This window comes from Facklamia sp. P13069 (genome assembly GCF_050409405.1).
GTDB lineage: Bacteria > Bacillota > Bacilli > Lactobacillales > Aerococcaceae > Facklamia.
On the sequence record NZ_JBNUPN010000002.1, the window covers coordinates 57,672 to 115,342 of the forward strand.

51 protein-coding genes and 1 riboswitch (2 of these 52 cut by a window edge) are annotated in these 57,671 nt (G+C 38.8%); of the genes, 2 read left to right on the forward strand and 49 right to left on the reverse strand.

The window, feature by feature from the left end:
• From ACQV2T_RS00980 to ACQV2T_RS01165, 38 genes are all read right to left on the reverse strand, one after another.
• On the reverse strand, positions 1-141 hold the 5' portion of the coding sequence (locus ACQV2T_RS00980; protein WP_428873713.1) for a LysM peptidoglycan-binding domain-containing protein. The gene continues 462 nt to the left of window position 1, outside the view; only the first 141 of its 603 coding nucleotides appear in the window; it begins with the start codon at positions 139-141; its stop codon lies beyond the left edge, outside the window.
• Between the two features lie 148 nt (positions 142-289).
• Complete coding sequence (locus ACQV2T_RS00985) at positions 290-919, reverse strand: ECF transporter S component (RefSeq protein WP_428876360.1); 630 nt, start codon at positions 917-919, stop codon at positions 290-292.
• A gap of 104 nt (positions 920-1,023) precedes the next feature.
• A riboswitch (FMN riboswitch) is annotated at positions 1,024-1,145 on the reverse strand.
• A gap of 47 nt (positions 1,146-1,192) precedes the next feature.
• A complete protein-coding gene (locus tag ACQV2T_RS00990; RefSeq protein ID WP_428893121.1) occupies positions 1,193-1,918 on the reverse strand; it encodes a pseudouridine synthase in 726 nt (241 codons plus the stop codon).
• Positions 1,919-1,927: 9 nt separating this feature from the next.
• A complete protein-coding gene (gene scpB, locus ACQV2T_RS00995; protein WP_428873717.1) occupies positions 1,928-2,509 on the reverse strand; it encodes an SMC-Scp complex subunit ScpB in 582 nt (193 codons plus the stop codon).
• Positions 2,502-3,266 (reverse strand): segregation and condensation protein A, encoded by a 765-nt coding sequence (locus tag ACQV2T_RS01000; protein ID WP_428881868.1) that lies wholly within the window; start codon positions 3,264-3,266, stop codon positions 2,502-2,504. The genes scpB and ACQV2T_RS01000 overlap by 8 nt, the downstream gene beginning before the upstream one ends.
• On the reverse strand, positions 3,266-3,697 hold the full coding sequence (locus tag ACQV2T_RS01005; protein ID WP_428873719.1) for a hypothetical protein: 432 nt from the start codon (positions 3,695-3,697) through the stop codon (positions 3,266-3,268). Before ACQV2T_RS01005 ends, ACQV2T_RS01000 begins: the two co-directional genes overlap by 1 nt.
• Before the next feature lie 86 nt (positions 3,698-3,783).
• Positions 3,784-4,581: a purine-nucleoside phosphorylase gene (locus tag ACQV2T_RS01010; RefSeq protein WP_428874794.1), complete on the reverse strand. Its 798-nt coding sequence runs from the start codon at positions 4,579-4,581 to the stop codon at positions 3,784-3,786.
• A gap of 9 nt (positions 4,582-4,590) precedes the next feature.
• Positions 4,591-5,757: a phosphopentomutase gene (deoB, locus tag ACQV2T_RS01015; RefSeq protein ID WP_428873721.1), complete on the reverse strand. Its 1,167-nt coding sequence runs from the start codon at positions 5,755-5,757 to the stop codon at positions 4,591-4,593.
• A 22-nt stretch (positions 5,758-5,779) separates the two neighbouring features.
• Positions 5,780-6,700 carry a site-specific tyrosine recombinase XerD gene (gene xerD / locus ACQV2T_RS01020; protein WP_428874795.1) on the reverse strand — a complete coding sequence of 307 codons (921 nt, stop codon included), beginning with the start codon at positions 6,698-6,700 and terminating at the stop codon, positions 5,780-5,782.
• A complete protein-coding gene (locus ACQV2T_RS01025) occupies positions 6,693-7,565 on the reverse strand; it encodes a CvfB family protein (protein ID WP_428893122.1) in 873 nt (290 codons plus the stop codon). Before ACQV2T_RS01025 ends, xerD begins: the two co-directional genes overlap by 8 nt.
• Before the next feature lie 239 nt (positions 7,566-7,804).
• A complete protein-coding gene (gene pyk / locus ACQV2T_RS01030) occupies positions 7,805-9,562 on the reverse strand; it encodes a pyruvate kinase (protein ID WP_428873725.1) in 1,758 nt (585 codons plus the stop codon).
• An 18-nt stretch (positions 9,563-9,580) separates the two neighbouring features.
• A complete protein-coding gene (locus tag ACQV2T_RS01035) occupies positions 9,581-10,552 on the reverse strand; it encodes an ATP-dependent 6-phosphofructokinase (protein WP_428873726.1) in 972 nt (323 codons plus the stop codon).
• A 91-nt stretch (positions 10,553-10,643) separates the two neighbouring features.
• On the reverse strand, positions 10,644-13,991 hold the full coding sequence (gene dnaE, locus ACQV2T_RS01040; RefSeq protein WP_428893123.1) for a DNA polymerase III subunit alpha: 3,348 nt from the start codon (positions 13,989-13,991) through the stop codon (positions 10,644-10,646).
• 29 nt (positions 13,992-14,020) lie between these two features.
• Entirely contained in the window at positions 14,021-15,058 is a 1,038-nt protein-coding gene (queA, locus tag ACQV2T_RS01045) for a tRNA preQ1(34) S-adenosylmethionine ribosyltransferase-isomerase QueA (protein ID WP_428893124.1), read from the reverse strand.
• A 13-nt stretch (positions 15,059-15,071) separates the two neighbouring features.
• Positions 15,072-16,076 (reverse strand): Holliday junction branch migration DNA helicase RuvB, encoded by a 1,005-nt coding sequence (ruvB, locus tag ACQV2T_RS01050; protein WP_428873729.1) that lies wholly within the window; start codon positions 16,074-16,076, stop codon positions 15,072-15,074.
• Between the two features lie 19 nt (positions 16,077-16,095).
• Positions 16,096-16,683: a Holliday junction branch migration protein RuvA gene (gene ruvA / locus ACQV2T_RS01055; RefSeq protein WP_428893125.1), complete on the reverse strand. Its 588-nt coding sequence runs from the start codon at positions 16,681-16,683 to the stop codon at positions 16,096-16,098.
• Positions 16,684-16,686: 3 nt separating this feature from the next.
• Complete coding sequence (gene msrB, locus ACQV2T_RS01060) at positions 16,687-17,124, reverse strand: peptide-methionine (R)-S-oxide reductase MsrB (RefSeq protein WP_428873731.1); 438 nt, start codon at positions 17,122-17,124, stop codon at positions 16,687-16,689.
• The gene (mutL, locus tag ACQV2T_RS01065) at positions 17,117-19,000 is read right to left on the reverse strand and encodes a DNA mismatch repair endonuclease MutL (RefSeq protein WP_428893126.1); all 1,884 of its coding nucleotides are present in this window, start codon (positions 18,998-19,000) and stop codon (positions 17,117-17,119) included. Before mutL ends, msrB begins: the two co-directional genes overlap by 8 nt.
• A gap of 15 nt (positions 19,001-19,015) precedes the next feature.
• Positions 19,016-21,580 carry a DNA mismatch repair protein MutS gene (gene mutS / locus ACQV2T_RS01070; protein ID WP_428893127.1) on the reverse strand — a complete coding sequence of 855 codons (2,565 nt, stop codon included), beginning with the start codon at positions 21,578-21,580 and terminating at the stop codon, positions 19,016-19,018.
• 238 nt (positions 21,581-21,818) lie between these two features.
• Positions 21,819-23,381: a ribonuclease Y gene (gene rny, locus ACQV2T_RS01075; RefSeq protein WP_428873734.1), complete on the reverse strand. Its 1,563-nt coding sequence runs from the start codon at positions 23,379-23,381 to the stop codon at positions 21,819-21,821.
• A 250-nt stretch (positions 23,382-23,631) separates the two neighbouring features.
• Positions 23,632-24,693: a recombinase RecA gene (gene recA / locus ACQV2T_RS01080; RefSeq protein WP_428874803.1), complete on the reverse strand. Its 1,062-nt coding sequence runs from the start codon at positions 24,691-24,693 to the stop codon at positions 23,632-23,634.
• Positions 24,694-24,737: 44 nt separating this feature from the next.
• Positions 24,738-26,015, reverse strand: coding sequence for a competence/damage-inducible protein A (locus ACQV2T_RS01085; RefSeq protein ID WP_428874805.1), 1,278 nt, complete (start codon positions 26,013-26,015; stop codon positions 24,738-24,740).
• A gap of 95 nt (positions 26,016-26,110) precedes the next feature.
• Positions 26,111-26,692, reverse strand: coding sequence for a CDP-diacylglycerol--glycerol-3-phosphate 3-phosphatidyltransferase (gene pgsA, locus ACQV2T_RS01090; protein ID WP_428873737.1), 582 nt, complete (start codon positions 26,690-26,692; stop codon positions 26,111-26,113).
• A gap of 3 nt (positions 26,693-26,695) precedes the next feature.
• A complete protein-coding gene (locus tag ACQV2T_RS01095; RefSeq protein WP_428873738.1) occupies positions 26,696-27,697 on the reverse strand; it encodes a helix-turn-helix domain-containing protein in 1,002 nt (333 codons plus the stop codon).
• 81 nt (positions 27,698-27,778) lie between these two features.
• Positions 27,779-28,804 (reverse strand): signal recognition particle-docking protein FtsY, encoded by a 1,026-nt coding sequence (ftsY, locus tag ACQV2T_RS01100; RefSeq protein WP_428873739.1) that lies wholly within the window; start codon positions 28,802-28,804, stop codon positions 27,779-27,781.
• A gap of 15 nt (positions 28,805-28,819) precedes the next feature.
• A complete protein-coding gene (locus tag ACQV2T_RS01105; protein WP_428873740.1) occupies positions 28,820-29,629 on the reverse strand; it encodes a Cof-type HAD-IIB family hydrolase in 810 nt (269 codons plus the stop codon).
• Positions 29,630-29,634: 5 nt separating this feature from the next.
• Positions 29,635-33,201 (reverse strand): chromosome segregation protein SMC, encoded by a 3,567-nt coding sequence (gene smc, locus ACQV2T_RS01110; protein WP_428893128.1) that lies wholly within the window; start codon positions 33,199-33,201, stop codon positions 29,635-29,637.
• Positions 33,202-33,205: 4 nt separating this feature from the next.
• Entirely contained in the window at positions 33,206-33,901 is a 696-nt protein-coding gene (gene rnc, locus ACQV2T_RS01115) for a ribonuclease III (protein WP_428893129.1), read from the reverse strand.
• A gap of 147 nt (positions 33,902-34,048) precedes the next feature.
• Complete coding sequence (locus ACQV2T_RS01120) at positions 34,049-35,833, reverse strand: oligopeptide ABC transporter substrate-binding protein (protein ID WP_428876371.1); 1,785 nt, start codon at positions 35,831-35,833, stop codon at positions 34,049-34,051.
• Positions 35,834-36,214: 381 nt separating this feature from the next.
• Positions 36,215-37,138 carry an ABC transporter permease gene (locus ACQV2T_RS01125; protein ID WP_428873744.1) on the reverse strand — a complete coding sequence of 308 codons (924 nt, stop codon included), beginning with the start codon at positions 37,136-37,138 and terminating at the stop codon, positions 36,215-36,217.
• An 11-nt stretch (positions 37,139-37,149) separates the two neighbouring features.
• Positions 37,150-38,112: an oligopeptide ABC transporter permease gene (gene opp4B, locus ACQV2T_RS01130; RefSeq protein WP_428873745.1), complete on the reverse strand. Its 963-nt coding sequence runs from the start codon at positions 38,110-38,112 to the stop codon at positions 37,150-37,152.
• Positions 38,113-39,075, reverse strand: a complete 963-nt coding sequence (locus ACQV2T_RS01135; RefSeq protein ID WP_428873747.1) for an ATP-binding cassette domain-containing protein — start codon at positions 39,073-39,075, stop codon at positions 38,113-38,115.
• Complete coding sequence (locus ACQV2T_RS01140; protein ID WP_428874815.1) at positions 39,075-40,085, reverse strand: ABC transporter ATP-binding protein; 1,011 nt, start codon at positions 40,083-40,085, stop codon at positions 39,075-39,077. The genes ACQV2T_RS01135 and ACQV2T_RS01140 overlap by 1 nt, the downstream gene beginning before the upstream one ends.
• A 35-nt stretch (positions 40,086-40,120) precedes the next feature.
• Entirely contained in the window at positions 40,121-40,363 is a 243-nt protein-coding gene (gene acpP / locus ACQV2T_RS01145; protein WP_428874816.1) for an acyl carrier protein, read from the reverse strand.
• Between the two features lie 58 nt (positions 40,364-40,421).
• A complete protein-coding gene (gene plsX, locus ACQV2T_RS01150; protein WP_428873768.1) occupies positions 40,422-41,447 on the reverse strand; it encodes a phosphate acyltransferase PlsX in 1,026 nt (341 codons plus the stop codon).
• Positions 41,448-41,461: 14 nt separating this feature from the next.
• Positions 41,462-43,498 carry an ATP-dependent DNA helicase RecG gene (gene recG / locus ACQV2T_RS01155; RefSeq protein WP_428893130.1) on the reverse strand — a complete coding sequence of 679 codons (2,037 nt, stop codon included), beginning with the start codon at positions 43,496-43,498 and terminating at the stop codon, positions 41,462-41,464.
• Between the two features lie 75 nt (positions 43,499-43,573).
• Positions 43,574-45,241, reverse strand: coding sequence for a DAK2 domain-containing protein (locus ACQV2T_RS01160; protein ID WP_428873751.1), 1,668 nt, complete (start codon positions 45,239-45,241; stop codon positions 43,574-43,576).
• A gap of 20 nt (positions 45,242-45,261) precedes the next feature.
• A complete protein-coding gene (locus ACQV2T_RS01165) occupies positions 45,262-45,618 on the reverse strand; it encodes an Asp23/Gls24 family envelope stress response protein (RefSeq protein WP_428873752.1) in 357 nt (118 codons plus the stop codon).
• Positions 45,619-45,820: 202 nt separating this feature from the next.
• On the opposite strand from ACQV2T_RS01165, the gene rpmB reads away from it, so the two are divergent.
• Positions 45,821-46,009, forward strand: coding sequence for a 50S ribosomal protein L28 (gene rpmB, locus ACQV2T_RS01170; RefSeq protein WP_258436016.1), 189 nt, complete (start codon positions 45,821-45,823; stop codon positions 46,007-46,009).
• A 67-nt stretch (positions 46,010-46,076) separates the two neighbouring features.
• Here rpmB and ACQV2T_RS01175 read toward each other — a convergent pair whose 3' ends face one another.
• The 11 genes from ACQV2T_RS01175 to gmk all read right to left on the reverse strand — a co-directional run bounded on the left by ACQV2T_RS01175 (position 46,077) and on the right by gmk (position 57,472).
• Entirely contained in the window at positions 46,077-46,577 is a 501-nt protein-coding gene (locus ACQV2T_RS01175; protein WP_428873753.1) for a hypothetical protein, read from the reverse strand.
• A 131-nt stretch (positions 46,578-46,708) separates the two neighbouring features.
• Complete coding sequence (locus tag ACQV2T_RS01180; RefSeq protein ID WP_428873754.1) at positions 46,709-47,371, reverse strand: thiamine diphosphokinase; 663 nt, start codon at positions 47,369-47,371, stop codon at positions 46,709-46,711.
• An 11-nt stretch (positions 47,372-47,382) separates the two neighbouring features.
• Positions 47,383-48,027: a ribulose-phosphate 3-epimerase gene (gene rpe / locus ACQV2T_RS01185; RefSeq protein WP_428893131.1), complete on the reverse strand. Its 645-nt coding sequence runs from the start codon at positions 48,025-48,027 to the stop codon at positions 47,383-47,385.
• 12 nt (positions 48,028-48,039) lie between these two features.
• The gene (gene rsgA, locus ACQV2T_RS01190; protein ID WP_428893132.1) at positions 48,040-48,960 is read right to left on the reverse strand and encodes a ribosome small subunit-dependent GTPase A; all 921 of its coding nucleotides are present in this window, start codon (positions 48,958-48,960) and stop codon (positions 48,040-48,042) included.
• Between the two features lie 78 nt (positions 48,961-49,038).
• Positions 49,039-51,018 carry a Stk1 family PASTA domain-containing Ser/Thr kinase gene (gene pknB / locus ACQV2T_RS01195; protein WP_428873757.1) on the reverse strand — a complete coding sequence of 660 codons (1,980 nt, stop codon included), beginning with the start codon at positions 51,016-51,018 and terminating at the stop codon, positions 49,039-49,041.
• On the reverse strand, positions 51,002-51,778 hold the full coding sequence (locus ACQV2T_RS01200; protein WP_428873758.1) for a Stp1/IreP family PP2C-type Ser/Thr phosphatase: 777 nt from the start codon (positions 51,776-51,778) through the stop codon (positions 51,002-51,004). Before ACQV2T_RS01200 ends, pknB begins: the two co-directional genes overlap by 17 nt.
• A gap of 8 nt (positions 51,779-51,786) precedes the next feature.
• Complete coding sequence (gene rsmB, locus ACQV2T_RS01205) at positions 51,787-53,148, reverse strand: 16S rRNA (cytosine(967)-C(5))-methyltransferase RsmB (RefSeq protein ID WP_428884823.1); 1,362 nt, start codon at positions 53,146-53,148, stop codon at positions 51,787-51,789.
• Positions 53,149-53,154: 6 nt separating this feature from the next.
• The gene (gene fmt / locus ACQV2T_RS01210; protein ID WP_428873760.1) at positions 53,155-54,135 is read right to left on the reverse strand and encodes a methionyl-tRNA formyltransferase; all 981 of its coding nucleotides are present in this window, start codon (positions 54,133-54,135) and stop codon (positions 53,155-53,157) included.
• A gap of 14 nt (positions 54,136-54,149) precedes the next feature.
• Positions 54,150-56,564 (reverse strand): primosomal protein N', encoded by a 2,415-nt coding sequence (priA, locus tag ACQV2T_RS01215; protein WP_428893134.1) that lies wholly within the window; start codon positions 56,562-56,564, stop codon positions 54,150-54,152.
• 75 nt (positions 56,565-56,639) lie between these two features.
• Positions 56,640-56,834: a DNA-directed RNA polymerase subunit omega gene (rpoZ, locus tag ACQV2T_RS01220; RefSeq protein WP_428873762.1), complete on the reverse strand. Its 195-nt coding sequence runs from the start codon at positions 56,832-56,834 to the stop codon at positions 56,640-56,642.
• A complete protein-coding gene (gene gmk, locus ACQV2T_RS01225) occupies positions 56,831-57,472 on the reverse strand; it encodes a guanylate kinase (protein ID WP_428873763.1) in 642 nt (213 codons plus the stop codon). Before gmk ends, rpoZ begins: the two co-directional genes overlap by 4 nt.
• 190 nt (positions 57,473-57,662) lie before the next feature.
• Between gmk and ACQV2T_RS01230 the strand changes: the two genes are divergently transcribed.
• Positions 57,663-57,671, forward strand: the 5' portion of a protein-coding gene (locus tag ACQV2T_RS01230) for a hypothetical protein (protein WP_428873764.1). Its footprint extends 342 nt past the window's final position; only the first 9 of its 351 coding nucleotides appear in the window; the start codon lies at positions 57,663-57,665; the stop codon falls past the right edge of the window.

Sequence of the window (57,671 nt, forward strand, 5' to 3'; positions counted from 1 at the left end):
TGAAAATTGACGATTCTTGAAATTTTCATCCTCACCAAACTTATTGTTCCATGGGGCAGTAAATTTTTTGGTTTTTGCTTTTTCATTTAAACCTTGATCCTTATCTTCAGGTTGATCAAAGCGTTCGTTATCCTTTGCCATCAAGCTTCCTCCTACACTAATCGATATTAAGATATCTATTCATAGCAACAAACCTAAAAAGGCTAGGTTAGCATATGAGTCCAATTTCTTATATTATAGCAAACTCTAAACTTGATGCAAACACAATTGACCTAAAAAAGTAAATTACTTATTGCTGTTGTAATATTCTAGTAGCAGAACGGTAACCTTTTCCTATGTAACCATCATAGAAGTTAATGCGGCGACCCAATATGGTCTTCATTGATTTAATGACAAAAATTTGACCGACAACCATGATTAAGCCCTTGATTAAATTGAATGGCACAATGACAGATAGGATATAAGTCATATAATCATCAATGGGAAAGTTCATGACTTTGACATAAATAGGTAAAGCCAGATAGTAATTAAAGCAAGCCATGGAGAGAGTTAAACTAAAGACAAGACTAAGAGAGATTAAAGAAAATTTAATAGCTTGCCCTTTTTCTTTTAAATACTTCAAAATGAAGTGGCTTGGTAAAAACATGGCTAAGGTCGCTGTCATACTCATTAACATCCCAATCGGAATACCAGCTTCCCCTCCCTTAAGGATATAATTAACCAAATCACGAATGAAGGCCACGGCAACTAGGCCTTGTGGTCCGTAAATTAACATACCAATCAAGGCCATAAGATCCGAAAAATCAACCTTAAGAAAAGGTGCAAATGGCAAGATTGGGAAGTCAAAAAAACGTAGAACGACTGCCCAAGCTCCTAAAATGGCTAAAAGTGTGACTTTCTGAACTTTTCGATTCTTCATAATGATTCTCCTTTTTTTTACGTCTTTAGGAGGGTCCATTGATAAAAAAACCATCCACTCAAACTGAGAGGATGGTAGCCTAAATAAGCATAAACTTATCAATATCTTATCTTCTACCATCCAGACTTTACTGTCGGTACTGGAATTACACCAGTTCAACCTAGCCACAGCTAAGTTCGCGGACTCTACCGCCGGTCGGGAATTTCACCCTGCCCCGAAGACGTTATTTAATTTAAATGAATTATAGCATTTATCTCGGATTTAAGCAAGCTCTTATTCACTATCTAAAGCCATCTTACTTAATTTATCCACTTCAAAGGCAGTTAGCTCTCGCCACATACCCGGTTTCAAATTATCTAAGCCAAGAAAAGCGAAAGATTCGCGCTTCAATTTGAAGACGGGATAACCAATGGCTTCAAACATTTTCTTAACTTGATGGTTCCAGCCTTCATGGATGGTTAATTGGGCAACGGCTGTACGATTATCTTGATTGCTAGAAATGAGACGAGCTCTAGCTTTGGAGGTCTTTTGACCATCAATCATTACGCCCTTTTCTAATTGTCTTAATTCCTTAGCTGTAGGAATGCCACCCAATTTCGCAATATATGTCTTATCAATCTGATGCTTAGGATGCATCATCTGATTGGCAAAGTCACCATCATTGGTTAATAAGAGTAAGCCTGTCGTATCAAAGTCTAATCTGCCAATCGGATAGATACGTTCTTCAATACCATGGATTAAATCGGTAACCACCGGACGGCCCTTGTCATCAGCCACAGCTGAAATATAGTTTTTTGGCTTGTAAAGTAAGATATAGCGCGGTTCTTCCTTATAAATAGGCACCTCGTCTACTTCAATACGGTCATTGCTGGTGACTTTGGTTCCTAATTCACGAACCACTTGTCCATTTACTTTGACGCGACCTTCTTTAATCATGTCTTCACATTTGCGTCGACTGGCAACCCCTGCGTGAGCCATAACTTTTTGTAGTCTTTCCATAGTTCCTCCTTATTCTTCTTGATCAAATAAATTAATTTCCCATCTTTTTAATGAAAAAAGTTCTTCTGAAGCGGTTTGACTGTTGAGGGCTAAATCTTCAATAGGTGGTAGATCCTCTAAGGAAGATAGCGCAAAGTAATTGAGGAAGTAATCGGTGACTCCATAAAGTATGGGTCTACCAGGCGCTTCTAACTTACCTACCTCCTTAATGAGGTCTCGGCTGACTAATTTTTGTAACATGGCTTGGGAAGAAACGCCCCGAATTTCATCAATGGTCATGCGTGTAATCGGTTGACGGTAAGCTACGATAGCCAAGGTCTCAATAGCCGGTCGACTTAACTTTTGTTGCAGTGGCGATTGAGCAAAATTTTCAATCAAGGGGTCTAAGTCTGCTTGGGTTACATACAAGAAGCGTTCGCCAAATTGGACCAAATCAATTGGCGATAGTGGATGGTCTTTTAAAGTTTGCTGGACTTCTTCAATCATAGGCTTAATTTCTGTTGGTGAGAGATTTAAAAGAGCGGCTAACTCATTCAAGGTCACGCCTTCTTCCCCGGCAACAAAAATAATGCCTGCTATTTTTCTAAGCATAACCTTCCTCCCTCAAACGCAGTTCAATGCTATCTAGATAACTTTCTTGTTGAAAAACGAGAACTTGCTTACGGACCATTTCTAAAACAGCAATAAATGTGGCAATAATTTCTGGTCGAGAGCCATTCGATAAAAGAGACGAAAAAGCAATGGATTGATTAGGCTTAATGGATTGAAATTGTTGCCGAATGAATTGCATTTTGTCCGTCACTGAAACTTGATCATGATGAACTTCTTTTTCTTTAGGTTGTCTTTGTTCTTGCGCTTGCAAAACGCTCTTCAAACTGGTTTGTAATTGCTCTAGCGAAAGCTCACCTTCTTCTAAGGGAATAAAAGCTATAAAGTTTGAAAGATCTGCCGCTGGTCTTGAATAGTGCTTACTACGATCCACTTGCATATCTTCTAAGGTGTCCGCTACTAGCTGAAATTGTTGATAAATGAGCAGTTGCTGAACCAGACCACTCCGCGGATCTTGGTCTTCTAAATCACCATCCAATTCATCCGGTTCAATGGGAATTAAGAGACGACTCTTGATCTCTAATAGAGTGGCCGCCATCACTAAATATTCTCCGACCTTATCGAGGTCTAATTCCTGCATCTGGTCAATATAAGCCAAATATTGGTCAGTAATTTCCGTCATGGGTATATCGTTAATATCGACTTCTAACTCTTTAATTAGGTGTAAAAGCAAATCAAACGGCCCTTGAAAGGCCGTTAATTTAAGGGTTAAGTCTTGATTGGTTCGATCCTCTTGCATTAATTGGCTTCCCCTTCACTATTTGCTTTTATCTGCTGACGATATTTCTCAGCAAACTGGGCAATCATATCTTGGGTTTCTGATTGAATGGAACCTGAGATTTGAATTTGTGGAAACATATCTTTAAGTTCTTTGAACAATTGATAATCCACGGACTCTCCTTCAAAGGAAGGAATAACCGATATAAGGTGAACGATTATTGTCGAAAGATTTTCTTGGGGATCCGTTTCAACTTTACGCTGCTCAATACCGATTAAACCAACGAAGTTGCTTGTTTCAGGATCTTTATATAAGTAAAGGTCGAAACCTTCTTGGTCGCGATATTTAGTTAAAATTTCGCCTGCTTGAGCCATTTGATCTTCACCTTCGCAAGTTAAACTTAAGAGTCCTAAGACAACTTTTTCATTCTTATGCGTTGAATGAACTAGCATTTTTTGCGACCTCCTATCTCTAATTAGATTTCCTTGAGATATTACCATGCAAAGACTGAAATTTCAACTTAAAGCTTTACAAAGTCCTATATTTGTTCAATCACTTGATAAATTAATTGCTTAAATCGTGGTTTCACTTCTCTAGAAACAGCCATCACTTCTTGGTGGTTAAGTGTCTCCTGCATACCGGCTGCATAGTTGGTAATACAAGACACTCCCAAGACTTCCAGCCCAGCATGTCTTGCTACAATAGCTTCGGGAACAGTAGACATTCCCACTGCATCGCCCCCCATCAAACGAATGGCTCTAATTTCAGCTGGGGTCTCATAAGAAGGACCGGTCATCCATGCATAAACTCCCTCTTGTAAACTAAAACCTAAACTTTTAGCTGTTTGATGTAGCAATTGAATGCCTCTTTTACTATAAGTTTGACTCATATCAACAAAGCGCGGACCTTGTGGATTGTTTTTACCAATCAAAGGATTTTCGCCTGTAAAATTAAGTTGATCCTTGATGACCATTAGATCTCCAGGTTTAAAACTATTATTAACCCCACCGGCTGCATTTGTAAGAATCAAACTTTCGACCCCTAATTCTTTAAAAATCCGAATCGGAAAGGTGATTGTTTCAAGGTCATAGCCTTCGTAATAGTGAAAACGTCCTTGTAATGCTATTACTTTTTGTCCAGCTAGGCTGCCATAGACCAATTGACCAGCATGACCTTCAACAGTTGATACTGGAAAACTTGGGATAGCTTCATAAGGGATTTTAACCGGATTTTTAATTTCATCTGCCAAATCTCCTAAACCAGAGCCTAGAATTAAACCAATTCGAGGGGCTACCATACCGTGGTCTTTTAAATATTCTAAGGTTTTTTGATACATAATCTTCTCCTATTTTAATTGTGCTAAAAACGACTGTCCTTGATCTGTCTGTTTAACACCAAAGTTATCAGAAATAGTGGCCGCGATATCAGCAAAGTGCTGCGCTTGTAGTTCACTTGCCGCTTTAAACTTTTTAGAATAGGCCAATAAAGGCACATATTCACGGGTATGATCGGTTCCCTTATAAGTCGGATCATTACCATGGTCGGCTGTGATTAATAACAAGTCCTCTTCATTCATGGCTTGAATTAGTTCAGGAATGCGGGCGTCGAAGTCTTCTAAGGCTTGACCATAGCCTTGAGGGTCACGACGGTGACCATATTTGGCATCGAAGTCCACTAAGTTGGTGAAGGATAGACCTTCAAAATCTTCCCCCATGACCTTGAGTAATTGATCGACACCGTCCATATTGGACTTAGTGCGAATCGCTTGAGTAATACCCGCTCCATTAAAGATGTCATTAATTTTGCCCACTGCAATGACCGATTTGCCGTCATCTTTTAAGAAATCAAGGGTCGTTTTGCCAAAGGGATCCAAGGCATAGTCATGACGATTGCTGGTTCTTTCGAAATTACCTATTTGACCGACATAAGGTCGGGCAATAATCCGACCAATCATGTAAGGATCTTCCAGAGTAATCTCACGGGCATATTCACAGACCTTGTAAAGTTCTTCTAAAGGAATGACTTCTTCGTGAGCAGCAATCTGTAAAACAGAATCGGCTGATGTATATACAATTAATGCTCCCGTTTCTAATTGCTCGGGTCCTAATTCTTTAATAATTTCGGTTCCAGAAGCCACCTTATTCCCAATTACCTTACGCTTAGCAAATTTTTCTAATTTTTCAATCAACTCTTGTGGGAAACCAGCTGGAAAGACTCTAAAGGGCTGGTCGATATAAAGACCCATCATTTCCCAGTGGCCAGTCATGGTGTCTTTACCAGCTGAACGTTCTTGTAATTTAGTCCAGTAGGCGGAAGTTTGATCGACGGCTTCTACCCCTTTGATGGTGTCAATTTTACCCAGACCCATTTGAGCCATATTTTTTAAGTTTAAATCAAAGTTTTCGGCAATGTGGCCTAAGGTGTGAACGTTAGAGTCTCCAAATTCTTCTGCATCGGGTGCTTGTCCAATTCCGACAGAGTCCATAACGATTAAGTGTATTCTTTTAAACATTTTATTTCCTCCTTTAATCGCATCAAGCGCGTGGAAAGTTCTTACGGTAAACTTCCTGTAAGCGGTGATGTGAAATATGTGTATATATTTGAGTGGTCGATATGTCTGCATGACCCAACAGTTCTTGAACCATGCGTAAATCGGCACCATTTTCTAACAAATGAGTGGCAAAAGAGTGCCTCAACATGTGTGGTGAAACTCTTTGATTGACTCCTGCTTGTTGAACATATTTATTAAGATTTTTCCAGATGCCTTGGCGGGTGAAGGCCTTTCCTCTTTCTGTTAAGAAGAGAATCTGGCCTGCTTGAGCAGTCTTTTTACTAGCAAAAACACCTCGGGCATCTTGTAAGTATTGATCAACCCAATAGATGGCTTCATCCCCTAAGGGAATGATTCTTTCCTTATTGCCCTTACCTAAAGTTTGAACAAAACCCAAGTCTAAGTGTAAGTCAGCTAACTGAAGCTGAGTTAATTCACTCACACGTAGGCCACAAGCATAAAGGACTTCTAAGATGGCTCGGTCTCTTAAACCGGTTAAAGTGGCTATATTCGGTGCTTGAATAAGGGCTTCCACTTCTTCCATTGATAGAACTTTAGGTAGGCTTTTGGCTTGCTTGGGTCCTTGAACTAATTGCAAGGGGTTTTGCTGGATAACCCCTTCTTTTAACAAATAATGAAAAAACTGTTTCATAGCTGATAAAAGCCGTGAAGTAGAAGATGTGGCATAATTTTGCTGGTGTAAATGAGCTAAAAACCCTTGCATGTAGCTATAATCGATTTGGTCTAAGCTTTGTGTAGCATGGTCTTGATGGTAGTCTATAAATTTTTTTAAATCTCTTACATAGGCTTGGATTGTATTTTTTGATTTGACTTGATCAATTTGTAAATAGCGCTTAAAATCCGCTAAATAATTTTGTAACTGTTGATTGACCGCCTTATTCATTTTCTGACGTTACCAAGTAAATCCCCTGATTAGCCTCTTGACGAATTTGCTTATTCTTCATTAAGGAACCGACCGCGCGCTTAAATTGTCCCTTAGAAATACCAAATTCTCGCTTAATAGCTTCAGGATCAGACTTGTCGTGATAAGGTAAGAAATGATTGGGCGTCTTTTCTAATAGACGTATTAACATAGTCGCATCATCGCTAATGGCTTCATGGGCTCTTGGTTTTAAGGACAAGTTTAAAGACCCATCACTTTGTACCTTGACTACCCGTCCCTTGATTTTTTGACCCAAACGCGGGGGTAACATCCATTCGCTCTCATGTATAAAGCTGCGGAAGTTCTCTTTAGAAATTGCCAAAGCTCCTACTAATTTCAATTGAAAAATGGTTACTTCTAAATCTTGATTCATCAAACGGTCAGCTGCCTTGATAAATAATTCTTCCATCTGGTCAAATCTTGCTAATTCGCCCCAAAAACGGTTCTTATTATCCACAGTCATTGTCAAGTAGAGCTGGTCCCCTTTTTGAGGCCATTGACTTTTATCATCTGGTAAATTATCCAAAGAAACTACTAGGTCCTTTTGATAAAGTCCAATATCCACAAACACACCCAAGTCTTTACGTACTTGAGTTACTGTGCCCCAATCATAGTGACCACTAGCTGCCTTAGGGATGTCTAATTGAATACGGGCCTCACGATTCATATCCTCATAAATAAGCCCTTTAATTTGGTCGCCTAAGTGATAACTTTGACCTTGGATTTGATCCTTGTCTAAGCGAAAGGTTATCCCTTCCACTTGCGCAAAATAACTGTTTTCATTCTCGTCACTTATCTTACATTCGGTAATTCTTCCTAATTTCATCTTTCATTCTCCTATCTGATCAAACTCTCTTCAAGCTGATTGAGCTATCCTAAAGTAAAGACCGACTCTATCCTAAGCAAAAGACAATTAATTCTAGTCGCTTAGTCTTCTATTAACAATTTTAACACATTCTGTAAGCAAAGAGAAAAGATGGCAAGCAAAAAGACATTTCTTCAGCCCATCAATAAATAAGCCAAGAAATGTCTTAAAATAAGTGTCTTAGATAGAACTCTGCTATACTAGATGGATACCGTTGCTCCGCGATAGATAATTCCACGACGAGCATCCACAGTAATCAGTTCATTTTGTTTAATAGCTTCCATAGCACCTTCTACTGCTACTACTACCGGTATGCCTCTTTCTAAGCCAAGAATAGCGGCATGGGAAGTAATACCTCCGCTTTCACAGATAATAGCGCCCACCCTTTCTAAAGCTGGAGTGTAATCACGGTCGGTCTGGCTAGTGACTAATACAGTATCTTCTTTGACATAAGCATTAGCCTCTTCAGCGGTATGAGCAATCACTGCCTTACCAATGAAGTTGCCACTGCCAACACCTTGTCCTTCAGCTAACTTGGTTCCAATTAATTGAATCTTCATAATGTTGGTCGTGCCTTTTTCACCAACCGGAACGCCCGCAGTAATGATAATCAAGTCGCCTTCTTTAGCAAAACCTTGCCTTACTGCCATGGCTGAAGCAGAATCTAACATCTCATCGGTTGAATCAGGCTTACCAATAACGAAAGGTTGAACCCCCCACACCAGTGTGAGTGAACGTTGTGCTTCTTCCTCAAAGGTAGCTGCTAAGATATTAGAAGACGGCCGGTATTTAGCAATCATGCGTGCCGTATAGCCAGAAGAGGTTGCTGCCACGATGGTTTGAATCCCCAGATTACGAGCAGTATGTCCCACCGCTTGACCAATAGCTTCAGTCAAGTCTGACTGATTGAATTTCTTCAAGGTAAAGGCATCCTGACCTAATAATTGTGATTCAGTCCGTTCACATATCTTAGCCATCATTTTCACAGCTTCTAAAGGATAATCCCCTGCCGCTGTTTCCCCAGAAAGCATGACAGCATCCGTTCCGTCAAAAATAGCATTGGCCACGTCTCCTGCTTCGGCTCGTGTAGGTCTAGGGTTTCTTTGCATAGAATCTAACATTTGTGTAGCTGTCACGACTGGAATACCTGCTCGATTACATTTCTTAATAATCATTTTTTGAATAAGAGGCACGTCTTCTGTTGGCACTTCGACCCCTAAATCTCCGCGGGCAACCATAATCCCATCTGATACTTCTATAATTTCATCAATATTATCGACACCCTGCCGGTTTTCAATTTTAGAGATAATCTTAATATTGGTCTTGTTTTCTTCTTCTAGAATAGCACGTATTTCCATCACATCATTTTGACGGCGCACAAAGGAGGCCGCTATAAAGTCAACATCTTGACGCGCGCCAAAACGAATATCTTGCTTGTCTTTTTCAGTGATACCCGCAATATTTAAAGAAATACCTGGTACATTAATACCCTTTTGTGATTTTAAGACACCTGAATTGACTACCACACAAGCAATTTCCTTGGCTTGATCATCAATGGCTTCAACTTCCAATTCAATTAAACCGTCATCGATTAGAATAAGCGAACCGATAGTCACATCATCAATTAAGCCTTCATAGGTGATAGAAAACTTATCAGCACTACCTAAAACCTCAGTCATCGCTATCCGGATTTTATGACCTTTTTCTAATAGAATGCCATTATTTTCCATCTTATGCGTTCTTATTTCAGGTCCCTTGGTATCTAATAAGATACCAGCTATAACACCGGCTTCTTGACGGGCCTCTTTAAATAAGTTGATATGGTTTAATTGCGATGCTTGATCACCGTGAGAAAAATTAAAACGGGCTACATTCATTCCTGCGTGAAGTAGATCGACCATTACTTTCTTTGATTGAGTTGCCGGCCCCATTGTGCCAACGATCTTTGTTTTCTTCATATTAACTCCTTTTCATGCTCAATAGCGATCCGTTAAGCTACGATTAATTTCGTACAAATCATCTCTTACTTTGTGCTTGGATTTGGTTAAGGTTTCAACGATGTCACAAACGGATAATTCTTCATTGGTAATGCCGACGAAAATACCCGATTGTCCGTGAAGAATTAAATCCACTGCCTTAGCACCCATTAATGTAGCAAAAACACGATCACGACCTGTTGGATTACCCCCTCTTTGAATGTGGGAGAGGTTAACCCCACGAACACTTTGATCAGGGGCTTCTTTTTTGTATTCTTTGATAAATTCTTCCACACCCATGACACCTTCGGCTAACACGATTAAAGCATGGTCTTTACCATGACTAAGAGCCGTATTGACTCTGCGAGCAATGTCACCGATAAAGAAATCTTCTTCAGGAATAACAATGGCATCGGCTCCCACAGCCACTCCGGCCCATATAGCAATATCCCCCGCGTTACGTCCCATCACTTCGACTACAAAGGTACGGTTATGTGAGGCCGCTGTGTCAGAAATTTTATCGATGGCTTCAATCGCTGCCGACATGGCAGAGTCAAACCCTATCGTATATTCGGTCCCTGGAATATCATTATCAATGGTTCCTGGAATACCAATAGCTGGAAAACCTAATTTAGTAAGAGCTAAAGCTCCTTGGAAGGAGCCATCTCCTCCAATAACAATTAAGCCTTCAATTCCTAGGGATTCCATTTGTTGAATGGCTTTTTTTTGTACTTCTAACTGTTTAAATTCAGGGTACCTGGCTGAATAAAGGATGGTTCCTCCTCTACGAATGGCATGAGTGAGGTCGTTGATCCCTATTTTCCTATATTCACCTTCCACTAAACCTTTAAAACCGTGTTGAACACCTACTACCTCAATTTGATGATGGAGGCCCTGTTCAACAACAGCTCGAATAGCGGCGTTCATTCCGGGAGCGTCACCTCCACTTGTTAGCACTGCTAAACGTCTCATAAGTCACCTCTTCTTATTCATTAACTCTCTTAATAATATTTTAACATGAATTAAAAAGCCTGTCCGTTGATATGATTATCAGTCAGATTCATTATTTAAAATAGACATTATTTTCTCCAAAAAGAGCTTTTAACTCATCCACCACCCGATCTGCCATAGAAATATTATATAGAGACTCTAATTTCCAAGCATTGCGGTTGGCATCGACCATGATTATTTCTAAAGGACCTGGGTTTTCTACCGCTAAAGCTTTTAATTTTTCCACTAATTGCTGACTAGAAGCCCCGGCTAGTAATTTAATAAATACTTGACGAATTGGTGATGAATGGGATTGCTTTTCATCTTCTGGTAAGGGCAGTAATTTATCCAAAACAATTTGTGGCTGACCTTGTCGATCTAGGCTTAGTTGGCCTTGCAAAGCCACCACTTGACCCTCTTTGAGCTGGTGGCCAAATCGTTGATAACTTTCAGGAAAACTAACCAGAGAAATATTTTGACTGCCATCATTGAGACGGTAAAAAGCCATCTGGTCTTTTTTCTTAGTTTCAATGACTTTCATGTGCTCGATATAGGCTAGAACTTTTACTTTTTTACCTTTAGGCATTTTTAAGGATTTTAAAGCTCCAATAGATAGAAAGCTTTGATCTCCTTCAATCAGTTTTAAAAACTCATCAATAGGATGGCCAGCTAATTGCAAGCCTAGTACTTCACGTTGACGCTTGAGTAAATGGGCTTTAGGCCACTCTCTGACCAAATTAATTTTAGGTTCAATCTCTTTTAATAAGTTAATATGATTGCCTGAAATCTTGCGAAATTGAATAAAATGTTCTAAGTTCTCGGTCAAGGTCGCTCGTGTGTAGCCAAAGGTGTCGAGTGCACCGGCATCTATTAGCGCTTGAATTAAATTGGTCTTTAGAAATTTAAGGGGCATCCGTGATAGAAAGTTTTGGAAATCGGTAAAAGGCCCAGCTAAATTGCGCTCATCTAAAATGACTTGACAAAAATCATGTCTGAGTCCATTGATAGCCATTAAACCAATTCGAATAGCCCCTTTTTCAATTTTAAAATTAGTATGTGAGCGATTGATATCCACCATTAAAAAGGGTCCTACCGTACGTTTGGCATCTAATAGGTATTCATCCAAACTTTGATGAATTGATCGCCCATGGTTTAAGAGGGCTGTAAAGAACTCTAATGGATAGTGAACCTTTAAATAAGCTAGTTGGTAGGCCAAAGTCGAATAAACAGCAGCGTGCGCCCGATTAAAACCATAATTGGCAAATTGATAAATATAATGGAAAACTTGCTGACTGGTTTGACTATCCAGTCCACGCTCTTGACAACCCTTTAGAAAAGCAACTTGTTGGTCTTTCATTAGGTCCATCTCTTTTTTACCCATGGCTCTTCTCAAGAGGTCGGCTTGCCCTAAACTAAAACCAGCCAACTTTTGGCAGATTTGCATAACTTGCTCTTGATAAACGATAATTCCGTAGGTTTTTTGTAAAATTCCTTCTAAAAGCGGATGGATATAATCAATTTTTTCCTTACCATGCTTGCGGTTGATAAAATGAGAAATTTGTTGCATAGGCCCCGGTCGGTATAAAGCATTGACTGCGATAATATCTTCAAAACTTTCCGGTTTTAATCTTCTTAAAACTTGGCGAATTCCTTCAGATTCAAACTGGAAGACTCCTTGGGTGTTAGCTTCTTGGAAAAGTCTTAAAGTGGCTGAATCCTCACGATCAATGGCATCGATGTCAATGGCTAAGCCTTGATTTTGCTTAATTAAATTCAAAATAGTATCTAGGATTTGTAAGTTTTTCAAGCCCAGAAAGTCCATTTTTAACAAACCTACTCGTTCGACATCTTCCATATCAAATTGCGTAAGCTGTATTTGGCCTTCTCTTGTTGTAACGGGCACCCAGCGACTCAAATCTTGATCGGCAATCACAACTCCTGAAGCATGGGTAGAAGTATGTCGTGGCAAGCCCTCAATGGTGAGAGCAGTTTTAAAAATTTGTTCATTTACAGAATCTTCAGCAATTAACTGTCTTAAAGCGCTAGACTTTTGATAAGCATCCTGCAAGCGGATGGACACTTCAGTTGGTATGGTCTTGGACCAGCGATCTTGCACCATTTTAGGATAGGACAAGACTCTGAGGGTGTCGCGTAGTGATTGCTTGGCCCCAAAACTACCGAAAGTCACCAATTGAGCTACCTGCTGGCTGCCATATTTTTGGGCGACATAACGAAGCACTTGGTCTCTTTTATCATCTGGAATATCGATATCAATATCGGGCATATTGTAGCGTTCAGGATTTAAAAAGCGTTCAAAGAGTAAATCATATTCTATCGGGTCTATCTTAGTAATTCCTAATAGATAGGCTACTAAAGAGCCAGCAGCAGACCCTCGCCCTGGACCCGTTCGGATATTATATTCATAACAAAAGGCCATAATTTCCCAAACAATTAAGAAATAATCATTGAAACCCATTTGATCGATGGTAGTTAATTCATGGTCTAAGCGTTCTTGATAAATGGGCACTTGATCAACTTTTAACTCTGCTAGCTTGTTTTGACATAGGTGTTTTAAATAGTCTTTAGCAGCTATATTATTTGGTGTTTTAAATTTAGGTAGGAGCGACTGATTAATGGGCAGCTGCACTTGCATACGTTCTTCCAAAGCATGACTATTGGTGACTACCTGCTCCAGTCCCTTTTGTAAATACAAGTCTTCTAATTCATTACGGCCGTATAAATAATGAGACGTCCGATAGGTCATAATTGAAGGATCCAAGCTTTCACCGCGATCAATCGCTTGTAAAATCCTTATAGCAAAACCTTCTTCACTGGTGAGACTTTCGACTGCTTGGTTACAAACCATCTTTAATTGGTGGCTACGAGCAAATTGAGATAGCCATGAAACTTCTAATTCATTGAAGGGATAAATCGAAAGTCCTAGATAAAAATTGTCTTGCGGAAAAATATGAAGCCAAGACTGAAGAATCGCTTGTCCTGCTTCAAAATTCTCATGTAGAAGGGCTTGTTCTAATTCTCCCTTCTTGCCGGCAGTAATGATAACCAATGATTGGCTAGCTTCTTTCATCAGATGATCGATTTGCTGATAATCTGGATGGCTTTGGTTGATTAATTTAGAAAGTTGAATCAAAGCTAAATAGCCCTGGTAATTCAGGGCATAAAGAATTATAGGATAGCTTTGACTTTGGTCCAGGCGTCCCGGCAAGTTCAAGCTAAGCCCTATCATGGCATGAAGGTCTGCTTTTTGGCAGGCTAGGTAAAACTTAAGACTAGCATGTAAGACTCCTTGATCGGCTAAGCCAAGATGCGTGTAGCCTAGGGACTTAGCTTTAGCTACATATTGATTTAAATCAAGGGTGGATTGCAATAAAGAATAAGAGCTACGAACATTGAATAGCATTTGCTTTTCTCACCTTCCACTGTGTTTATTTAGAGAATGAACATCGCATCTCCAAAACTAAAGAAACGATATTTATGATCCACTGCGTGTTGATAGGCTTGTAAAATTTTATCGCGATCATAAAAGGCTGAAACCAACATAACTAAGGTTGATTGCGGTAAGTGGAAATTAGTAATTAAATGGTCAACTGCTTGAAATTTAAAACCTGGCGTGATAAAAATATCCGTCCAACCAGAAGCTGGCACAATTTGCCCTTGATGGTCACGTGCAATTGTTTCCAAAGTGCGCACAGAGGTTGTACCGACTGCTGTGATCTTGCCACCTCTTTTACGAATGTTTTGAATTTTTTCAGCCGATTCTGGGCTGATTTGATAATATTCAGCGTGCATTTGGTGTTGGTCAATCTTTTCTACAAAAACAGGTCGGAAGGTTCCCAAGCCAACATGCAGCACAATCGGAATAATCTCAATGCCTTTATTTATTGCCTCTTGCATTAGTTCTTGAGTAAAGTGCAAGCCAGCTGTTGGAGCAGCAGCCGAACCATTTTGCTTGGCATAGACCGTTTGATAGCGATCTGGATCATCCAATTTTTCCTTTATATAAGGTGGTAAAGGCATTTGACCTAGGGATTCTAACACTTCTAGGAAAACACCTTGATAAGAAAACTCAATAACTCTTCCTCCGTCTTCCTTATGTTCGATAATTGTTCCCACTAATTGGACTTGGTCGCCAAAATGTAAGACGGTCCCTAAACGAGCTCTTTTACCTGGTTTAACGAGACATTCCCATTGGTCACCTTGGATGTTTTTTAATAAAAGGACCTCAATATGTCCCCCGGTATCCGGTTTAACACCAAATAAACGCGCGGGAATAACTCTGGTTTCATTAATTACTAAGCCATCCCCAGGCTTTAAATAATCAAGCATATGTTTAAAGTCTGTATCGATTGTTTGCTGACTTTGACGGTCTAAGACCAACATACGCGATGATGAGCGGTCCTTTAAGGGAGTTTGAGCAATCAATTCTTCTGGTAAATGATAATCAAAATCTTTAGTTGTATAAGTCATCGTTTTCTTCTTTCTATTTTTCTTTCAGGGGATAATTTAAATGGCGATATGTTAATTCGGTAACCATCCGTCCTCGAGGCGTACGTTTAATAAAGCCTTGTTGGACAAGATAAGGTTCATACATATCTTCCAGGGTCACGATATCTTCTCCAATGTTGGCAGCAAGGGTGGCAATTCCAACCGGTCCTCCACCATAAAATTCAATCATCGTCTTTAAAAGTTTACGATCAAGCGGGTCTAAGCCTAAAGCATCAATTTGTAAGACTTTTAAAGCTTCTTTGGTATCCTTGATATGAATATTGCCATCGCCATGAACTTGTGCAAAATCGCGCACCCGTCTTAACATACGGTTAACTATTCTTGGCGTGCCACGACTTCTTACGGCCAATTCTTTACTGGCTTGATCATCGATGTCGATTTGAAAGACTCTGGCAGACCGTTTAACGATTTTTTCTAAATCTTTGACCTCATAGTACTGCATGTGGGCCATAATGCCAAAACGATCACGCAGGGGTTGGGTAAGCATCCCCGCCCGTGTGGTTGCTCCTATTAAAGTAAAGGGTGGCAATTCAAAATGAATGGGCTGGGAACTAGCTCCTTGTCCAATAACAATATCGACATAATAATCTTCCATGGCTGAGTAAAGTACTTCTTCAACAATGCGAGGTAAGCGGTGAATTTCATCAATAAAAAGAATATCGCCAGCATCCAGTTCATTAAGAATGGCTAATAAATCACCCGGTCGCTCAATAGCTGGGCCTGAAGTTGTTTGAATTTTAACGTCTAACTCATTGGCAATCACCATGGCAAGAGTGGTTTTACCTAAGCCAGGAGGCCCATAGAGTAAGACATGATCGAGCGCTTCTGATCGCTTCAAGGCTGCTTGAATATAGACATTCAATTCGTTTTTAACCTTCGATTGACCGATATAATCTTTTAATAATTGGGGTCTCAAAGTGGTAAGCTGTTGATCATCTTCACTCAAGCTTTCACTTGATACAAATCTTTCTTGATCCATATTGATTCCTTTCTCTTGCTTATTTTATTAAGAGCTTAAAGGCTAAACTCAAACCTTCTTGGGTTGATTGGATGGCTTCTTTTTCTATTTTTGGCATGATGCGCTCAATCTCACGCTTAGAATAGCCTAAACCATCTAAGGCTTGTTTTACTTCTTCTAAATAACTATTTTTAGCTGTTAGTAAGTCTTCACTTTCTTTCATTTGACTCAAATCAAGCTTACCTTGTAAGTCTAAAATCATTTGCTGGGCTGTTTTTTTACCCACCCCTGGGAACTTCATTAAATACTTGGCATCAGCCGATTCAATAGCTTGCACCAAGCCCACTTGATCATCTAACGCTAGAATGGATAGAGCCGACTTGGGGCCAATACCGGAAACCTTATTCAATTGTAAAAAGAGGTTCTTTTCAGCCTCGTCCATAAAACCATATAGGAGCATTGCATCTTCTCTGACTACTAATTCGATAAAGAGTGTGATGCTTTCTTGCATCTTTTCTTGCCAACGGAAAGGATTAGCACACCAGATTTGGTAACCTATACCATTAGCTTCTAGAACTAAGTAAGTGGGTTGAATCTGCTTAACTTTTCCTTGAATGTATTGATACATTAACTATTCCACCCATTTCTTATAATCGCTATAACCTGCTTGGTCCATCTCCTCATAAGGAATAAAGCGTAAAGCGGCTGAGTTAATACAGTATCTCAAGCCTCCTTTATCCTTTGGCCCATCATTAAAGACATGGCCCAAATGAGAATCCGCTTGCTTGGAGCGAACTTCTGTTCGAGGTCTGGATAATTTATGGTCTTCTAATTCTTGCAATTCAGTTCCCTTAACTGGTTGAGTAAAGGATGGCCAGCCACAGCCAGCATCAAACTTATCCTTACTCGAAAATAAGGGCTCTCCTGACACAATATCAACGTAAATGCCTTTTTGGTCAAACTGGTCATATTTACCGCTAAAAGGCCTTTCAGTACCTGCTTCTTGTGTCACATGGTATTGAATGGGGTCTAAATTTTTAATTTTATCTTGATAATCTTTTTTAGTCATTTTCTCTTCCTCCTAAATGATGATCTTGAATACGTTTAAACAGTTTTTCAATAGTGGTCGGATCGAATTCGATAAATACTGGACGACCATGGGGACAATGCAATGGATCTTGCAAATCGTTCATTTCAGCAAGTAGATGAATGGCCTCACTGTCTGCTAGGCGATGGTTGGCCTTAATAGCACCACGACAAGACTGCATGATAATGCTCGCTTCTTTCAATTGATTAACTGAAAGATCTTCTTGCCGGCTCAAACGGTCTAATAAGTCTGGCACTATCTGGTCCAATTCATCGGCTTCTAACCAGGTGGGATGACTTTGCATTTGATAGGATTTAGGACCAAAAGCTTGTAAGTGAATCCCTATTTCGGCCAAACGGTCGCTGTATTCTTCTGCCATTTGCGCCGTTTTTAAATCAAAACTAAATAACTTGGGCATCAAAAAATCCTGCTGCTGGTCAACATCCACTTGGTCAGCCATTAATTTTTCATAACGGACTCTCTCTTGGGCAGCGTGTTGATCAATTAAGTAGAAAGAAGAAGGACCTTCAGCAATTAAATAGGTGCCATGAATCTGACCTACATAGCGTAGCTGACTAAAATCAATCATCTTTGGTTTTTCTTGTTGATTTAATGCCTCTTTTTCTACTGCTTGAGAGCTTAATGCTTCCATCATCCCTTGAGTCTTTTCAGTTGGGAAGTCACTGACTTTTGTGTACTCATCCATTTTTATCTGGTTAGAATCAGGACGAGACAGCTCTATAGCTTGCTTATCTTCTGCTAGATGGGATGTTTGGCTGATCCAGTCTAATTGCCCCTTATTTTGTTGGTAGAAACGAGTAGGTCTAAATAGGCTGTCTCCTGCTTCAGGAATGGCGCGGTTTTGTAATAAGCTTGCTTGAACGGCTTGAGTTAATAGTTTAGCCAGTTCCGCTTCCTTACTTAAGCGAATAGTCTGTTTGGTAGGATGCACATTGACATCTACCAAGCGAGGATCCGTTGTTATTTGAATAAAACTCAAAGGAAAACGACCGATCATTAACTGCTTGCCATAAGCCTTGATCAACACATTATTAAGAAAAGGACTCTTGACTGTTCGACCATTGACCATCCAGTGAATATAATTGCGACTAGTTCGAGTCAAGGTGGGTGGTGAGATCAATCCTTCTAGGCCAAACTCTATGTCCGATTGCTTGAAGACTAGCATTTCTCTTGCTTGCTGGGGTGAGTACAGTTGAGCAATGGTTTGCTTCAAATCCCCCTTACCGACCGTTTGTAGCAAACGATCTCCATCTGAAATTAAAGTAAAAGAAATACTTGGATAGGCTATAGCTAAATTCTGGATTACCTTAAGAATATGGCGCATTTCAGTTTGCAGACTGGCTAAATGCTTGAGTCGGGCTGGTGTATTATAAAAAATTGAATCCACTTGCACGGTAGTCCCATTACGGGGCGGGCAAGAACCTTGATTGATTATTTTTGAATTTTCAACTTCAATAAAATGACCACTTTGACTGGCTTGGTTTGCTTCATTCCAAGTCGACTCAATCCTGATTTTGGCTACTGAAGCTATAGAAGCTAGGGCCTCTCCTCTAAATCCTAAAGAAGTAATCTGAAAAAGGTCTGGTAAGGAATATATTTTACTGGTCGCATGAGCTAAAACGGATTGGTGAAGATCTTCTTCCACCATTCCTTGACCATTATCAATCACTATAATTTGTTGAATACCCGCTTCTTTTACTTCCACTTGAATCTGATCTGCTTTGGCATCAATGGCGTTTTCACACAATTCTTTAACGACTGAGGCCGGTCTTTCAACCACTTCTCCGGCTGCAATCTGATTGGCTAGAGCGATATCCATTTGTTTAATAATTCCCATTGTGGCCTCCTTTCTTTATTTCAATTCTTGTTTTAATTGGGCTAAGAAATTTAAAGCATCTAGGGGGGTCATTTGATTAACATCTACTGCTTCAAGAGCCGTTTCAATCTTCGAAGGGCTTTCTTTAGTTTGCTCTTCTTCAGGGATTGGCAAGAGATCTATTGGATCAACTTGATGGTTGCGTAAATGCTTGGCATTAGCTTCTAACTCATCCAACACCACTTGACTTTGTCGCAAGACTGATTCCGGCAGGCCTGCTAAGCGTCCTACATGAATGCCGTAGGACTTATCCGCTGGTCCAGCTAAGATCTTATAGAGAAAAACTAAATGACCGGCTTCTTCCACTGCTCCAACATGAATGTTTTTTATTTGAGAAAGTGTTTGGTCAAGGTCCGTTAATTCATGATAATGGGTAGAGAAGATGGTAGCAGCCCCCACTTTTTGAGCAATATGGTAAAGAATCGCTTCCGCTAGGGCAATACCGTCGAAGGTGGCGGTTCCTCTACCAATCTCATCAAAGAGGATAAGACTGCGGTCTGTGGCGTTTTGTAAGGCATAATTGGTCTCTATCATTTCTACCATAAAGGTGGATTGCCCACTGGTTAAATCATCAGAAGATCCAATCCGAGTAAAGATTTGATCGACTAAGGGCAGTCTCGCCTCTTTAGCAGGGACAAAACAACCGATTTGATTAAGAATCACACTGTAGGCGATTTGACGCATATAAGTCGACTTGCCCGACATATTAGGTCCGGTTAATAGTAGAACAAATTGATCTTGGTCTAAGTCAAAGTCATTGGCGATAAACTTAGCGCGTCCGATTAACTTCTCCAAAACGGGATGACGACTTTCTTTTATTTCAAAATCTTTTCTTTGATCAGACAGATGAGCTTGGGTGAAGTTTTCTTCCTCACTTAATTCAGCAAAAGAACATAAAACATCTAGAGTGGCTACCGCTTGTGCCAATTCTTGCAGTTGGCTAGAATAGGTATTTAAACGATTGCGTAATTCAATAAAGAGATGGTACTCTAACTTTTCAGCCTTTTCCTGGGCCCCCAGAATGGTACTTTCTATTTGTTTAAGTTCGTCTGTAATATAGCGTTCATTGTTAGCTAACGTTTGCTTGCGGACATAAGTCGGATCGTCAAAGTCTTGTGCTTGCAGACGGCTCATCTCTAAGTAATAGCCAAAGACTTTATTATAGCCTACTTTCAGGGTTTTTAGGCCGGTTCTTTGACGTTCACTCTCTTGATAATCAATTAGCCAACTTTCACCATTATCTAAAGCATCACGATAACCATCCAACTGCTTATGATAGCGGTCTTTAATGATTCTACCTTCTGTTAATGAAATCGGTGGATTATCGACCAAAGCTTCATTAATAATAGCCAAAAGCTCATTAAATTCAGGCAAGGCTTGAAATTGATCCACTGAATCCATGCTTTCGTTCAATTGTTGGAGATACTGATTAAGAAGAGGTATTTGTTTTAAAGACTGGCGCAATTGGTCAACTTCTCTAGCATTGGCAGTCTGTAAAGATAGTTTTGTTACCAAGCGTTCAAGGTCATAGATATTTTTTAAAATATTGATTAATTCAAGGCGAAGAAAGTAATGATTAATTAAACCGGCTACCTTTTGATGGCGGCTAATTAAAGCTTGTTTTTGTAATAAGGGTTTATCCAACCACTGATGTAATAGTCTTCCTCCCATGGCCGTTTGCGTGCGGTCTATCAGCCACAATAAAGACCCTTTTCGCTTTTGAGTTCTTAAAGATTCGGTTAATTCTAATTGCACCTTAGTGTATTGATTCATCTGTAAATAGGCAGATAGGGTGTATTCTTCTACCTCTTTTAAATAATCAAAAGCATGGGGTTGTATCGATTGGAGATAAGCTGATAAGTATTTTAAAAGTTCTGTTTGAACAGGGCTTGCCTCTTTTAGCTTAAAGAAATTTTCTGTTAAAGCGGCAGGTGTAAAGGTTGATTTAAAAGCCGTAATCCTTTCTTGCAGTAGGCTCAGTTCTTCTTGGCTAAAACCTGATCTTCCTTCCTCATCGATAATCCACTCACTGGGTTTAACCGTTTGAATTTCACTGACAAATTGATTCCAATCTTCTGTTTGAGTCATCCGGCTTTGACCCGTTGAAATATCCACATAAACCAAATGGTAAGTGTTTTTTGCTTTTAAAAAAGCGGCTAGGTAATTATTTTCTTTGTGTTTGAGTGCTTGGTCGACCAAAATGGTTCCTGGTGTAATGATTTGAACAACATCTCTTTTGACCATCCCTTTGGTGAGTCGTGGATCTTCTAATTGTTCACAAATAGCCACTTTATAGCCTTCTTGGATTAAACGACGGATATATTCGGTGGCTGAATGATAAGGAACCCCACACATGGGCACTGGATCTTGGGCTTTTTTATTACGGGAAGTCAGCGTGATTTCTAATACTCTTGCAGCAGTAATAGCATCTTCATAAAACATTTCATAAAAATCGCCTAAACGAAAAAACAAGATGGAATCTTGATGCTTGGCTTTAATGGATAGATATTGTTGCATCATAGGGGTTTCTTTACTTGACATGGCTACTCATCCTCTAGTTCATTTAATCGTTGATTGGTTTTGAATTGATATCATAATAATGACATAAGCCAAATAAGCTTTCTTTCTACTTGCTTGTTAATAATTAATTAATAACAATTTGAGATTTAAGCAAAGGTTCTCTTAGAAGTAAAGGTTTTGACTAGTTCTATTTTAGCAAAAGCTCTCATCATTATCATGATATAAAAAGCACAACTCCAAAAGGGGTTGTGCCTTGTCTTTATTTCGCATACTCTACGGCTCGTATTTCGCGTATCACCGTTACTTTAATATTTCCTGGATATTTCATTTCATTTTCAATGCGTTGTTTCACACTTCTTGCTAAAGCAGCCGCTTTAGCATCATTGATCTTGTCTGGAGCGACAATCACACGTACTTCTCGACCTGCTTGGATAGCATAGGATTGAGTAACGCCTTCATTTTCATTGGCGATTTCTTCCAATTGTTTCAAGCGACGAATGTAGTTTTCTAAGGATTCACTTCGTGCACCTGGTCTTGCAGCAGATAAGGCATCAGCCGCTGCGACTAGTTCTGAAATAACAGAAGTTGCTTTAGTATCGCCATGGTGAGAAGCAATTGCATTAATAACTACCTCATTTTCTTTATAACGATTAGCAATTTCTGCACCAATTTCAACGTGAGAACCTTCAATTTCTTGGTCTAATGCTTTACCAATATCATGAAGTAAGCCCGCTCTTTTGGCTAAGACTACATCTTCATTCAATTCACCGGCCATTACCCCTGCTAACTTTGCAACTTCAACAGAGTGTTTTAAGACATTTTGACCATAGGAAGTCCGGTAAGCTAAACGACCGATAATTTTAATTAGATCAGGATGAATAGCGTGAATACCAACATCAAAGACAGCTTCTTCACCGACTTCGCGGATGCGCTCATCCATTTCCTTACGTGCCCGCTCAACCATTTCTTCAATCCTAGCAGGATGAATTCGGCCATCTTGAATTAAATGTTCAAGAGCGAGCTTAGCAATTTCTCGACGAATTGGATCAAAGCCACTTAAAACGACTGTTTCAGGTGTGTCATCTACAATTAAATCGATACCTGTTAGACTTTCTAAGGTACGAATATTCCGTCCTTCTCGACCAATAATCCGACCCTTCATATCATCATTTGGCAAGTGCACAACCGATACAGAATTATCTGTGACTAGGTCTGTTGCCGAACGTTGAATAGCTTGAAGAATGATTTCTTTCGCATTACGGTCCGCTTCTTCTTTAGCTTTTTGATCAGCATCACGTATCATGACAGCCATTTCGTTAGAAAGTGTCTCTTCTGTCTCTTTAAGAATGATTTCTTTTGCATCATCTCTTGACATCATAGCAATTCTTTCTAATTCTTCTTGGCCTTTTAAGATAAGTTGTTCAATTTCACTTTCCTTTTCAACCAATTCATCTTTACGTTTTAAATAATCTGCTTCTTTATTTTCTAATAGAGATTCACGATTATCTAAAGTATTACTTTTCTTATCCAGGTTTTCTTCTTTTTGAATTAAACGATTTTCAAATTTTGTCGCTTCTTGGCGACGATCTTTCAGCTCGTTTTCAATCTCATTACGGTATTTGATATTTTCTTCCTTCGCTTCAAAAAGCGCTTCGCGTTTTAAAGTTTGGGCTTGATTTATCGCATCATCAATAATTGCTTCGGCATTTGCTTTTGCACCCGCAATATTTTTTTCATCTGATTTTTGTTTAACGATATAACCAATAACAAAACCAGCAATTAAAGCAACGATAGCGAAGGCGAGTGGAATCAAAATTTCCATAAGAGTCACCTCCGTATCTATTTAGTTTTTTCATTAATTAATATGGTGTAAAAATTAATCGTGGCTTTCCACAACTTTTATAATACTTTTAATCGCAGCCATAGTCAAATAATTCAAAGGATCATTATGACTATTTAGCCTCATATTTTCTGACGCTTTTTTATAAAAAAGAAGACCCTCATTGGATTGAGGGGCCTTTTTAAGCTTTATAATTTGCGTTTTGCTAGTTTTAAAAAAATATCTCAAAAAATTATTTTTTAATTTCTTTAATTTTTTCTAGTGCTTCTTCATCGGCTTCTTCAGAAGTTACTGCCGAATGTCCACCAATTTGATAATGCTGTCTAACTTGTTGATCAATCTCTTCAAAGATGTGTGGGTTATCTTCTAAGAATTGTTTAGCACTTTCGCGTCCTTGACCAATTCTTTCTTCTTTATATGAATACCAAGAACCTGCCTTGTTAATAATATCCAAATCAGATGCCATGTCTACAAGCTCTCCAATTTGCGAAATACCGTAACCATAAACAATGTCGACCATGGCTTCTTTAAACGGTGGTGCCAGTTTATTTTTAACGACTTTAATCCGTGTCCGGTTACCATACACATCACCGCCTTGCTTAAGGCTTTCAGTTCTTCTGACTTCAAGACGAATAGAAGAATAAAACTTCAAGGCACGACCACCAGGGGTTACTTCTGGGTTACCAAACATTACACCCACCTTTTCACGAATCTGGTTAATAAAGAAAGCAATCGTATTGGTTTTGTTAATTGAGCCGGACAATTTACGCATGGCTTGCGACATCAAACGCGCTTGCAAACCAATGTGCGAATCTCCCATCTCTCCTTCAATCTCAGCTCGTGGTACTAAGGCTGCTACAGAGTCAACCACTACAATATCGACTGCTCCTGATGAGACCAAGGCATCTGCTATTTCTAAAGCTTGTTCTCCTGTATCTGGTTGAGAGAGTAATAATTCGTTAATATCAACTCCTAATTTCTCAGCGTAAACAGGATCTAAAGCATGCTCAGCATCGATAAAGGCAGCCAAGCCCCCCTTCTTTTGGACAGATGCAATGGCATGTAGGGCAACAGTAGTCTTACCAGAAGATTCCGGTCCATAACATTCAATGACCCGTCCTCGTGGATAACCACCAATTCCAAGGGCCACATCTAGGGCGAGGGAGCCTGAAGGAACTGTATCAATTTCAACGCTTGTTCGATCACCCAAACGCATGATTGCACCTTTTCCATAACTTTTTTCTATATTCTTTAGCGCTTGATCTAAGGCTTTTTGTCTGTTGGCATCTACCATATTATTTCCTCCGTTCATCAAGGTAATCTTATCTTAACAATTTCTTAGTCCAAACTCAAGTTTTTTGCGAACTTTTGTTCGACTACTCTCTTAATTAATTCATAACCATAATTAGTGGCCAAGTCCCGTACATAGTCACGCCCTCGATTGGGAAGCATGAGTTTCTGCCATTCGGTCGGACGATTTTTACTTGCACAAGCCAGATAGACTTCTCCAGCTGGATGTCCTTGATCAGAGCCCGGACCTGCTACTCCGCTTAAAGCCAGAGCGAGGTCACTGCCACTTAATTTTAAGCATTGTTCGGCCATAGCACAAGCGCATTGCTCACTATAGACTGAATATTCTTCAATTATCATAGGATCAACCGATAACAAATCTACCTTGGTTTGCGCTTGATAGACCACAAAGCCACCCTTTATGACTGTTGAAGCACCTGGAATCTGAGTGAGGCGACTGAGCATTTTACCTCCTGTTAAACTCTCAGCACCAGAAAGAGTGAGATTCAGCTGCTTCAATCGATCAATCAAATAAGCTTCTATAGTATGTTCTCTTCCTTCACCTATGTAATAGTCTTTTAATTTAGCGATTATTTGCTGGGCTGTTTTATCTAATAATTGGTTATTGTCAGCTGTTTTTTCTTGCTTTTGATTCAAGACTAGGCGAATATGTCTAGGCTTAGCATAAATCGCGATTTCCAGCTCTTTTGTTTTTTTAATAATTGGATCTAATATATGGGCCACTTGCGACTCGCCAATCCCATAAAAATTTAAATAGATGGATTTAATTGCTATGGTCTGGTCAATTTTTTCTTTAAAATAAGGTAAAACTTCTTTTTCAAGCATGGCCTTTAACTCACTAGGTGGGCCTGGTAAACATAGGTAATATTGATTAGCATCAGCAGCAAAATATAAGCTGCCACAGGCTAAGCCATCTTCTGTATGAAAACAATACCCCTCTTTAAAGGTTAAAGCTTGTTTATACTCTAAGGGTGAAAGTTGACGATTTTGTTTTTTAAAATAATCTTGAATGTATTGCCATTGTTGAAAATCAACAATTAATTCTTGACCAAGAAAGTGGGCTAAACTTTCTTTGGTTAAATCATCATGGGTCGGCCCTATCCCACCAGCTAAAACAATTAGTTCTGCTCTAGTCGCAGCGATTCTAATTGCTTCTTCAAGTCGCGTTGGATTGTCGTCTACCACTTGTTGGTTGAAAGACAAAATACCTATTGAAGCAAATGCTTGAGCTAGTAGTGCTGCGTTGGTATTAATGGTCTGTCCTTGAACCAATTCGGTCCCCACTGTGATAATTTCTAACTTCATTGCAGGCCCTCCATTTTATATATACCTATTAAAATTAAAAAAGGTGTTTTCTTTAAAAAAAAGCCATCAAAACGATGACTTTTAATGAAAATAATCTACTTAATATCGGTAAAAAGATGTCTCGCTTTATAAAAATATTCTACACCTGAATATACAGTAAAGAATAAAGCAACTCCCATTAAAAAATGTGCCAATGAGAAAGGCAACCATGTAAAGCCAGCATTATTCCAAAGAAAGAACAAAATGGCAAACATTTGACTGAAGGTTTTAACTTTTCCAGGCCAGGCCGCTGCCATTACTTTACCATTAGATTGAGCGAGTAGAACTCTTAAACCGGTCACTAATAACTCACGACTAATAATAATAATAACGATCCAAGCTGGGATGAATTGGTGTTCAACCAACAGGATAAGTGCTGCAATGACTAACAGCTTGTCTGCCATTGGATCCGCAAAGACACCAAAGGAAGTGACTAAATGTAATTTTCGCGCTAAGTAACCATCCAAATAGTCCGTAAAGGATGCTATGGCAAATACGAGCCCCCCAATAAAGTAAGGGGTAGCAAGAGTCGTTCCTAACAGTGTTAGATTGCCCCAATCCAAAGGTAAAGTTAAAAGACAAACAAAGATAGGGATTAAGAATATTCTAAAAACAGTTAAACGATTAGCAATGTTCATAATTTACTCTCCTGATGAATAATTGGGGTCTAATACCGCTGGACCTTCATAAGAAGTTTCTTCATTCTTTTCTCCCAGCTCTTCAATGGCTAGCTCTTCAGTTGAAGAGGCAGTTTCATCTTTAACTTTAAAGATAATAACGCCAGGAACACTCGGATCAGGCTCAACTGTTTTACCGTTGACTATAAATTGAGCCCCTTCTGGATAACCTAATTCCATCCGCACAGTCTTGGTTGTATCATTGGCTTGATGTTCTAAAACTTCATCTTTAGAAATCGTTTGGTCAACTACCATACTTCCTTCTTCATAAATACCGACCCAAACAAAGGCATTTCCTTTGGCACCAAATTGATAATTTTCAATTGGACCTTCTAATTGGTAGGTTTTAATCTCGCCAGCTTGAGAGATTTCAGTAATTACTTCTTTTCCAACTAAAAGCTGGTTTTCCGCTAAGTCTTTTTTGTTATTAGCTTTTTCAGTCACCTCTGGCTCTTTTGTCGATCCATCGACTGGATTAGCCGACGGCTTAACAATTTCTAAGACATCAGCATTATTATTGGTTTGAGCGACTTGATTATCTTCCGTTGAAATCTGACGAATGGTATAAATTAAGATACCGATAATACAGATAATAATTGCTGATAGAATAGCCATGGGAATATAAGAGAGGATTTTCTCCATCCGATTCGATTCATCATTTAAATGACGGCTACGTAACCGACTTGGCATTTCAGCCTCTTCTTCTCTTATCGGACTGCTTTCATTGTTTTGCACTTCCAACTCATTAGCATATTCCTTTAAAAGAGTATCTCCATCTAAACCTACCATATCGGCATACTGTTTCACAAAGGCTCGGGCATAGAAGTTTCCCGGTAGTTCTTCCAGTTGGCCTTCTTCGATCGCTTGTAAATATTTTTTTTGAATTTTAGTCATTTGTTGCAGGGTATTAAGTGTATACCCTTTATTTACGCGTGCTTCACGTAATCTTGTTCCTAATTCACTCATAATTATGACCCCTTCTATCTCTATCATTCACATTATAGCACAGTTAAAAGCCTTGGGTCAGATAAAAGTCCCTAATTAAGTTTAGTTGGCTTCTTTCTCAAGTAAGTCACGAATAAGCGTATACATATATTTCTCAGCGTCAAAAGCTTGTAGGTCACTCGCTTGTTCACCCAAACCAATATATTTAACTGGAATATCTAATTCATGGCGAATAGAAAGAATGACGCCCCCCTTAGCTGTCCCATCTAATTTTGTTAAGACTAGTCCACTGATCTCGGTTGCTTCATTAAATTGTTTCGCTTGAATTAAGGCGTTTTGTCCGGTTGTTGCATCTAAAACCAAGAGAACTTCTTGTACGCCATTCGGATTTTCTCTTTCGATAATCCGTTTCATTTTAGCTAATTCAGCCATGAGATTTGCTTTAGTTTGTAAACGTCCTGCTGTATCAACTAAAAGGTAATCGTACTCTTCCGCATTGGCTTTTTTTACAGCGTCGAAAACTACAGAAGCAGGGTCTCCTTGGTCCGCTCCGATCACTACTGGTATTCCTAAGCGCTCTCCCCAAACATTTAGTTGCTCAACTGCACCTGCTCTAAAAGTATCGGCAGCAGCCATTAAAACCTTATGTCCGGATTGTTTTAAATTATAAGCAATTTTACCGACAGAAGTCGTCTTGCCTACCCCGTTGACCCCCACAAATAAGACTACGGTTGGCCCGTTTGGATTTTCAATTAAATCAGGATTGACTGGTTGGTCTTTTTCATAAATTGCCACCATTTGTTCTAACATAACACGCTTAACATCTTGAGCTTTATGAACATTTTCAGCTTCTACTGCATCACGAATAGCATCCGTTAAAGCTAGAGTCATTTTAAAGCCAACATCGGCTGAAATTAAGATTTCTTCTAGATCATCGTAGAATTCATCATCTAATTCGCGCCAAGAAGTAAATAAATCCGTGATGCGGTCAGAAAAGGATTTACGTGTTTTTTCCATCCCCTTATCATACTTCTCAAAGACAATCTGTTCTTCTTGGTCTAAAACCTCTTCTTTTACAACCTTATCTTCACCTGTGAAAGCACGTTTGATGCGATCAAATAATCCCATATGACTTCCTCCATTCTATTGAATAAATTGATAAATTGCATGAGCGACACCTTCTTGATCATTGGATAAAGTAATGAAATCAGCCCTCTGCTTTAAAGTCTCTGCGCCGTTTCCCATCACCACTCCAAGACCAGCAAATTCAATCATGCGCTCATCATTCATCTGATCTCCTATTGCCATTATAGCAGAAGGTTGAATATTTAACTGATCAGACAACTTTTTTAAAGCATTTCCTTTATTGACTCCCGCTTTCATAATTTCTAATTGGAAAGGATGGGATCTTGATAGGGTATATTGACTGACAAGTTCTTTATTTAACAGTGGAATTTGCCGCGATAAATGGGCTTCATCAATCGTGACCACAAATTTCATAAAACGATGGGCTTCATCAAAATCATTAAAATCAATTTTGGTATGGGGGGCTGTAGAAACATTGCCCACATAAAAACTTTCATAACCTTTTGGGTAAGTTAAGGGTTCATAAACTAAATCCTGGTCTAGAACGTTTAAAGGTAAATTTAAAGTTGTTAACTCTCGATACCATGAGTGAAGATCTTGGCTGCTTAACTCTTCTTGTATTAAGACTTGCCCATCACTAATTCTTTGGACAAAGGCACCGTTATATAGAATTAAATAATCATCCTCACTTTTTAAGCCGATTTGATCGATTAAATGATGCATGGTTGAATAAGGTCTACCTGTACATATTACGACTTTAACGCCTCGCTCTTGAGCGTAATCAAGTGCTTCAAGGTTTTTAGCTGTAACTTCTTTGGAACTATTTAATAAGGTTCCATCTAAATCGATGGCTAGTAATTGAATCATTTTATCTACTCCTGATGGTCTAATGCTACAAAATCATTCATTTTCACCGCTGCTAGTTTAGAAATACCGGTTTGTTCCATAGTCACTCCATATAGAATATCGGCATATTCCATGGTCCCTTTGCGGTGGGTAATGACAATAAATTGCGTTTCTTGGGTAAAGTTTTGAATGTATTCCCCATAACGGTAAACATTGGCATCATCTAAAGCTGCCTCCACTTCGTCTAGAACCACAAATGGAACGGTCTTTGTTTCCAAAATAGCAAATAATAAAGCAATGGCCGTTAAAGCTCTTTCGCCTCCTGATAAGAGGGCTAAGTTTTGCTTACGCTTACCGGGTGGTTGAGCAATAATATCGACACCGGTAGTTAATAAATCGGTCGGGTCGGTTAATTCTAACTTGGCCTTACCGCCAGCAAATAAACGAGTGAAGGTCTTTTGAAATTGATGGTTAATAGCTTGAAAGGCTTCTTTAAAGCGACTACCCACTTCTGAATCCATTTCATCAATGGTATTATTTAGCTGCTCCATAGCTGTTAACAGGTCATTTTCTTGCTCAAATAACAATTGATAACGTTCATCCACTTCTCGATAGTCTTGAATTGCTGCTAAGTTGATAGGTCCTAATTGATCAATTTCCTTACGCAACTTTTTAACCACTTCTTTTACCTGAGCAACAGATTCTACAGGCTGGGCTAATTGAGTAGCTGCTTCGAACGACAAGGCGTAGGTTTCATTAAGATAGAGTAAATCTTGATCCATCTGATCTTCATATCTTTCAATCTTGGCTTGGCATTTGGCCTCTGCTTGGTATTGATATTGAAGCTGATCTTCGCTATTTTTTAAGGCCTGCTGATGACTCCTTAAACTTTCATTTAAACTCTGGCGGTCTTGGCGTAGAACGCTTAAATCAGCGTTGACTTGGTCTAAATCGCCTTCTGCTTGGCTTAAATCCACTTTAAATTGACTGATTGAATTTTCTAAGTTTTGAACTTCATTCCAGTCACTTTCTTCTAACTGTTGACTGGAAGCAATTAATTCTTCTAAATTTTGTGCTTGCTTAATTGCATTTTGCAGGCTTTCTCTTTTTTGTTTGGTTTCCATTTCCAAAAGCGCTAAATTGGTTTTGCTTTCATTCAAGTCGGCTTGAAGTTGTCCAATCTTCATTTGTTTTTCCGATTGAGACAATTGCATAGATTGAATGGTTTGATGGACTTCTTCAATTTTAGCCTTTAGAGCTTGTAAGTCTTGCTCAGCTGCTTGAAAATCTTGGTGAGAAGCCTCAAAATCTTGAGTCATTTGCTTGAATTCATCGGTTAAAATCAATAGATGTTTATTTTTTTGATCTCGCTGTGACTGTATATTTTCAATTAAATTCAGCAATTTTTGGTGGTCTTGACTAAGTTGTTGGTAATCTGATAAAGCTTTTTGATAAGCCGTTTGAAATTGCGAAACCTTCTGATCACACCTTTCAAAAGTTGCCACTTGTTCTTTTTGACTCTTTTTTAGTTCTTTCAACTCTTTTTCAAGGCTTGCAATCTCTTGAGAGCGCCCCATTACAGATTGTGACTTATGCTTATTTCTTCCCCCTGTAACAGAGCCTCCAGGAAGGATCAAGTCGCCTTCAAGTGTTACGATTTTTAACTGTTGATGGCTAGCCTTAGCAAGTGACTGGGCATTTTCAAGTGTATCAACAATCACTGTAGACCCTAATAACTGCTGAATCACTCGCTGATTTTCTGCTTTATAAGAAACTCGTTCACTAGCAATCCCCACCACACCTTGGTTTTGTTGGAGTAGCTCTTGGTGATGGGCCTTTAGGGTCCGAGCTTTCATATTACTTCTTGGTAAAAAGGTGGCTCGTCCGGCTCTTTTATTTTTTAAAAGTGATATGGCTTGCTTAGCAGCTTGGTCATTTTCTACAACAATATTTTGCAAACCAGCTCCTAAAGCAATGTCGATAGCAACTTGATCGTTTTTTTCAACTTCGATTAATTCGGCTACCGTTCCAATGATTCCTTGTAGTTGATCACGGTGGTTCATCACGACTCGGACTCCTTGGTAATAGCCGGCATATTCCACTTGCATTTGTAGCAAGCTTTGATACTTGGAGTGGAGCATTTGGATTTGGTGGTCTGCTTGGTAGATTACTTTCCTTAATTGATCACGATTGGCTTGGGCTTGATCCAATGCTTGGTGGGCCTTTTCCCCTTCAGTTTGAAGGCTTTCTAAGTCTGCTTTCACTTGTTTTATTTGATCGTGATAGCTAACTTCTTGGTCTTCAAGAGCTTGGATTTGAATTTGATTTTCCTTGATTTGGTCTTGATAGCTTTCCTTGCGTTGATCGAATTGTTGGCTAAATTTATCAAATTGTTGCAAGCGATTCTTTATAGCCGACTCTTGACGATAATAGTCAATCAATTCTCCCCTTAACTGATCTAACTCTTCATTCTTTAGCGCTTGAAAGTCATTAAGTTGTTGATTATATGCTTTTACTTCTTCTTTTGCTTTTCGAATACCTTCTTCTAATGAGTTTAAATTTTGATTAAGGGCCTCTTGTTGTTTTTGGTGGTCAACCCATTGATTTTGGTAGCGATCTTGATTTAGTTTTCTTTCTTGACTGGATTGATTGGCATAAAGCGTTTTTTGCTGAAACACTTCAATTTGGCCCTTTAATCTCTCAATCAATTGGATAAGTTTTCGACTTTCCATCTCTTCTTGATCAATGCTTTGATTTATCAAGTCTAATTGGTTCTGTTTATCATCGATTGATTGCGAAAAAGTTTTTTGATCATTCTTAACTCGGTCTAATTCAGCTTTTATTTGTTGGTAGTGGTCCTTGGCTTGTTGCCATTTAGCTTTAAAGTCTTGTATTTGAAAGGTATATAAGGATATTTCTTCTTCTTTCAATTGGGCCGCTTTCTCTTGGTAGGTCAAAGCCTTTTCTCTTTGTTCTTTAAGTGGCTGCAGTTGATTTTTTAATTCATGTAAAATATCCCTGACACGGTTCAAATGGTCTTGTGACCGCAGCAATTTTCTTTGAGCTTCTTGTTTGCGGTATTGATATTTTTGTACACCAGCTGCTTCTTCAAAAATTCCTCGTCTTTCTTCTGGTTTACTTAAAAAGATGGACTCGACTTTACCTTGGGAAATCATGGCGAAAGAATTTTTACCTAAGCCTGTATCCAACAGCAAATCAGTGATATCTTTTAAGCGAACATTTTTTTGATTGATAAAAAAATAACTCTCACCATTACGGTTATATTGACGCGTTATCGTAATCGTTTTGGGGTCCATATCAATATAACGATCCTCATTATTTAAAACCAAGGATACTTTAGCAATATTGACTGGCTTTCGATCGAGTGAACCATTAAAGATAACATCTTCCATCTTGTTACCACGCAAGGATTTAGCCGATTGTTCTCCTAAGACCCAACGAATGGCTTCAGATAAATTCGATTTACCTGAACCGTTGGGACCGACTATTGCTGTCATGCCCTGATCAAAATTAATGACTGTTTTATCAGCAAAAGATTTGAAACCAGTCATTTCGATTCTTTCTAAATACAAACAGCTACACTCCTTTTTGAAGATGGTGAATGGCTTTTTTAGCGGCCTTCATTTCTGCTTCTTTTTTACTTTTGCCACTGGCCTTAGCTATTAAGTCGTTTTCTAAATACAGCCCAATAGTAAAGGTTTGTGCATGAGAAGGTCCTTGGGTTGCTAGGAGACGGTATTCAATCTTAACTGTTCCCTTGACTTGAACCATTTCTTGGAACTTGGTCTTATAATCTTGCACGGTTAGTGTCAAAATTTCTTGATGGTGATCAAAGAGGACACTACTCAGAAAGTTTTCAACCATATCCATACCAGTATCCAAATAAACTGCCCCCAAAAAGGCTTCAAATGTATCTGCTAAAATGGAATCTCTTTCTTTACCTCCCGACAATCTTTCCCCCTTACCTAATTGGATAAATTGAGGAAAGTCTACTTGTCTAGCTAAATAAGCCAGGCTTGGTTCCCTGACGAGCTGAGCTCGCATGCGTGAAAGATCTCCTTCAGGCTTATGGGGGTATTGTCCATATAAAAATTGACTAACCAGAATCTCAAGCACAGCATCGCCTAAAAATTCTAATCGTTCATTGGACTGAATTAAGTTCTCACCTTGCTCATTAATATATGACCGATGGTAGAAAGCTTGCTGAATAATCTTCTGGTTAGTAACTTTAATTTTTAATTCTTTTTCGATGTGTTCTATTAACTGATGCATGGCTTCGACTCCTATCAAATATACACTGATTTTACCAAAAATCCCTTGATTACACAAAGTCATTCAGCAATACAAAAATGAAATACCGTATATAAATAAAAAGATCAAGCAAAGCTTTGCTTGATCTTCATCTTTTAAAATTTTAAATTATTCAGCAATTGGACTTTCAGCAGTTAAGCCTACTTGTGTCCAATCAAGATTTGCTCCAATTTCAACATCCCAATTCGTCACACGCTTATTAACGGCTGTTAATTCATATCTCCAAAGCGTTGGAATAACAGGAAGCTCTTCATGCATAAATTCTTGCCAAGCGTAGAAGGCTTTTTGACGGTAGTCATCATCAAACGATTCGTCTGATTCAATATCCGCTAATAATTGGTTATGTTCTTCATTCACATAGCGACTGTAGTTGAATTGTGCTCGTTCACCAAATAATCCATTTGGATTTGGATCGCCACCAGTACCAAAAGCAGCTTGGAAAATATGTATTTCTGGATCATCCTTCTTAATACGTTCATAGAAAGAATTAAACTCTAGTAATTGTCCATCTAATAGCTCTACAGGAATACCGACTGCGTTCCATGCTTGTACATAGTACTGAGCCAATGGAGCAGCTGTTTCACCACCTGACATTGAAGCGAAGTTCAAGGTGAATTTCTCGCCATTAGGATCTTCCACTAGACCATCACCATCCACATCCTTAAAGCCAGCTTCTGCTAGAATTTCCTTAGCTTTTTCTGGATTGTATTCATAGGCCTTAACGTCAGGATTTAAGTATTCTACAAAGTTCGGTGTAATCATTGAGTCTGCAGCACGACGCAATCCTTGATAGAATTCACGGCCGACTGAATCATTATCCATGGCATAAGCCATCGCTTGACGAAGAGCTTTATTGGATGTAACTAATTCAGGATCAAATTCGTTTTTACCTTCTTCTTCATTCCATTTACCCATCTTGAAGCCAATGTATGTATAAGCATTCTGCTCATAACCAATGGTAGTAAAGTTCGTTGCATCTTTATAAGTATCATACTTATCAGTTGGTAAGGTTGCAATATCAAAATTACCAGCCTTTAATTCAGCAACAATTGAATTAGGGTTGATGACATTCATCGTCATTCCATCTAATTTAGGACGCCCCTTATAATAATTTTCATTTACAGTATAAGTGACTGCTTCACCTGGTGTCATTGATTCCACCTTAAAAGGTCCAAAGCCTACTGGTTTCTCACGTACAGGTGCAGAGTCTTCCATATCAGCTACTTCGATACCTTCAAAGACATGCTCAGGTTCGATATAAGAAGAAATTCCTCCACCAGCTTGAACCATTGAGTTCGGAAAAGCCTTATAAGTAACGGTTAGGGTATAATCATCGACACGTTCCAACCCAGAAATTTCCTCGGCTTCGCCGTTATGATACTCGTCCATTCCTACCACATTCTCAAAATCGCTACCATAACGAATGCCGGTATAATCAGGGTGTCCTACTACATAGTAAGGAAAAATAACGTCATCTATCGTAATCGGTTCGCCATCATCCCACTTAACTCCTTCTGGGATTGTGATAGTTACTTGTTTATTTTCAACATCCATTTCCACTTTGGCAAAACCGGAATCATCGATCTTGAAGTTATTGTCGTAGCCGTATAGGCCAGGGTTAAAGTAACCAATTACGGTTGCATCTGGGTTTCCTGTGTAAAACATATTATTGAAGACACCTGCAAATGCGGTATCGGAAACAAAGGCTACCTTAAGTGTTCCACCCTCCATGACTTCACCTTCATGCTCTACAGAAGTCGAAATGTCCGGTGCGGGGGCTCCTTCTCCATCTGCTTCCTCAGCTTGGACCATAGGTAGGGAACTCAATACCAAGGAACCGATTGTCATTGTTGTCATAAACTGTATAAGATGTTTTTCTAATGATTTTCTCATACTAAGCCTCCTCTAAATGTGATAATCCTATCATATAGAAATTATATGATTAAATCAAGTCTTTTCTAATTTTTTTTTAATATTTTTATCTTTTTCTAATAAAAACAAGCTTTATTAGGGGTTTATTTATGAAAAGTTTCCAAAGTTCACTTGTCTTAAAGGTTTTTCATGAAAGTGTCTTTTCATTATTTTAAAGCTTATGACCCAACTAGTAATTTCTAGCAGAAAAATCTTTTGATTTTTATTTAGCACTTACAAGATATATTAAAATTTCAAAACAAAAACTTTTCTGTAAGATTAAAATTTTCTCATAAAAAAGAGCCCCACTTCTTACTCATCGCTTAACGCTAAAGTAAATAAAGGGTATAGCTCTTAAAATTTTTATCCTCTTCTTTGTTTTGAATCTGCTACACGTTGAAAAGCCTGTCCGATATAGTTAATTGATAACATCATGATCAATACTAACAAGGCAGCTGGCAACCAAACCCACCATTTATTTTCAATAATATCTGGTGTTCTAGCGTAACCAATTAGCGTTCCTAAAGAAGGCGTTCCAACAGGCAAACCAAAGCCCAAGAAAGAAAGTCCTGTTTCTAAACCGATATTACCGGCAAAGGATAGGGTTAAGTTGGTGATCATTAGCGAAGAAAGATTCGGTAATAAGGAGCCGAGCATAATTTTCCAATCTCTAGTCCCCATGGTTTTTGATGCCTTGATATAATCCTTGGATGCTTCTGATAAAGAAGCCGTTCGAATCAAACGGGTCTGCCCCATCCAACCAAATAAAGATATAATCCAAATCAAAGTCCAAGGGTCGAAGCGTTTAACGATTGTTACGACCGCAATAATAATCATGATTCTCGGTAAAACGATTAAAAAGTCTACCACACGCATAATAAAATCATCCACTCGACCCCCATAATAACCGGCAATCAAACCAATAATCGTCCCAAAACCTGCTGTTAATATAGTGACAGCCCAAGCGATAATTAAGGAATTTTTTGTTCCTAGTAAAAGCTGTTCAAAAATGCCTTTTCCACCCTCATCGGTACCTAAAAGATAGCCTTTTTCGCCTGGCGGTGTAAAGCGGTCAAAAATGTTAACTATGCCTGCAGCATCGGAATCAATAAAGAATGCTGATAAGACAGCCGCTACGACAATAATTAATAAAAGAATTAATGATAAAACAGCAATTTTATCACGTGCAAACTCTCGACGAATAACTTCCCAACCCATCGGTGGAGTGGAAACTTGGTCTTGCAATAGTTCTTCATTTACTGTTACCTGTGTATTATTTTCAGCCATTATTCCACCTCCTATTTAATTCGAATTCTAGGGTCAACAAAAACCATAATGATGTCTGATAATAACGAACCTAAAAGGGTTGTAAATCCGTAGATCAATGTAATAGCTATCATTACAGAAAAATCACGTAAAGCGATTGATTCGACAAATAATTTTCCCATTCCTGGATAATTAAAGACTGTCTCAGTGAAGACAGATCCGCCTAACAAACCAGTGATGGTAAAGCCTAAAAAGGCAGCAATTGGTAGGATTGAATTCCGGAAGATGTGCTTGCGATAAACAACATTTTCTGGAACGCCTTTAGCCTTAGCTGTGCGAACATAATCTTCCGTTTTAGCATCAATGACTCCTGTTCTTAAGTATTGAATAGTAGAGGTTGTTGATAAAAGTGCCATTGTAATAGCTGGTAAAATAATGTGTTTAAATCTTGACAAAGCAAAATCAAGCGTTCCAGGCTCAAGACCCGGGTCTACTGTTCCAGTTGTAGGGAACCAGCCAAGAATATAACCAAATAACCAAATCATAAATAAACCCAATACGAAAGATGGAATAGCATAAGTTACAAAGGTATATAAGTTAACGGTTTTATCAAAAACGGAATTTTGATAACGACCAGAAAACAGACCTAATGGTAAAGCGATTCCGTACGAAATGATCACTGTTAATAAAGATAATTGTAAGGTGGGCCAAACTCTTTGACCAATAATCTTTAGAGTCGGTTGACGGTGATGCCAAGACCGTCCCCAATCACCTTGAAAGATACCAGTAATCCAATCAACATAACGCTCTGGCCACGGTTTATCTAGTCCTAGTTGCTCCCGCATGGCTGCTATTTGAGCAGGGTCCACATTTGGATCTTGTAAACCCGTCAACGCATCCCCTGGCATCAAAGCAGCCAAAACAAAGACAATGATACTTAAAAGAAAAATTTGAGGAATCATTAAAATGACCCTTCTTAAAATCGTCTTCCACATTTATTTCACTTCCTCTCTTTGAGCAAAGCCGACTTCTTTTAAAGCCACTTGGTGGTGATCATTAATCTTCTTCAGATCATAGACCCGTCCACTTTCCTCAAAATATTGACTGGCATTTTCATGATATTCTTTCTCCACTCGGAGACGCTCTATATGGTGCTCTCTTCGATTGTTTGGATCAACATGCGGTATAGCTGATAAAAGCCTTTTAGTATATATGTGTTGAGGATTTTTATAAATTTCATAATTAGAGCCATATTCAGTAAATCTTCCACGATACATAATGGCCAATTCGTCAGACATGTGTTTCACCACGCCTAAATCATGCGAAATAAACAAGTAAGAAACATTAAATTCTTCTTGAATACGTTTCATAAAGTTTAAGACTTGAGCTTGAACCGATAAGTCTAAAGCTGAAACTGGTTCGTCAGCAATGACTAATTTAGGGTTCAGCGCAACAGCTCTAGCTACCCCGATTCTTTGTCTTTGTCCTCCTGAAAATTCATGCGGATACTTGACTAAAGCTTCTGAAGTCAAACCGACTATTTCTAAGAGTTCACTTGCTTTTCTCTTTTCTTCTTCAATCGTTAAATGGGTGAAATTACGCAAGGGCTCCGCCATAATATCTAAAATCCTCTTCTTCGGATTAAAAGAAGAATATGAATCTTGGAAGATCATCTGAACATTGCGCCGATAATTTGACCTGCGACTGGATGCAGCATTCGAAACGTCTTCCCCTTCATAGATAATTTTACCCTCGGTCAATTTTTCTAAACCGATAATAGCTTTCCCAATAGTTGATTTACCTGAGCCTGATTCACCCACCAGGCCATAAGTTTTTCCTGCCTCAAAACTTAAGTCCACACCATCCACTGCGTAGACATGGTCAGTGATACGGTTAAAGAAACCGGATCGAATTGGATAGTGAACCTTTAAGTTTTCAATTGTAAGAAATTCTGACATTAGTCCACCTCCTCAGTGAAATAAAAGTGTTCATGACAAGTACAACGTACCCAATGTTCTGGTTTTACTTCATGGAGAACTGGATGCTCTTCATGATGTTCTTCAGGAATCCAAGGAATGCGAGGAGCAAAACGACAACCTTTGCGTTCTAAACGGTTTAATGGAGGTACAACCCCATGTATTACATGTAGATCGCCCTTTTCATCAACTAAATCATTGGATTGCGGAATGGACTTTAAGAGTGAGCGGGTATAAGGATGTCTCGGATCATTGAAGAGTTCTTCGACACTTGCAACTTCAACAAATTGTCCTGCATACATAACTGCTACTCGATCAGCCGTCTCTGCAACTACTCCTAAATCGTGAGTAATCAAAATAATTCCTGATTCGGTTTCCTCTTGAATTTCATTCAAAAGATCCAAAATTTGTGCTTGAATAGTTACATCTAAAGCAGTTGTCGGCTCATCTGCAATAATTATTGGTGGTTTACAAGATAATGCAATGGCAATGATTACTCTCTGACGCATTCCACCTGATAATTCATGTGGATATTGCTTGGTCATTCTTTGAGGGTTTTCAATACCTACTTGGTCGAGTAATTCAAGTACGCGCTGAGTTCGTTGTTGTCCATCTAACTTGGTATGATAATACAAAGCTTCTTCAATCTGCTCACCTACTGTCATTAAAGGGTTTAATGACGCTAAAGGGTCTTGGAAGATCATGCCAATATCATTCCCGCGAATTTTGTCATAATCTGATTCATCATAATTAACGAGATTATCACCCTTGTAATTAATTTCCCCGGTAATTTTTGTATTCATGCGATTGTGTAAGCCTATGATTGAAGTGGCCAGGGTTGATTTTCCACAGCCTGACTCCCCAACAATGGCTAACTTTTCATTACGCGCTAGGGTAAAAGAAACCCCATCGACAGCATCGAAATACTGGTCTTTAATGCGAAAACCAGTGTGCAAATCTTTAACTTCTAATAATATCTCTTTTGATTCCATTTGAGGCCTCCTTTATCAATGACTATGACATCCATTTATTTTTCTGATCGTAATTGGTCGATATAAGAAACGGCGTCCTTAATATCTGAGAGCTTTTCAATTTTTTCATCTTCGAATTCTATATCAAATTCTTCCTCAATCCCCATCACGAATTCCACCATATCTAAAGAATCGGCGCCTAGGTCTTCAAAGGTTAGATTTTCAGTTACTTGATCTTCAGTAAGATCAAAATGCTCTACTAATAAAGTTTTAACTTTTTCAAATGTTTCTGTCTTCAAATTTTCCACTCCTTAATTAAAAAGTTATACCACAATGCCGGTTATATTATAATAACGATTATTTTCTAATCTGTCTATCATTTTTGTCACTATTTTCAAAAAAAGTGCTTATTTCTTCGGAAAAACCTGATAAAACGATTTCACGAGCTTGTCGAATAGCATGATAAATGGCGATGTCATCTGCTGATCCATGCGCTTTAATTACTGGCTTTTTAACCCCTAAAAGGACTGCTCCTCCTTGCTTGCTATCATCAAAATTTTCAGCCATCTTTTTTAATGAGGGTTTAATGAGAAGGCCACCAATTTTATTGGTGATACTACTCTCACTTAGAGTTCGTTTGAGTAATTTGAAGATGGATTTTAGGCTTCCTTCCAATGTTTTTAGGATAGCATTACCGGTAAAGCCATCTGTCACCGCAATATCTACCTGCCCATTTAAAAGATCTTTGGCTTCAATATTGCCTACAAAATTTAAACCACTCGCTTGATTGAGGAGTTGGTAAGCTTGTTTACGTAATTCATCTCCCTTACCAGCCTCTGTTCCATTATTAACAAGCCCTACTCTTGCTTGCTCTATTTTTAAAACACTCTCAGCATAATAGCTAGCTAGTTGAGCATATTGTAAGAGGTGCTCTGCTTTTGATTCCGCATTGGCTCCGGCATCCATTAAAATTAAATGAGGAGATTTCTCATTAATGGTTGGGATGACCGGCATCAATCCCGGTCGATCGACACCTTTAATTCTACCAACCACCAATAAGCCGGTTGTTAATAAGGCGCCTGTATTCCCAGCCGAAAGCAGTACATCTGCTTTACCTTCTCTTACCGCCTTGGCAGCAACCACCATTGAAGCATCTTTCTTGCGACGAACAGCTTTTACCGGTTCATCTTCTCCTTTGATAACCTCAGTAGTCGGTATTCGGATTAAACGGTCATCAAACATATCTGGAAGATTTTTAAGGGCTTTCTCGTCGCCATAAAGATGAATTTCGATGTCCTTATAAGCATCTAAGGCTCTTAGAACTCCGTCAAATACGGCTTGTGGTGCATTGTCGCCACCCATTGCATCAATCGCTATTTTAATCATAAATTCCACTCCTAAATTTCTAATTTAATTAATTGGGTATACTTTTCAATTGTTTTTGTTTCTTTCTCAGTCACTATATCTGGTTGTCTCATTAAATGGTCGACTGCTTGATAAGCCGCTGTCATAATGGCTTCGTCTTGTAAGGGATGTCCATATGTAAATTGGGCAATTCCACTTTGATTTCGTCCTAGGACATCTCCCATGCCACGAATTTCCATATCCGCTTTTGATAGTTCAAAGCCATCTTGACTTTCGACCATCTTAATCAGACGTTCTTTTCCTTGTTGGGTCGTTGGGTTGGCAATTAAAAAGCAGTAAGAGGGTAATGAGCTTCGCCCTACCCGCCCTCTTAACTGATGGAGCTGGGCTAAACCAAAACGTTCGGCTGATTGAATGACCATGACCGTTGCATTCGGTACATCCACACCGACTTCAACCATAGTGGTTGCTACTAAAATTTGAATTGCTTGAGCCTTAAAAGCTTTCATCACTTCTTTTTGTTCTTCTTTACTCAATTGACCATGCAAACTATCGATTGTAACTCGTGGAAATTTTTCTCTTAAACGTTGACAAGTCTCTTGTACATTTTCAACTTGTTCCATAAATTCACTGGCTTCAATTAAAGGCAATACATAATAGATTTGATGACCCTTATCTAATTCTTTTTGCATACGGTCATAGACTGTGGCAATGTGCTTATCACTAACGGCTTGTGTCTTAATTTCAACCCTTCCACGCGGTAGACCTTCCATGGTTGAGACGCAAAGGTCGGCATAAAGGGTCTGAGCCAAACTTCTGGGTATGGGAGTTGCTGTCATTTGCAGGACATTGGCTTCTTGACCAGCCAGACCTTTTTCTAATAAGTTCTGTCTTTGGCCAACACCAAAGCGGTGTTGCTCATCTATAACGATATAGCCGAGTGATTTAAAATCTACTCCCTCTTGAATTAAAGCATGGGTACCGATAATCAATCGGATGCGTCCTGTTTTTAGACCTTGTAAAACAGCTTTTTTTTCTGAAACTTGCCTCTCAGAAGTTAATATTTCTGCATGAAAACCACTCTTTTCAAAATATTGATTAAAAGATTGATAATGCTGCTGAGCTAATATTTCTGTTGGAACCATCAAGGCTGTTTGATAACCTGCTTGCACACTAGCAATCATGGTCAAGAAGGCAACTAAGGTCTTACCGCTACCTACATCTCCTTGCAATAAACGGTTCATTGGATAAGGTGATAAAAGATCGCGGCAAATTTCATTAACCGCCTTTTTTTGTGAATCCGTTAATTCAAAAGGGATGCTTTGGATAATTTGTCGTAATTCTTCAACTTGATAGTGGATTTGAATACCCTTAGTTTTTAAGCGGTTAAATTTGGCGCTTTGTAAGCGCCATTGGTAAAGAAAGAACTCCTGGAAGATGATCTTTCGCTGGGCCTGTCTTTTCGCATTATCTTGCTTAGGAAAATGCATGGCCCAAAGTGCTTCCTTCAGATTTATTAAGTTAAATTGTTGATTTAAATAAGTCGGAATGATTTCTTCAATACTTTCTTGATAATCAACAAAGGCTTGCTTGATGGCTTTGACAATCTGGCCCTGACTCAGTCCCTTGCTAGTATGGTAAATGGGTGCATAGTCCTCACCTGCTGACGGATTAATTAATTTCATGGCCATTAGCGACTGGTTACTTTCTTGCCATTTACCATAGATAGCTCGCGTTTGACCTAATTCAATTTGTTTCTTTAAGTAGGGCTGGTTAAAAAAAGAGACGGTTATCACTTGATAGCCATCTACAGCCAATTTAAAACTTAAGCGACTTTTCTTTCTACCAAAATAGTTGACCACAGCTGGACTAACAACTTTTCCCATCAAGACAACTTTTTCCTGGTCAAGAATAGTTTCTAACTGGCGTGCTTGGATATCCTCAAAACGAAATGGAAAATGAAACATTAAATCCTTTACTGTTTCAATTCCTAATTGTTTAAATAAAAGACTGGTCTTGGGGCCAACACCTTTGAGCTGATCGATAGGATCTAACCAAGACTTTCCCATCTTCTTCCTCCTCTTTGAGCAAAAAAATAAATCACCACCTAGAAACTAAGTGGTGATCAGCTATTTTCTAACAATCTAATCCACCGTTACAAAATAATTGTAGACTGGTTGGTCTCCTTGAATAAGTTCAAATTCTATCTCAGAGTTAGTTTGTTCAAAATGGTCAGCAACTTCTTGGGCTAATGAATGATCACCCTCTTCGCCAATAATAACCGTTACTAACTCACTTGATTCATCCACCATTCGATTAACCAATTGGATCAGAGTTTCTTTTAAATCAGTGTGGGTTAAGATTATATCGCCATCTAAAATACCCATAAAATCGTTTTCTTTAATGGATAGGCCATTAATTTCTGTATCTCGAATAGCATGAGTAATTTGTCCAGAAGCAACGCTTAGCGCATACTCTTCCATAGCTAGTCTGTTCTCTTCAATGGCAACTGAAGGATCATACATCAACATGGCTGAGATTCCTTGGGTGATTGACTTTGTGCCCACAACTACCGTTGGTACTTCACTGACTTCAGCCGCTTGTTGAGCCGCCATAATAATATTCTTATTATTCGGTAACAAGATAATATTTTTGGCGTTAACTCGCTCGATTGCTTTAATGAAGTCTTCGGTAGAAGGATTCATTGTCTGACCTCCAGAAAGGACTTCCTTTACTCCAATAGAATGGAAGAGCTCTGTCAAGCCTTTACCTGAAGCTACAGCAATCACTGCGTAATCTTCTTGAGTTTGAGGGACAGCTTGTTGACGCAGCGTAGTCTCTTTGTCTTCTAAGTCTCTAACTTGCTCACGCATATTATCGACTTTAATTTTAATTAACTCACCAAATTCTTGACCCAATTGCATAATCTCGCCTGGATCTTCCGTATGGATGTGAACCTTAACAATTTCATCATCAGCAACAACCAGCAAAGAATCACCTTTTTTATCAAGCGTTTGTCTAAACTCTTCATAATCAAAAGCTTTCTTAACAGTCTGTCCTTGTCCAATTCTTACCATAATTTCGGTACAGAAACCATAGGTAATCTCATCCATAGACATTGGGTGTTCATTCATTTCTTCGAAGATTGCGTGGGCATGGTCATTAGATTGGTCTTCAACTTCATCGATAATGACTTCCCCTGAAAGATTGGCAAGGAAGCCTTCATAGATACATAAAAGCCCCTTACCACCCGAATCGACTACACCCACCTGTTTTAAAACTGGTAGTAATTCAGGTGTTCGATCCAATGATTCTTTTGCCTCTGCTACGATCGTGCGCATCACTTGTATGATGTCTTCTGTTTGCTTAGCTTCTTGTTCACCTTTTACAGCAGATTCTCTAGCAACAGTTAAAATGGTTCCTTCAACTGGCTTCATCACTGCCTTATAAGCTGATTCCACACCACCAATAAAAGCCTTAGCAAAGTCTTTGGCATTTAATTCTTCACAATCTTTAATTGCCATTGAGAAGCCACGGAAAACTTGTGACAAGATAACGCCTGAATTTCCTCGAGCCCCCATTAACAGTCCTTTGGCCACGGCATTTGCTAATTCTCCAACATGATGACTAGTAGAATTACGCATATTCTCAACACCTGATTGGAAAGTCATATTCATATTAGTTCCTGTATCTCCATCAGGCACGGGAAAGACATTTAACGAATTCACTAAGTCAACATTTTCAGCCAGGCGCTCGGCACCTGCTATAAACATCTGTTTAAAGTCAGATGCTTTGATTGTTTTCAGTTCCACACTTTACCTCCTAAACGATCCTAGTCGATAGTCACACCCTGGACATGGACATGAACAAAGTCCAATTCAAAGCCCAAGAGTTGCTCGACATTGTATTTAACAGCTTGTTGAATATTTTGACAAATCACAGAGATTTTTGTCCCGTAAGAAACGACAATATAGACATCTACTGAAATATTGTCTCCTTCTTGAGAAATTAAAACACCACGTGAATAGTTTTCTTTCTTAAGAATGTCTGTTAAATTATCACGGAAGAAATGTTTACTTACCATTCCTACAACACCGTAGTTGTCAGTAACTGCTGCACCGACAATGGTTGCAATCACTTCATTTTCTAAGGATATCTCTCCATTTGGAGTTTGGATATTAATAGCCATAAAGTACCTCCTTTTTGTTGTCCACCATAGTTTAGCATAAATTTTTTAGCTTAGCACCTATTTTAATAGTTTTAGTAACGAGATATTTAAGATTAGTAGTTAATTTCATCATAATTCACTTGCTTCAAAAGTCAAATTATGGTAAATTAATTTGGTATGAAATGTAACTTTTAAATTGTTACAAGGAAAAGGAGGCAGAACCATGGCTAAAGAATGTTATTTCACAGGGCGTAAAGCTGTATCTGGTAACAATCGCTCTCATGCAATGAATAAATCAAAACGTCGTTTTGGCGCTAACTTACAAAAAGTACGTGTTATGATCGATGGCAAACCTCAAAAAGTTTGGGTTTCAGCGCGAGCATTAAAATCAGGTAAAGTTGAACGTGCTTAATCAATACATTAAAACCTCCTAGCCAATCATCATCAAGATGAAGCGCTAGGAGGCTTTTTTGTTTTGTTTAATCTTTTTCTTTTAGCATAAATTGATTGCCCTCTTCATCCACCAAATTAGATTCTTCATTTAGTTCAAAGCTGAAAAGTTCTTTATCCGCAAAAGAAATGGTTAGTTTTTGATCTTTTATTCTGTAGGTTGGATTATGTACGATAATTTCAACTGCCATAGGAACTTCATCAGAAAAGCGCAGGTTAATATATTGTTGATTTTTTAAAGATTCTGCTGCTTCATCTGTTTTTACCATCATTAAACGCCCATCCTGATTAATGCTCTCGGTATATAATTGTAGTAATGCGTCCGAATAATCACCTTCCAAAGCCGCTTGTCCAAAGTAAGACCGGCCTAAAATTACTTTCAATAAGTCTTCTTCTATTTCGAACCCCATAATATTTGAGTTTTCTTCAGTCAAATAGCGTCCCTCAAAATCAACTATCTCCTCTTGAGCGGATATAGCTGGCGGTAGCATGAGTATCATAATCATTATTAAAGCAAAAAGCTTTTTCATCCCATCAACTTCCTTTCCTAATAAAAACTTGATTAAATAAACTTCGAATATCATTTATTAAGCAAATTTTAACACAATAATGAAAGTGCTTCAATTTTATATCCCTATCTTCTATTTTTAAACCCAACCCTTTATTTTCCTTTTTCCCAAATAACCATCAAGAGACCTTCAGTAAAAGAAAGATTTATTTTATGCTGATCGACATACTCATTAGACACCAAGGCTCGAGGAAAAGCATAATCTGTTAGACCTAGTTCATATTTGGCCTGCTTAATCTGCAGCTGCTTAACAGCCGTCATTGAAATAATGGATAAGTAGCGGCAATTGTTCAAGTCTTCTAGAAAGTAATTGCCTGGTTTAAAAAATCGCACCACTTGATCTTTTTCAATAAAGCTTAAACGGGGGATAATTGCAAAATAGCGTTCTTGAAAGACGAGCCAAAGGTTAGCAATTAAATGATCTAAACGTCCCTCTCCATTACCTATTGCGCCATATACTTCCACCGGACATCGACTGTCTTGTTTAAGAGCGAATTCAAGGCCCAACTCCATATCGGTATCATCTTTGGCAGCTGGATATTTTAAAACTGCTTGACTAGCCGCTTCAATCTTACTAAATTGGGTGGGAGTGACCGAGTCAAAGTCTCCAATTGCAACGTTCAATCGGTAGCCTGCCTTCACCAATTGGAGGGCCCCTTCGTCAACTCCAATGAGATAAGTCTGATCTGTCACCTCAGACAAATGGCTGAGGGCTGGATTAGGAGCCCCAGCACAGATAATAATCTTATCCACCATACTAATTGGCCTTAGGGTCTTAAGGAAGCGATAGCTGCAGCCAGATCCATTTGCTTAAAGATGTAGGAGCCAGCTACTAAAACATCTGCACCAGCTGCTATACAACTTTTAGCTGTTTGATCATTGACCCCACCGTCTACTTCAATCTCATAGTGATAATGATCATTTTCTTGACGTAGTTTGGCTAGTTTTTCTACCTTCTTCATGGTTGATTCAATAAAAGCCTGACCACCAAAGCCTGGATTAACAGTCATCACCAAGACTAAATCCGCTAATTCCAATAAAGGATAAACCGCTTCGACTGGAGTTCCTGGATTAATAGCCACTCCCGCTTTTTTTCCTAAGGCTTTTATCTTTTGTAAGGCTGAATGAATATGTTGGGTCGCTTCCACATGTACGGTGATAATATCCGCTCCCGCATCAGCAACCATTTCCAAATACCGCTCCGGTTGATCCACCATCATGTGACAATCAAAAACCATATGGCTATGAGATCTTAATCTTTTAAAAATCATGGGACCAAATGAAATATTCGGTACGAAGCTGCCATCCATAATATCAATATGTAGATAATCTGCTCCACCCTTTTCGATGGTCTGGATATCTTCTAACAAGTGATTAAAATCAGCGCTCAACATTGAAGGTGCAATTTTCATGACTATTCTCCTTTAATAATAATTTTTTTTGTTTTCAATTTTTTCTAAAATCTGCAAATAATTTTGATAACGGCTGTTACTTATTATGCCACTTGCCACCAACTCTTTCACATGGCAATTAGGTTCGTTCTTATGGATACAAGATCTAAACCGACACTTTGCACCTGCTTGGTGAATTTCTGGGAAACAAGCGGCCAGTTCTTCTTTTTCTAAATGGTCGAAATCAATAGCTGAAAAACCGGGTGTATCGGCTAAGAGTCCTTGACCAAAACGATAAAGAGTAACTTCTCGAGTGGTATGCTTACCGCGGTTTAAATGGCTGGATATCTGGTTGGTCTTAATTTCAGCTTGAGGTAGCAGTTTGTTTAAAAGGGTCGATTTTCCCACTCCCGATTGACCGGTCATTACATATATTCCTTGTTGGAAAATGGTTTGAATAGCTTGCATCTTTTCATTGGATTGGTCAAAGAGAAAAACATCATAACCAATTACTTCATAGATTGCTCTGATTTCTGCTACTAAGTCATTGGCTGCATCCCGTCCCTGATGCTCGATTAAAAGGTCATATTTACTCAAGATAATAATGGGTTGGATGCGATGAGACTCCATCGAAACAAGGAAATAATCTAATAAATTATAGGAAAACTCAGGTTCAACTAAGGACATGACAATGAGAGCATAGTCGACATTAGCAACAGCCGGTCGAATCAAAAAGTTATCTCGTTCGAAGATCTCTTCTAATCTGCCCACTTGACTTTCATCTTGTTGATCCATGACAAATCGTACGCGATCTCCCACTAAGGGATTGGTCTTCAAGTGACGAAAGTTACCTCTTGCTTTTGTTACAAAAGATTCTCCTTGCGACCATACATAATAGAAGCCACTAACTGCTTGATAGATGATCCCTTCATGTGAGGTAATAAGCTGTTTCAAATAATTTCCTCCTTTGGTCAGTATTTATTCAGAAAAAAAGTTAAGAGTCAGTAATGCTGCTCTTAACTCTTCAAATTCTTAATTAGGATAAACGGCTGAGGACTGTGCGACAATTTCGCCGTCTCTTAAGACACGGTACTGTCCGGATCCTCCTTCGGGAATATAGAGGACGATTTGAATTTCACGTGATTCGGTGATTTCAATTTCACGCGCAACTTGAGTGATATTATTACGGTCATCTCCTATAAAAACTTGGATTTTATTCGGTAATGGCTTGCTTTGTTCGTAGTCATTTTCAGCATACTTAGGGACATAATCAAGGTATACCGTTTCTGTGGCAGTCGACACTTCTGCTTTTTCTTCACCTTGAGAAACCGTCACCTTAATGGTGTCTCCTTGAGCAATGGGTGAGCCTGAAAGTGGGTCTTGATCAATGACAATCCCTTCAGGTAGATAATCATGATATTGATAAGCTTCTTCTACATAGAGACCATAAGTGTCTGCAAACTTATAGACCATATCAATTGATAAATTAGTAAAATCTTGCATGGTCGTTTGCTCAGAATAGGATCCGATTACTAAAATAATTGAACTTTCACCAGGAACGACTTCCGTACCCGGTGCAATACTCTGTTCTAAAATTTTACCTGCTTCTGACTGACTAGCTGCTAAATACCTTAAGTCAACTATAAAACCTGCATCAATTAGTTTACGACGGACCGGCTCATAGTTTTGATTGAGGTAATCACCGATTTTGACTCTCGGCTTGCCGTCAGAGAAGGTTAAATTAACTTTAGAACCACGATTTATGCGGTCCCCTGATTGGGGATCACTTTCAATAATTTGGCCACGCGGAATAAGATCATCCCAAACAACTGTACTTTCGCCTAGCATTAAATCATTCTCTTCTAGTAATTCAATGGCTTGTTTTTGGTCTAGGCCAGCCAATTCAGGAACGATTACACTGGCAACGAATAAGCGATAGGCGAAAAAGACAGCTAAAGATAGTAAGGACAATATCGTAGCAAAGAAGAGAATTTTAAAAATCTTGGACCCTAAATGGCTAGTTTTTTTATCTGGTAAATCAAAAGTTGGAAACTCCTCTTCATTTAAAGGCTCAGGCCCTTCGATTGTTTCCGTCAACACACGATCAGCGGCTGGAATGGGCTGAATGGATTTAAATTGTTCTGATTCATCCAACTGACTGCTAGGAATAAAGGGTTTTTCATCAATACGTCCGACACTAAGAGAAGAAGATAAGTCGTTAAACATCTCTTGAGCCGTACGATAACGATCCTTCGCTTGCTTAGCCGTCGCTTTTAAGACGACATTCTCTAAGCTTTGAGGAACATATTCTAAGCGCTCTCGAATAGTTGGAAAGGGTTCTTGAAAATGTTTAAGTGCAATCGAAACTGCGGATTCACCATCATGTGGGACAGAACCCGTGATTAGCTCATATAAAACTACACCCATGGCATAAATATCTGATTTAGTGGTTGCACTATTGCCCTTGGCTTGCTCGGGCGATAGGTAATGAACTGAGCCTAACAAGGTATTGGTTTGAGTAATCGAAGTATCTGATAAAGCCACAGCAATACCAAAGTCCGTAATCTTAACCACATTATTTGCAGTAATTAAAATGTTTTGTGGTTTTATATCGCGGTGAATAATACGATTTTTGTGGGCCACATCGATAGCCGCTACAATTTGTCCCATAATGGAAACAACTAGTTCTAGCGGGACAGGTGCATTCTTTTTGATAAAAGTTTTAAGGTCTTGACCTTTTACATATTCCATCACAATATATTGCTGTTTTTCATGTTCATCGACATCATAAACTTCTACAATATTGGGATGTAGCAGTTGACTGGCTGAAATGGCTTCTCTTTGGAAACGACGAATCGCATCTTGATTATCCTGGAAGTCATAACGTAACACCTTCACAGCTACGTCTCGATCCAAAATTAAATCATGAGCTAAGAAGACATTTGCCATGCCGCCTTGACCAATGACAGAAGTTAGGACATAACGATCGGATAGTTTATCCCCTATTTCCATGAATAATGTCACCTCCTTCGTCCTCCAAATTAAAATCGCTGGCTAGAATAATAGTAATATTATCGAGACCCCCAGCATTATTAGCCGCTGCGACTAGTTCATCACCTAAGCGGTCTAAATCTGTTTGATTATTAATTATTTGTTCAATTTCTTCATTTTTAAGCATGCCGTTTAAACCATCCGAGCAAAGCAAGAGAAGTTCCACTTTATCAAGAGAAATCTCTGAAAAAGCTGGTTCTAAAACCATTGGTGTTCCAATGGATTGGGTGACCACATTACGACGTGGGTGATCAATACTCTCTTCTACTGTTATTTCACCTGTACGAATTAACTCATTGACTAAAGAATGGTCTTCGGTTAATTGCTTTAATTGGCCCGCTCCGTATGCATAAGCCCGCGAATCACCGACATGACAAATAAGAATGGTCTGCTCGACAATTGTTGCAAGTACAATTGTCGTTCCCATTCCTTCATAATCTGGATTAAGGTCTGCTTGATTCAAAATGAAAGTATTCACTTGATTGGTCATTTGGGTCATCCAAGCATGCGCTTGGGTGATGGTCATAGGGTAATCAATTGTTTCGAATGCCCGACCAACAAACTCTGTCGTTTGTTGACTAGCAATATCTCCTGCCAAGTTGCCTCCCACGCCATCACATAGAATAAAAAGGATTTGTTGGTTTTGAGAATAAAAATAATCCGCATAATCTTGGTTAGAACTTCTCTTTCTCCCTATGTTTGAATGTATAGTGATTTTCATAACTCACCTCAATCTATTTTTTTAAGAAAACGACTGATAAAAAAGCCATCTGTTCCATGCTGTTGGGGCCAAATGCGAAGAAAGCCTTGGGAAGTTATTACATTATCTGTTAAAACTTCTTCAGCTAGGATGGACTCCACTTGCCACTCACTATTTTCCTTTAAGATTTCTTCAATTAATTGTTCATTTTCCTCATAAGTCAGGGTGCAAGTAGAATAGACTAAGCGACCACCTGGCTTGAGCAAAGAAAGCATATGATTAAATAATTGCTTTTGTAATTTAACCAGTTCTTGAATAGCGACAGGCGACTTCTGATATTTGATTTCAGGTTTACGACGCATCAAACCGATACCCGAACAGGGTGCATCTAAGTATATCACATCAAAAGCAGTTTGAGAAAGTGGTTGGAAGTCCAAGGCATCGGTTACTATTGAATCTATCTTATGACTTAAGCCTAACCGCTCGGCATGATCTTTTAAGATACTTAACTTATGCTTAGAAATATCTAAAGCTGTTAAGTGTCCGTCAGTTAGAAGTGAAGCAATATGGCTAGCTTTTCCTCCTGGAGCTGCACATGCATCCAAAACATTTTCAGAACCTGTCAATTTACCTAAAGGTGCAACCAGCATGGATGATTCATCCTGAATGGTAAACAAACCTTCCTGATAAGCTTGACTATTAAAGACATCCCCTGCTGTGATTCGAAAACCAAAAGGAGAAACTTGACTGCTAGTAACCGCCAACCCTTGCTCTTTTAATTGGTCCATGATATGTGATCGTTTGGCTGTTGGACCATTGATTCTAGCACTCAAATTAGGAACTTGATTCAAACTAGAAAGAAATGCTTTGAGCTGATGTTCTGGTAAGTGCTGGTCAAAGTATTTGACCAACCAAAGCGGAACGGAATGCTCAATCGATAGTCTCTCCAAGGGTTCTGTGATTACCGTCAATGACTGAAGCTCTTGGCGGAAAAAGTTACGTAAAATAGCATTAACTAATTTTCCAATGCCTTGGTGGCCGTTTACTTTGGCTATCTCGACTGCTTCATTTACAATAGCGTGCTGAGGCACGCGGTCTAAATAAACAGCTTGATAGATAGATAATCGCAATAGGCTGCGTACCCAATCTTCTATTTTACCTTTTACTAAATCCTGTAAATAGAAATCCAAGGTCAAGCGACGTTGGACACTACCGTAAACCACCTTAACCACTAAATTTTTATCTTGACTGCTTCGATTACTTGAAGCCAGATAATTATCTATCACGATATTAGAATATTGGTCTTGGTTATCAATTTGATCTAACAATCTCAGCATGTCCCAGCGGAGATTGTTTTTCAATTTTGTTTGGCTTCTTTGTTTAATTTTCATTATTTATTAGTCCTTTTCACTGTCGAATATCTTACCAATTAAACTTTCTGCCGGTGTCCCTTTTAAGTATTCTTTAACCATCATCCTTTTTTTTCCAGCGGGCTGGTATTCACTAACTGCTAAGTAGGAATCTTGACCACATCGAACATAGAAGTGTTCTTCATCAGCAGCAACAATTTGGCCCGGAATTTCTTCTGTTAATATTCTTTCAATATTATCATCCAGTTCTTTTAAGGGTTGAGCTTGCCAGATTTTTACTCTTTGACCATCTAGTAGGGTATAGGTTGTTGGAAAAGGTCTAAAGGCGCGTATATGACGGTCAATGACACGCGCACTTTGCAACCAATTTAACTGCTCTTCATGCTTTTTGATGGTTGGAGAATATAGTACTTGGCTATATTCTTGTGGAGTCGCTTCATACTCCCCATTAAAAAATTTCGGCAAGAAATTCAATAATAATTCTTTACCAACGACAGCCAGTTTTTCAAACAGTATGCCCACATCATCCTTCTCAGAAATCGGTAAAACTGTTTGAATGAGAATATCCCCAGCATCCATTTCTTCAGTCATTTTCATAATTGTTACACCCGTCTCTTCTTCACCCCGCCAAATTGCATAATGAATTGGAGCCCCTCCACGATATTTAGGTAAGAGTGAAGCATGAACATTAATAGACCCTTGACTGGGTGCTTCTAATAAAGCAAGTGGTATTTTCTGTCCGTATGCAGCCGTTATGATTAAATCGGCTTCTGTATTCAATAGAGTCTGATAGTCCTTTGAATCGGCTAACTTTTCCGGTTGAAAGACTGGAATATTAGCTTCTAAAGCTGTTTTTTTAACTGGAGGTAGTGTTAGAATACGTTTTCGACCAACTGGACGATCTGGTTGAGTCACTACTGCAATCACTTCATACTCTACTTGTTGAATTAATCCTTTCAGAATGGTTGCCGCAAAAGGAGGGGTTCCCATAAAAATTATTTTTTTCATTCAATAACCTCTTTCTAAATAAAATACTGGGGTTCATGGTCTATTTGAACAAAGACTCCCTTGGCCTGGCTTTCTTGACTAGCAAGAAGAATAGTTTGTAGCTGATCTTTAACTAAGTCTACTTCTTTATATTTTAAGAGCAAATGGAATTGATAATAATTATTGATTCTTTCAATTCCTCCTGTTGAGGGACCTAATATCATTAATTGGGTATTCACTTTGTCCATCAATTGATCCTTGAGTTGATAGATCATTTTTTGAGCCTTGCCTCGGTTTTTAGAAGACACCTTAATTAACGTTGTATAAAAATAAGGAGGATAATGGCTCATATGGCGTCTTCGCATTTCGTAATAAAAAAAATTGTCATAATCATGTTTTTTTGCTAGCTGAATCACATAATGGTTAGGATTATAGGTTTGAATGACCACTTCGCCTTTTAGCTTGCCTCGCCCTGTTCTTCCGGCTACTTGAGTCAGCAACTGAAAGGTTTTTTCAGCAGCTCTAAAGTCTGGTAAGTTCAAACCAGTGTCTGCATTAATAACACCAACCAGGGTTACCTGTTCATAGTCGAGACCTTTAGCAATCATCTGTGTTCCTAAAAGGATTGAACCTGCTTGACTGGCAAATGCTTTTAATAATTTTTTGTGAGCGCCCTTGCGTCGAGTGGTGTCATTATCCATACGGATAATGGGTGTTTGAGGAAAGCGTTGCTTTAAACTTTCGGCTACTTTTTGAGTGCCAATGCCTTGTTTTCTCAAATGCTTAGAACCACACTGAGGACAATTGGTTGGCAGTCCTACTTGGTAATCACAATAATGACATTTAAGCTTTTCTCCAGTCTTATGGTAAGTTAAAGAGATGTCACAATGTGGGCATTGAATGACATGACCACATTCACGGCATAAGACATAAGAGGCATAGCCTCTGCGATTTAAAAGCAAAACAACCTGTTCTTTAGACGCTAATTTTTCGGCAATTTTATCTTCTAAAAGTTGAGAAAGTTCCAGTGTTTCTTGATCCAATAAATGCTGAGTCATATCCACTATGGTTACGGGTGGTAAGGGTTGTTGATTAACACGTTGGTCCATTCTTAATAATTGATATTTACCAACTTCAGCCCGAGCACGTGATTCTAAAGAAGGTGTGGCTGAACCTAAAACTAAGGGACACTGATGGTATTTTGATCGCCATTTAGCAACTTCTCTTGCATGATAACGTGGATTGTCTCCTTGTTTATAGGTCGTTTCATGTTCTTCATCAATAATAATGATGCCGATATTTTTTAACGGAGCAAAAATAGAAGAACGCGCTCCGACGACCACTTTCGCTTCTTGCCGAATGATTCTGCGCCATTCATCATATTTTTCGGTCAATGATAAAGCTGAATGCAAAACGGCAACGCCTTTGCCAAAGCGACCAATCACCTGGTCTACCATTTGTGGTGTTAAGGCAATCTCTGGCACTAATAGAATCGCTGATTTACCAGCTTTAAGGGCTTCAGCTATTAATTGTAAATAGACTTCGGTTTTACCTGATCCGGTGACTCCTTGCAATAAAAAGGTTTGGGCTTCTTCAGCTGTCATGTGATTTTTTATAGTCTCAAATGCTGTTTGTTGCTGTGCTAATAAGGCTTTGGCTGAGGAAGGAGGTGCTTGATCTACTTGATAAGCAGGCCGATAAACTTCCCTTTCTTCCAGCGTCAACCACCCCTTTTTAATCATGGTATTAAGGGTGGCCTTAGAAACTTGAGCCAGCTTTGCTAATTGATCGAACTCTATGGCTTGAGTCCATTGATGGTCGATGAGGACTGATAAAACTTGACCTTGTTTATGACTGCGTTTATCTAAATGATCGAGTAAGTCTTGGTATTCTGCCTGTGAACGATTAGGCAAGATATACTTAAGGGTCTTATGCGTTTTTTTATCAATTAACTGATAAGATAATTGAATAATTTCTTCATCTAATAATGAACGAATTTGACTAGCTGTCAACCTTTCTTCCAACCATTGGCGCGTGACACCAAGCTGATTTAACTTTGCAGGTGAACAATCGAGCACTTCAGCTAATTTTTCAGACTGTTTAACTGTAACAACCGTTTGATACTTGACTCGTAAAATACTTGGCAACATGGCTTGTAGGACTGAAATCCTAAAAGCATAAAGTTGGTCGGCAAGCACTTGAGAAAGTTCAACTAGTTCCTGACTCAAAAAAGATTCGTAATCAATCAAGCGTCTAATCGCCTTTAATTCCCCTTGATAGTCACTATTATCTTTTAAATGAACAACAAAAGCCATTAGGTTACGATATCCAAAAGGAACTTCCACTCGCATACCAACCTTTATTAAAGCTTGCATTTCAGCACTTACTTTGTAATCAAAGCTATGATTGACTTGTGCAGTAGGTATATCAATGATAACTTCAGCGATCATTCGCTCACCTCCTATTAAAAAGCTACTATGAAATCATTAAAAATGATCTGCATAGTAGCCTTCTTATTCGCCCTCTTATTTTTTAATGGATAATACGCCCGCAACAACTTCTTCTAAAGCCTTGCCTACAGGTTTATCTGATTGATAGTCTTGTAATTGCATAATTTTATAATCTTCCATTTCTTTAGCGCGTTTACTTGCCAAAGTTATTAAAGAATACTTAGATGGTTCTTTTTTCAATAATTCGTCAATTGATGGATATAGCATCATGATTGCTTAGCCTCCTCTTCAAAATATGCATTAATATCTGCCTGGATCGAATGCATGACTCTTTCAACCCTTAGATGTTCACTTTTAATTATAGCATTAATTTCATCGACCGCCTCAGAAATTTCATCATTAACTACCACGTAATCATAGTGACGCATTAATTCAATTTCCTCTTTAGCTTTATTCATACGGCGAGCGATTACTTCTTGGGAATCCGTTCCACGATCGGTTAGACGGGACTCCAACTCATTCAGACTTGGAGGCGCTAAGAAAATGAAAATTCCCTCAGGAATCTTCTCTCTCACCTTACGGGCACCTTGAACTTCAATTTCAAGAAATACATCGCGTCCTTGCGCTAAATTTTCTTCAATAGATGCTAGCGGCGTCCCGTAGTAATTTCCAACATATTCCGCGTACTCTAACAAGGCTTCTTGGGAAATTAAGTCCTCAAATGATTCTCTACTCATAAAGAAGTAGTCTACCCCTTCTAATTCACCTGGTCGACGCTCTCGAGTAGTTGCTGAAACAGAATAAACATAGTCACAATTTGAATCTTCAAAAATCGCGCTGCGAACTGTTCCTTTTCCGACACCCGAAGGGCCTGATAAAACGATTAATAATCCCCTTTGTTTTAACATGACTTCCCTCCATTACTTCATGTTCTATATAGTACCACAATTCACTCTCTACATAAAGATAAGCTGAAAAATAAATAAAATACAGCCATTATGAAATGCGAAAATTTGTTCGTAAAAAGGTTGACAAAAAGAACCTTTGTTCGTATAATATAATTACAAACAAACGTTCGATATTAAAGGAGAGGTTTTTATGGAATTA

Excerpts from the sequence above, each read along its gene's own strand:
- ACQV2T_RS01180 (WP_428873754.1), bottom strand. The coding sequence starts at position 47,371 with ATGGTGGATAAGATTATTATCTGTGCTGGGGCTCCTAATCCAGCCCTC.
- rpmB (WP_258436016.1), top strand. The coding sequence starts at position 45,821 with ATGGCTAAAGAATGTTATTTCACAGGGCGTAAAGCTGTATCTGGTAAC.
- pgsA (WP_428873737.1), bottom strand. The coding sequence starts at position 26,692 with ATGAACATTGCTAATCGTTTAACTGTTTTTAGAATATTCTTAATCCCT.
- xerD (WP_428874795.1), bottom strand. The coding sequence starts at position 6,700 with ATGAATAAGGCGGTCAATCAACAGTTACAAAATTATTTAGCGGATTTT.
- ACQV2T_RS01035 (WP_428873726.1), bottom strand. The coding sequence starts at position 10,552 with ATGAGACGTTTAGCAGTGCTAACAAGTGGAGGTGACGCTCCCGGAATG.
- rsmB (WP_428884823.1), bottom strand. The coding sequence starts at position 53,148 with ATGAAAATTAAACAAAGAAGCCAAACAAAATTGAAAAACAATCTCCGC.
- recA (WP_428874803.1), bottom strand. The coding sequence starts at position 24,693 with ATGGTAGATGCCAACAGACAAAAAGCCTTAGATCAAGCGCTAAAGAAT.
- ACQV2T_RS01025 (WP_428893122.1), bottom strand. The coding sequence starts at position 7,565 with ATGAAATTAGGAAGAATTACCGAATGTAAGATAAGTGACGAGAATGAA.
- ACQV2T_RS01120 (WP_428876371.1), bottom strand. The coding sequence starts at position 35,833 with ATGAGAAAATCATTAGAAAAACATCTTATACAGTTTATGACAACAATG.
- deoB (WP_428873721.1), bottom strand. The coding sequence starts at position 5,757 with ATGTTTAAAAGAATACACTTAATCGTTATGGACTCTGTCGGAATTGGA.
- ACQV2T_RS01105 (WP_428873740.1), bottom strand. The coding sequence starts at position 29,629 with ATGATTCAATTACTAGCCATCGATTTAGATGGAACCTTATTAAATAGT.
- dnaE (WP_428893123.1), bottom strand. The coding sequence starts at position 13,991 with ATGCTATTCAATGTTCGTAGCTCTTATTCTTTATTGCAATCCACCCTT.
- opp4B (WP_428873745.1), bottom strand. The coding sequence starts at position 38,112 with ATGTGGAAGACGATTTTAAGAAGGGTCATTTTAATGATTCCTCAAATT.
- ACQV2T_RS01005 (WP_428873719.1), bottom strand. The coding sequence starts at position 3,697 with ATGCTAGTTCATTCAACGCATAAGAATGAAAAAGTTGTCTTAGGACTC.
- ACQV2T_RS01010 (WP_428874794.1), bottom strand. The coding sequence starts at position 4,581 with ATGTATCAAAAAACCTTAGAATATTTAAAAGACCACGGTATGGTAGCC.
- msrB (WP_428873731.1), bottom strand. The coding sequence starts at position 17,124 with ATGACTAAAAAAGATTATCAAGATAAAATTAAAAATTTAGACCCCATT.
- ACQV2T_RS01165 (WP_428873752.1), bottom strand. The coding sequence starts at position 45,618 with ATGGCTATTAATATCCAAACTCCAAATGGAGAGATATCCTTAGAAAAT.
- ACQV2T_RS01140 (WP_428874815.1), bottom strand. The coding sequence starts at position 40,085 with ATGGAATCAAAAGAGATATTATTAGAAGTTAAAGATTTGCACACTGGT.
- mutL (WP_428893126.1), bottom strand. The coding sequence starts at position 19,000 with ATGGGAATTATTAAACAAATGGATATCGCTCTAGCCAATCAGATTGCA.
- gmk (WP_428873763.1), bottom strand. The coding sequence starts at position 57,472 with ATGTTAAAACAAAGGGGATTATTAATCGTTTTATCAGGCCCTTCGGGT.
- ACQV2T_RS00985 (WP_428876360.1), bottom strand. The coding sequence starts at position 919 with ATGAAGAATCGAAAAGTTCAGAAAGTCACACTTTTAGCCATTTTAGGA.
- ACQV2T_RS01085 (WP_428874805.1), bottom strand. The coding sequence starts at position 26,015 with ATGAAGTTAGAAATTATCACAGTGGGGACCGAATTGGTTCAAGGACAG.
- priA (WP_428893134.1), bottom strand. The coding sequence starts at position 56,564 with ATGATCGCTGAAGTTATCATTGATATACCTACTGCACAAGTCAATCAT.
- rpoZ (WP_428873762.1), bottom strand. The coding sequence starts at position 56,834 with ATGATGCTATATCCATCAATTGACGAATTATTGAAAAAAGAACCATCT.
- ACQV2T_RS01095 (WP_428873738.1), bottom strand. The coding sequence starts at position 27,697 with ATGAGTGAATTAGGAACAAGATTACGTGAAGCACGCGTAAATAAAGGG.
- ACQV2T_RS01175 (WP_428873753.1), bottom strand. The coding sequence starts at position 46,577 with ATGAAAAAGCTTTTTGCTTTAATAATGATTATGATACTCATGCTACCG.
- queA (WP_428893124.1), bottom strand. The coding sequence starts at position 15,058 with ATGACTTATACAACTAAAGATTTTGATTATCATTTACCAGAAGAATTG.
- rnc (WP_428893129.1), bottom strand. The coding sequence starts at position 33,901 with ATGCATCAGTTAATAGAACACATCGAAAAAGAATTAAAAATTAAAGTT.
- ACQV2T_RS01200 (WP_428873758.1), bottom strand. The coding sequence starts at position 51,778 with ATGAAAATCACTATACATTCAAACATAGGGAGAAAGAGAAGTTCTAAC.
- ACQV2T_RS00990 (WP_428893121.1), bottom strand. The coding sequence starts at position 1,918 with ATGGAAAGACTACAAAAAGTTATGGCTCACGCAGGGGTTGCCAGTCGA.
- recG (WP_428893130.1), bottom strand. The coding sequence starts at position 43,498 with ATGGGAAAGTCTTGGTTAGATCCTATCGATCAGCTCAAAGGTGTTGGC.
- rpe (WP_428893131.1), bottom strand. The coding sequence starts at position 48,027 with ATGAAAATTGCACCTTCAATGTTGAGCGCTGATTTTAATCACTTGTTA.
- ruvA (WP_428893125.1), bottom strand. The coding sequence starts at position 16,683 with ATGTATCAATACATTCAAGGAAAAGTTAAGCAGATTCAACCCACTTAC.
- ftsY (WP_428873739.1), bottom strand. The coding sequence starts at position 28,804 with ATGGGATTATTTGATCGCATCAAACGTGCTTTCACAGGTGAAGATAAG.
- ACQV2T_RS01000 (WP_428881868.1), bottom strand. The coding sequence starts at position 3,266 with ATGCAAGAGGATCGAACCAATCAAGACTTAACCCTTAAATTAACGGCC.
- fmt (WP_428873760.1), bottom strand. The coding sequence starts at position 54,135 with ATGAAAAAAATAATTTTTATGGGAACCCCTCCTTTTGCGGCAACCATT.
- ACQV2T_RS01135 (WP_428873747.1), bottom strand. The coding sequence starts at position 39,075 with ATGTCAGAATTTCTTACAATTGAAAACTTAAAGGTTCACTATCCAATT.
- mutS (WP_428893127.1), bottom strand. The coding sequence starts at position 21,580 with ATGTCAAGTAAAGAAACCCCTATGATGCAACAATATCTATCCATTAAA.
- pyk (WP_428873725.1), bottom strand. The coding sequence starts at position 9,562 with ATGAAGAAAACAAAGATCGTTGGCACAATGGGGCCGGCAACTCAATCA.
- scpB (WP_428873717.1), bottom strand. The coding sequence starts at position 2,509 with ATGCTTAGAAAAATAGCAGGCATTATTTTTGTTGCCGGGGAAGAAGGC.
- rny (WP_428873734.1), bottom strand. The coding sequence starts at position 23,381 with ATGGAAATTTTGATTCCACTCGCCTTCGCTATCGTTGCTTTAATTGCT.
- pknB (WP_428873757.1), bottom strand. The coding sequence starts at position 51,018 with ATGGAAATAGGGGATAAACTATCCGATCGTTATGTCCTAACTTCTGTC.
- ACQV2T_RS01125 (WP_428873744.1), bottom strand. The coding sequence starts at position 37,138 with ATGGCTGAAAATAATACACAGGTAACAGTAAATGAAGAACTATTGCAA.
- ruvB (WP_428873729.1), bottom strand. The coding sequence starts at position 16,076 with ATGGATCAAGAAAGATTTGTATCAAGTGAAAGCTTGAGTGAAGATGAT.